General features: G+C 37.4%; 34 protein-coding genes, 1 tRNA gene and 2 pseudogenes. 23 read left to right on the top strand and 14 right to left on the bottom strand.

The genetic code is table 11. From position 1 onward, the window contains the following. The coding region (locus U5B17_RS08405) for a hypothetical protein (protein WP_430804900.1) at positions 1–283 on the top strand (283 nt) is incomplete at its 5' end. A gap of 246 nt (positions 284–529) precedes the next feature. On the opposite strand, the gene U5B17_RS08400 is transcribed toward U5B17_RS08405, so the two are convergent. Then, on the bottom strand, positions 530–733 hold the full coding sequence (locus tag U5B17_RS08400; RefSeq protein WP_430804899.1) for a hypothetical protein: 204 nt from the start codon (positions 731–733) through the stop codon (positions 530–532). Continuing rightward, positions 717–998: a type II toxin-antitoxin system RelE/ParE family toxin gene (locus U5B17_RS08395; RefSeq protein WP_430804898.1), complete on the bottom strand. Its 282-nt coding sequence runs from the start codon at positions 996–998 to the stop codon at positions 717–719. The genes U5B17_RS08400 and U5B17_RS08395 overlap by 17 nt, the downstream gene beginning before the upstream one ends. Positions 999–1,795: 797 nt before the next feature. Here U5B17_RS08395 and U5B17_RS08390 point away from each other — a divergent pair. Both U5B17_RS08390 and U5B17_RS08385 read left to right on the top strand, forming a co-directional pair. After that, positions 1,796–10,138 carry a retention module-containing protein gene (locus U5B17_RS08390; RefSeq protein ID WP_430804897.1) on the top strand — a complete coding sequence of 2,781 codons (8,343 nt, stop codon included), beginning with the start codon at positions 1,796–1,798 and terminating at the stop codon, positions 10,136–10,138. A gap of 200 nt (positions 10,139–10,338) precedes the next feature. Next, on the top strand, positions 10,339–11,232 hold the full coding sequence (locus U5B17_RS08385) for a LysR family transcriptional regulator (protein ID WP_430804896.1): 894 nt from the start codon (positions 10,339–10,341) through the stop codon (positions 11,230–11,232). A 21-nt stretch (positions 11,233–11,253) separates the two neighbouring features. On the opposite strand, the gene sdhE is transcribed toward U5B17_RS08385, so the two are convergent. Genes sdhE through sdhA form a run of 3 tightly spaced genes read right to left on the bottom strand, consistent with a single transcriptional unit; the run spans position 11,254 to position 14,951 of the window. Continuing rightward, positions 11,254–12,117: an 8-methylmenaquinol:fumarate reductase membrane anchor subunit gene (gene sdhE / locus U5B17_RS08380; RefSeq protein WP_430804895.1), complete on the bottom strand. Its 864-nt coding sequence runs from the start codon at positions 12,115–12,117 to the stop codon at positions 11,254–11,256. Further along, positions 12,114–13,088: an 8-methylmenaquinol:fumarate reductase iron-sulfur subunit gene (sdhB, locus tag U5B17_RS08375; RefSeq protein WP_430804894.1), complete on the bottom strand. Its 975-nt coding sequence runs from the start codon at positions 13,086–13,088 to the stop codon at positions 12,114–12,116. Before sdhB ends, sdhE begins: the two co-directional genes overlap by 4 nt. A gap of 9 nt (positions 13,089–13,097) precedes the next feature. Continuing rightward, positions 13,098–14,951, bottom strand: a complete 1,854-nt coding sequence (gene sdhA, locus U5B17_RS08370) for an 8-methylmenaquinol:fumarate reductase flavoprotein subunit (protein WP_430804893.1) — start codon at positions 14,949–14,951, stop codon at positions 13,098–13,100. Between the two features lie 470 nt (positions 14,952–15,421). On the opposite strand from sdhA, the gene U5B17_RS08365 reads away from it, so the two are divergent. From U5B17_RS08365 to U5B17_RS08310, 12 genes are all read left to right on the top strand, one after another. After that, positions 15,422–15,973: an outer membrane beta-barrel protein gene (locus U5B17_RS08365; protein WP_430804892.1), complete on the top strand. Its 552-nt coding sequence runs from the start codon at positions 15,422–15,424 to the stop codon at positions 15,971–15,973. 431 nt (positions 15,974–16,404) lie between these two features. Then, a complete protein-coding gene (locus U5B17_RS08360) occupies positions 16,405–20,073 on the top strand; it encodes a retention module-containing protein (protein ID WP_430804891.1) in 3,669 nt (1,222 codons plus the stop codon). Positions 20,074–20,285: 212 nt separating this feature from the next. Beyond that, the gene (locus U5B17_RS08355; RefSeq protein ID WP_430804890.1) at positions 20,286–20,858 is read left to right on the top strand and encodes a hypothetical protein; all 573 of its coding nucleotides are present in this window, start codon (positions 20,286–20,288) and stop codon (positions 20,856–20,858) included. Positions 20,859–20,879: 21 nt separating this feature from the next. Then, complete coding sequence (locus tag U5B17_RS08350; protein WP_430804889.1) at positions 20,880–23,318, top strand: molybdopterin-dependent oxidoreductase; 2,439 nt, start codon at positions 20,880–20,882, stop codon at positions 23,316–23,318. Positions 23,319–23,522: 204 nt separating this feature from the next. After that, positions 23,523–23,876, top strand: coding sequence for an ArsR/SmtB family transcription factor (locus U5B17_RS08345; protein ID WP_430804888.1), 354 nt, complete (start codon positions 23,523–23,525; stop codon positions 23,874–23,876). A 3-nt stretch (positions 23,877–23,879) separates the two neighbouring features. Next, a complete protein-coding gene (locus U5B17_RS08340) occupies positions 23,880–24,098 on the top strand; it encodes a cation transporter (RefSeq protein ID WP_430804887.1) in 219 nt (72 codons plus the stop codon). Positions 24,099–24,107: 9 nt separating this feature from the next. After that, positions 24,108–25,907 (top strand): heavy metal translocating P-type ATPase, encoded by a 1,800-nt coding sequence (locus tag U5B17_RS08335; protein ID WP_430804886.1) that lies wholly within the window; start codon positions 24,108–24,110, stop codon positions 25,905–25,907. A gap of 105 nt (positions 25,908–26,012) precedes the next feature. Then, complete coding sequence (locus tag U5B17_RS08330; RefSeq protein ID WP_430804885.1) at positions 26,013–26,246, top strand: FeoA family protein; 234 nt, start codon at positions 26,013–26,015, stop codon at positions 26,244–26,246. Beyond that, positions 26,231–28,762 carry a ferrous iron transport protein B gene (feoB, locus tag U5B17_RS08325; protein ID WP_430804884.1) on the top strand — a complete coding sequence of 844 codons (2,532 nt, stop codon included), beginning with the start codon at positions 26,231–26,233 and terminating at the stop codon, positions 28,760–28,762. Before U5B17_RS08330 ends, feoB begins: the two co-directional genes overlap by 16 nt. Before the next feature lie 14 nt (positions 28,763–28,776). Continuing rightward, entirely contained in the window at positions 28,777–29,085 is a 309-nt protein-coding gene (locus U5B17_RS08320; protein WP_230057486.1) for a hypothetical protein, read from the top strand. A gap of 9 nt (positions 29,086–29,094) precedes the next feature. Continuing rightward, entirely contained in the window at positions 29,095–29,913 is an 819-nt protein-coding gene (locus U5B17_RS08315; protein ID WP_430804883.1) for a DUF4198 domain-containing protein, read from the top strand. A 52-nt stretch (positions 29,914–29,965) separates the two neighbouring features. Further along, a complete protein-coding gene (locus U5B17_RS08310) occupies positions 29,966–30,106 on the top strand; it encodes a hypothetical protein (protein WP_430804882.1) in 141 nt (46 codons plus the stop codon). Between the two features lie 71 nt (positions 30,107–30,177). Here U5B17_RS08310 and U5B17_RS08305 read toward each other — a convergent pair whose 3' ends face one another. The 3 genes and pseudogenes from U5B17_RS08305 to U5B17_RS08295 all read right to left on the bottom strand — a co-directional run bounded on the left by U5B17_RS08305 (position 30,178) and on the right by U5B17_RS08295 (position 31,653). Further along, positions 30,178–30,765, bottom strand: coding sequence for a DUF2179 domain-containing protein (locus tag U5B17_RS08305; protein ID WP_430804881.1), 588 nt, complete (start codon positions 30,763–30,765; stop codon positions 30,178–30,180). A 291-nt stretch (positions 30,766–31,056) separates the two neighbouring features. Then, a pseudogene (locus U5B17_RS08300) lies at positions 31,057–31,183 on the bottom strand (methyl-accepting chemotaxis protein); the annotation flags it as partial. Positions 31,184–31,565: 382 nt separating this feature from the next. Further along, positions 31,566–31,653 (bottom strand) — tRNA-Ser (locus tag U5B17_RS08295). Between the two features lie 119 nt (positions 31,654–31,772). On the opposite strand from U5B17_RS08295, the gene U5B17_RS08290 reads away from it, so the two are divergent. Further along, entirely contained in the window at positions 31,773–33,068 is a 1,296-nt protein-coding gene (locus U5B17_RS08290; RefSeq protein WP_430804880.1) for an NnrS family protein, read from the top strand. On the opposite strand, the gene U5B17_RS08285 is transcribed toward U5B17_RS08290, so the two are convergent. Together U5B17_RS08285 and thiM are read right to left on the bottom strand one after the other, a co-directional pair. Next, positions 33,065–33,190, bottom strand: coding sequence for a hypothetical protein (locus U5B17_RS08285; RefSeq protein WP_430804879.1), 126 nt, complete (start codon positions 33,188–33,190; stop codon positions 33,065–33,067). The genes U5B17_RS08290 and U5B17_RS08285 overlap by 4 nt on opposite strands. A gap of 55 nt (positions 33,191–33,245) precedes the next feature. Beyond that, positions 33,246–33,875 carry a hydroxyethylthiazole kinase gene (thiM, locus tag U5B17_RS08280; RefSeq protein WP_430804878.1) on the bottom strand — a complete coding sequence of 210 codons (630 nt, stop codon included), beginning with the start codon at positions 33,873–33,875 and terminating at the stop codon, positions 33,246–33,248. 99 nt (positions 33,876–33,974) lie between these two features. On the opposite strand from thiM, the gene U5B17_RS08275 reads away from it, so the two are divergent. From U5B17_RS08275 to U5B17_RS08265, 3 genes are all read left to right on the top strand, one after another. Then, on the top strand, positions 33,975–35,306 hold the full coding sequence (locus U5B17_RS08275) for a hemolysin family protein (protein WP_430804877.1): 1,332 nt from the start codon (positions 33,975–33,977) through the stop codon (positions 35,304–35,306). A 108-nt stretch (positions 35,307–35,414) separates the two neighbouring features. Then, positions 35,415–35,819, top strand: a complete 405-nt coding sequence (locus U5B17_RS08270; RefSeq protein WP_430804876.1) for a YegJ family protein — start codon at positions 35,415–35,417, stop codon at positions 35,817–35,819. Then, entirely contained in the window at positions 35,812–36,204 is a 393-nt protein-coding gene (locus U5B17_RS08265) for a DUF2314 domain-containing protein (protein ID WP_430804875.1), read from the top strand. The genes U5B17_RS08270 and U5B17_RS08265 overlap by 8 nt, the downstream gene beginning before the upstream one ends. Positions 36,205–36,563: 359 nt before the next feature. Here the strand turns inward: U5B17_RS08265 and U5B17_RS08260 are convergent. Beyond that, positions 36,564–36,898, bottom strand: a pseudogene (locus U5B17_RS08260) (DIP1984 family protein). 232 nt (positions 36,899–37,130) lie between these two features. Next, positions 37,131–39,389 carry an autotransporter outer membrane beta-barrel domain-containing protein gene (locus U5B17_RS08255; RefSeq protein WP_430804874.1) on the bottom strand — a complete coding sequence of 753 codons (2,259 nt, stop codon included), beginning with the start codon at positions 39,387–39,389 and terminating at the stop codon, positions 37,131–37,133. Between the two features lie 175 nt (positions 39,390–39,564). Here U5B17_RS08255 and U5B17_RS08250 point away from each other — a divergent pair, with 175 nt between their 5' ends. Both U5B17_RS08250 and U5B17_RS08245 read left to right on the top strand, forming a co-directional pair. Further along, positions 39,565–40,410, top strand: coding sequence for a fumarate hydratase (locus U5B17_RS08250; protein ID WP_430804873.1), 846 nt, complete (start codon positions 39,565–39,567; stop codon positions 40,408–40,410). 44 nt (positions 40,411–40,454) lie between these two features. After that, positions 40,455–41,036 carry a Fe-S-containing hydro-lyase gene (locus U5B17_RS08245; protein WP_430804901.1) on the top strand — a complete coding sequence of 194 codons (582 nt, stop codon included), beginning with the start codon at positions 40,455–40,457 and terminating at the stop codon, positions 41,034–41,036. A gap of 148 nt (positions 41,037–41,184) precedes the next feature. Here the strand turns inward: U5B17_RS08245 and cheQ are convergent, their stop codons facing one another. Beyond that, positions 41,185–41,658 (bottom strand): cheVAW transcriptional regulator CheQ, encoded by a 474-nt coding sequence (gene cheQ / locus U5B17_RS08240; protein ID WP_430804872.1) that lies wholly within the window; start codon positions 41,656–41,658, stop codon positions 41,185–41,187. Continuing rightward, complete coding sequence (locus U5B17_RS08235) at positions 41,655–41,885, bottom strand: DUF2798 domain-containing protein (RefSeq protein WP_430804871.1); 231 nt, start codon at positions 41,883–41,885, stop codon at positions 41,655–41,657. Before U5B17_RS08235 ends, cheQ begins: the two co-directional genes overlap by 4 nt. An 88-nt stretch (positions 41,886–41,973) precedes the next feature. Here U5B17_RS08235 and U5B17_RS08230 point away from each other — a divergent pair, with 88 nt between their 5' ends. Both U5B17_RS08230 and U5B17_RS08225 read left to right on the top strand, forming a co-directional pair. Further along, entirely contained in the window at positions 41,974–45,630 is a 3,657-nt protein-coding gene (locus tag U5B17_RS08230) for a DUF748 domain-containing protein (protein WP_430804870.1), read from the top strand. A 30-nt stretch (positions 45,631–45,660) separates the two neighbouring features. After that, positions 45,661–46,035, top strand: a complete 375-nt coding sequence (locus U5B17_RS08225) for a RidA family protein (protein WP_430804869.1) — start codon at positions 45,661–45,663, stop codon at positions 46,033–46,035. The last annotated feature ends 12 nt before the right edge of the window (positions 46,036–46,047 follow it).

Here is a 46,047-nt window from a genome sequence, read left to right as displayed (position 1 = left end):
TTTGGGTCCTAAAAATTATGAAATTTTTGCAAAATTAAATGATGGAGTTGTTGAAAGAAAAACATCTATGCAATACTTTACACTTTTTTATACAAAAGAAGAATATAATAATGAAGAATATATTTACATTAGAAACAATCATAAAAGAGACAATGAACCAAAAGAGTGCGTGTATGGATTTGTTACAAAGAAAAATGACCCTAATCAAATAGTAATAAGGTGGGAAATTCTTTCGGACAAAGAATTTTGTGTATCACAACAACAATGGATTTTCTCATTTTAGGACTTTACTTGAAAAATTTTCTAATACCAGCCACACCATTTGTGATAGGAACTTTTATGCAACAGAAATTCAAATTTATAAGAATTTAAATAGAATATTAAAAATTAATTTTAGATGAGTATATTCAAAACAAATTCTTAAATATTATTATCGTCATATTTTTACTTTTATCAAATTTATATTCAAACACCATAACCAAGCAAACAATACTATCAAGCATAACAGCAAATAACCTAAACATCAACACTAAAAACAACACTCATCTAAAAGGCTCACTAATAGCTGCAGGAGAGTATAAAGATATAGCAGATGTTCTTGTGTATAACCATTACTTTTTTCCTGGCTTCTATTTAGTGCAAACTCAGGCTCTAAAGCTTTACATTCGGCTCTAATTTCATCGTTTTGTATCATCTCATCAAATACTTCATCAAACTCAATCCCTACTCCCATATCTTAACTCCTTTAATCTGCGTCTTGCTACTTCTAGCTCTTTAGCTGATATCTTGTTACTCTTTTTAACAAATACCTTAAGTATATAAATAACAGTATCTACCTCATAGCAATAAATTCTCCTTGCTATGCCCTCAGAGCCTTTTGCTCTTATCTCAAACAAGCCACTGCCAATGCTTTTGGTTTGCGGTTCTCCTATTTGGTTGCCATATTCTTTGAAAAGAGCAATGATATGCGACATATTAGCCGATATCTTTGGTGGCAACTCTTTGAACTCTTAATAATGCTATTATTATAAAATTTAACCTTACAATAAAAATCCTTTGTATTTTATATCTTTTATGATATAAAATACAAATTTTCACTCATACCTAAGCGCCTCCGCCACATCTTTTAATATCTTAGGATTTATCTGCTCCCCATAAGTTTTAGCTGTTATGTTATAAGATTGTTCGTGTCTAGCTAAGGCTGCGATATGTTCGATGCGTTGATTGGCTTGTAAGAGTTTATTTATAAAGCTATGTCCAAAAGAGTAATAGAAAATTTACAACAGTACTTATGGAATTTAGAGAGCATTTTAGAACAACTATAACTAAGTTTAAAAAAGATATTTCAAGAAATATAAAAGATAGCTGGGATATGCAGATGTGAAAGAAAAGATGAAAGATAAAAAAGAAAAAACGAAAAAGAAAAAGGATAAAAAATAGTTAAATAAGGAAAAGGTGTATTTGGATGTTTTTAGATAAAGGGCGAGAGAAATAGAAAACCATTTTCAATATTTCACAGCCTTGCCCTATAAAAACATAAACAAATCTATAAATTTTTAAAAAGCTACTCTAATTTCTCTACAAAATAACATCAAATTTATACAAATTTCATAATTGTTTTACAAATTTTTAATGATTTTTTTACATCATTAACTACTACTAAATATCCTATATTTTAAGCTTTAAAGCATTTGTGTAATATGAGTTTTATTTTATATTGTACTTTGGTACAATAGACAAAACCCCCCCCCATTTAGATATAATCCATAAAAATTTAAATTTCTAAGGAAAAACTATGGCAACTCAAGTTGGTACAGTTAGACAAATCACAGGTAGCGTTATAGCAGTTGATGCTAATGGCAATCAAAGAATACTTCAAGCAGGAGATGCAATATTTCTAGGAGAAGTTATTAAGACTGCAGGAAATTCTAAAGCTGTTTTATCTATGGATAATGGCAAAGATGTAAGTATCTTAGATAACGATACTATGACAATTGATCAAAGTGCTTCAAGTAATGAAAGCTTTGGTAATGATACAGTAGCAGATATAACTGATTTACAAAAAGCAATCTTAGCAGGTGAAGATCTAACACAGTTAGAAGAGACTGCAGCTGGTGGTAACGCTGGTGCTGGCGGTGAAGGTACTGCTATGTTAAATGAGAGCTACTTTGCACAAGGTGGTCATGAGTCAAATGTATATGGTGATGGTAGAGATCTTGGAAATAATAACTTTGGGTTTGCAACACCTGTACGGTTTGTAGGAACTGCGGCTAGCATACAAGATGAGATAGAGGTAGATAATAGAATCCCAGGTATTCCTGATTTTACATTCCCAGAAGATAAAAATAAAGATGGCACTATAAATAAAGATGAAAATGATGATGGTGATGGCAAGCAAGATAAGACAACGGTAAGAGTTGAAATTCCTGATAATGTAAAGCCAGGTGATACAATAGTAGTAGAGACACCAGAGGGCGATACTATTAAGGTACCAGTTCTAGAAGATAAAGACAATCCAGGCACTCCTCCTAAAACTGTTGATGTTCCTAATGTTCCAATCAACCCAGATGGTGAAACACTAGTAATAGTGAGAATAGATACACCTAATAATCCAGGCACTCCAAATACGAAGCCTATTAATACAGATATGACACCGCCTCCAACTCCTGGTATAAAATTCCCAGAAGATACAAGCGGCGATAAAATAATTAATAAAGAAGAAAACGATAAAGGCGATAAAGATCCAAATACAACTGATGTAGTTATTACTGTACCAGATGGAATTGAGCCAGGCGATAAGATAAATGTAAAAATTACCGATCCAGATGGCAAAGTAACTGAAAAAACTTATATAGTTGATCCTGGCGGCAGTAGCGTAACTGATCCAGATGGCAACACAATTCCAATTAATGTAGATGAAGATGGTGATAAGGGCTTTACTATACCTGATGTTCCAGTTGATCCTGTAAATCCTGATAATAAAACAACTGTCGAAGTCAATGCAGAAGATCCAGCTGGTAATAAGAGTGGTACGAATACGAATAGTATAAGTTCAGACTCTACACCACCGCAACCAGATGTTATAGCAAACAAAGATGGTTCGGTAGATGTTATTCCTGAAACAGATAATGATGATGGTGTAAAAACAACTATAACTACACCAAATGGAGATGAAGTAGTATATAACAAAGATCCAAATGGTGTATGGATAAAAGATCCTTCAACAGATCCTGAAGGTAAATTCCCTAATGAATCAGTAGTGGGTGATAATGGTAAGCAAACTATTAAAATCCCAGATAGCGTTATCCCGCATGGCACAGAGGTGACTGATACGACTGTTGATGGCAGTGGTAATAGTGGAAACGATAAAGATGTAGTTAATGATCAAACTCCGCCAAAACCAGATGTGGAAGGTAATAATGATGGCTCTGTTAATGTTATTCCTGAGACAAGCAAAGACAAAGATGGCATAAAAACAGAGATTGCCTATACTGGCAAAGATGGAAAAACAACTACAGTTGTATATGATAAACAACCTGATGGCACTTGGATAAAAGATCCATTAACGGATCCTGAAAACAAACTTCCTAATACATCAACAAAAGATGGCGACAACGAAGTTATTCAAATCCCATCAGGCGTTGTAAAAAGCGGCACTGATGTTATTGATATTACGACTGATGACGCAGGCAACAAAGGCGACGACAAAGATCAGATAACTGATACTGTAAAACCAAACACGCCAGTCATTACTAATGTAATAGATGATCAAGCAGGCGGCATAGAAGGCGAAGTAGATAATGGCAAAAAAACAAATGATAATAAGCCAACCATCAAAGGTGATGCAGAGCCACATTCTACTGTGACTATATATGACAATGGCGCACCAATTGGCACAACTACGGCCGACAAAGATGGTAAATTTGAATTTACACCAACAACTCCTTTGAATGACGGCAAACATGACTTTACTGCAACTGCAACCGATGATGGCAGAAACACATCAGATCACTCAAATGCAAGAGATGTGATAGTGGATACAGTAGCAAAAATTGATATAAAAGCTGGCAATGTAGAGATTGATAAGGATGGAAATTTCACAACCAAGATTACTGGCACAACAGATGTTGAAAATGGTCAGGTTGTAACCATAAAAGACCCTACAAATGGTAAAGAAACTACAGTAATAGTTAAAGATGGTAAATTTGAAGCAGTAATAGAATACGGCAAAGATAAGCCAGTGCCGACAACTATCGAGGCAAGCGTAGAAGACGTGGCTGGCAACCTTGCAGTAAATGATGTTACTCCACCTAAAGCAGGAGATCTACCAACTATCGAAATTACTCAGATGAGCGATGACGAAAAAGGTGAGAACAATGCTACTGGAGTTATTGGCAGAGATACAACAGGTGATGATACTGATCCACAAAGCCTAGAAGATGGTCTAACAAACGATAAGACCCCTGGTATCACTGGTAAGATTACTCCACCAGCAGGTGCAAAAGTCGCAGATTATGAAGGCTTTACTGTTGAAATTTATGATGGTGAAACTAAGGTAGGCACAACCACATTAAAAGCAGATGGAACATACAGCATAGATGCTCTTAAAAACCTAAAAACAGATGGCGATCATGCACTAACTGCTAAATTAGTAGCTGGAAAAGAATCAAGTGAATCTGCGCCATATAATATCCATGTAGATACAACAGCTACAATAGGCATCACCCACATCGCAACTGATGTACAAGTTGGTGCAGATACGGGCGATGATATCAGCAAGTATAAGACTATTAAAGGGGATACTAACGATCACGCCACCATCAACAACAACGAGATTAAAAATTTCACCATCAGCGGAACGACCACAGATGTTGAAGAGGGTCAAATCGTAACTATAACACTCACGGATAGAGATGGCAAGCAAGAGACCACCACAGCACAGGTTCAAGCTGACGGCACATGGAGAGCCACTGGTGTAAATGCTAGCACACTAACTGGTAAAATAAGCGTCAAAGCTGAAGTCGCTGACAAAGCTGGCAACAAAGCTCAAGACATCGATGTCGCAGCGATTGATGCAGGTGTCAAATTTAATGACACCGACATAGACGGCAAACTAAATGTCAATGTCTCAGAAGAGGGCTTAGCGGGTGGTATTAAAGACAGCAGCGGCACAAGCGACACCACAAACGATGCAAAAGTTACTAAGACCATAACTGCTACGAGCGATAGTGCTGTTACATATACCATCGTAACAGAAAACAACACCGCAGCGAAATTTACCGCCGCAGACGGAAGCCAAAAGGTACTCACATCAGGTGGTAAAGCTATCACTTGGTACAAAGAAGGTGATAGCTTAGTAGGTAAAACTAGCGATCACACAGAAGTCCTTAAAGTCAGCCTAACAGCAAACGGTGAAGCTACCGTTGAGCTAAAAGGTACGATCGACCACCCAGGCAAAAACATCGAAGATGCCATCGCTACTACTTTAAGAGTCAAGGCTACAAACGCAGTAGGCTCGACAGCAGAAGTTGATGTGAAGGTAAATATCGAAGACGACTCACCGCAAATTTACAGCAGCCAAACAAGCAACCTAAAAGCTGAATTTGATGGTAATATGAACATCACATTGGTAGTTGATTTCTCTCCTAGTATGAACGATAAGCTACAAACAGGCGATACTATCTTCGATAACAAAAACAATGTAGAATACAAGATGAGAGCCGATGGCTACTTCTACAATAGTGCAAATCAGAAGTTGGATGTAACTGGTGATGGTTATGCTGATAAAGACATTACAAGACTAGACGCTACGAAGTATGAGCTAAAACAGATGTTTGACTCATATACTGATATGGGCGGTAATGTCAAGGTAAATATCATAGCGTTTGCAAATACAGCGGTCAGCATCACAAACGATAAATTTGTAGATGTTAAAACTGCTAATGAAGCGATAAATATAAACTTTACAAAAACTATTGTAGACAGTAGTTCTTCTGGTGTAAAAATTGTTACAGGGCTTGACAGTAGCGGTAATGCAATTACAAAAACAAGCCCAGTCAATATCTTAGCACAAGACTACAATGGTCTAGGCGGCACAAACTACGAAGCTGGTATGGCAGAGGCTATAAAGTCGTTTAACGCTGCTGGTAATAACAAATTTACAACTGATGCTACAAACAAGCTATTCTTTATCACAGATGGTAGTCCTACTGCAAGTGATGGCGATGAGAGTGTATTGTCAAATGCCGCAAAAGGAACAAAAGTAGAAGGCAACTATCATGACTTTTACTTGAAAGCCACTTACTATAATAATGGCACAGCCACATATAGTATAGACAGTGGAGATCAGGTCTATAAATACACAGATACTAATGGCAAAGTTCATCTAGTATCACAAGGTTTTACAGAGATCTATCCTCGTTATACATATACTAAGGCCACAGTAGCCGACTTAAATAATGATGCCGATGGAAATATTGAGACTAGATACGGTGTATATACTAGAACTAATGCCGATGAGCTGTATAATTCAACATATACTTATAAGGATGCCAACAAAACAGACATCCACAACCTATCTACCGGAGAGCTCAAACAATGGCGTGATTTTATAGAAAAAAACCATATCGAAGCTAAAACATACTATATAGGAAATGAGCCTATAACATATACCGATAATAGTATAACAGCTGATGACAAACAACAACCTATCTATAAAATAGGCTGGGACGGAACAGAAGGAGTAGGCAAGGGCAAACCTATACAGCCACAAGACTTTAAAGACTTCGGTAAGCTTGAAGGTAAAACCATCGAAGGCAAAAACCTAATCAGGAGTGATGAAGATACTAGCGATGCGAAATTTAATTTCGGTGCAGATGAGATCGGCAAGGTCGAAATCGTAATCGATGGCAATAAATTTAAATACGATGCAGCGACAAATAAGATAAGTGTAGTAAGAGTAGTAGATAACAATGAAGTAGAAGACATAACGGAAAAATACACTGCAAATATCAAACTAGATGGCAAATTAGAAGACATCTCTGTCGGCTCACAAGGTAGCAAGCTATCTATCGATATGAAAACAGGCGACTACTCCTACACGCCAGGTGCTAAGATAGCTGCTCCAAATGGCGAGGAGAAAATCCCAGTCAAATTTACTATAATAGACAAAGATGGCGACAGCAGCACAGCGACAACAACGCTAAGTGCCCATTCTACTCAACCATCTCTTGATATTAGGTTGTTAAGCTTTGTTGATGATGTGAAGTCTGTGGTAACTAGTAACAATGTAACTATAGTCGAGAGATACTCTGCTAGTGATTCTATCGCTCATGAAAACATAGATATAACAGGTGGCACGAAAAACAGCAATGTTAGAAACTACGATGTCGGTCTTACAAATGACGCTCAACCAGAGCTAAAATTTGCGGTCAACATCCCTGAGGGCGGTGCAACTGTTAAAGTAACTATTGGTGGCAAGACATTTAACTATAACTTTGCAGAAAAAGGCAATAGCGTCCTTACTGTTAAAGTTGGCGATCTTGCTGGTGATGTATCTTTAAGTGAAGCAAATGCAAATTTCAGTGCAACTATCACAGCCAAGAGCTCAGCTGTGGCTGCAAAACTATCACCTGTAACTCTAAATGCCAAGGTAGATCTTGACATCACACCTGATACGCTTGATGCCAAAGTAGATGTCAATGCAAATGGCGATGTAACACTTGCATCTGCAAGTGTAAGTGATACGCAAACTGGCAACAGCAAAAACACTGCGGATAAACTAACCGTAACGCTAAATGATGGCTCTGTAAGAGATGTGCCTTTGATAAATGGCAATGTCGCCGCTACGCTTTTGGAAAATGGTGTAACAGCAGACAGCGTCTATACTCTGACACATACAGATAAGGCTGGTAATAAAACTATACTAGATAAATCAATCACGGTATTAACACCTACGCCTATCAGCCTTGAACTATCAGAAAACGATATGTCAAAAGCTGACGAGCATACAATCACAGCTCAAGATGGCTATACATATACGCTAAAAATTGCCAATGAGAATACAGGGCTTAAATACATCGATGAGCAAGGCGTAAAACACGATGTTAAATGGAAAAATATCAGCGGTAAGATAGTGGGTGTAGCAGATGGTGTAAATGTCAATGTTATCGAAGTAGCTAAGGATGCAAACAACAAAGTCAGTGCTAAACTTCTAAAACCAGTCGAGCACGACGCAAGTGCTGGTAGTGACACAAGTAAGCTTGTAGATGGTTTAGTACTAACTACTAGCAAAACAGGCACTACTCAGTCGGTAAATGCGAAAGTGATGCTGACTATTGCAGATGATGCACCAGCGGTTGGTGGTGAAGTTCAAACTACTAAAAATATTGAAATTTCAACTACTACGATAAACCCAGAGGTAAATGTTACTCTTGTACTTGATTGCTCGGGTTCTATGTATAATGATAAAAATAAAATAGGCACAACATTAAGAGTTGATTATGCGAGAAAAGAGGTTTTGGAGCTTCTTGATTCTTATGAGAGCTCAAATCCAAACACTAAAGTTGGTATCGTTATGTTTGGTACTGCTGCCGTTGATGCTGGTTTGGCAAAATCTGGTAAAACTTGGCTAACCATTGAAGAAGCTAGGGATTTTGTAAAAACTCACTATACAGCAACTGCTATCAAGAGCAAAGAGATGCAAATCGGCACTACAAATACTAACTACGACATTGCACTAGGTGAGACTATGAATATGATTAATAAGACTAGTCCAACAGCAGCTAATAGGGTTTATTTTATTGCTGATAGTAATAGTAATTCAAAAGTACCAGAATATCCTTTAGGTGATGGCACTCCAGGTAAAATCACAAATTCATTTACTTATAATGGTAAGGAGTATTCTAGAAGCTACAGTGATAATTGTTTCTACGTAAAAGGAGAGGATGCTTCAAGTGCAACAATTAGATTGAAATTTTCTCAAACTGACGATCAACTGTATGCATATAGAAAGAACGGTTCAGTATGGACTGCAATAATCAATATGGATAGCATTTTAGGACATGGTGACGACGGTAAGAAAGATTTAGGTATAGATGCGGATGAGGCAAATCAGTGGAAGAAATTTATTGAAGGCAAGGATGTCAAGTTGAATGTATATACGCTTGGTGGGGTGGACAACCAAGGTCTAACACAAATAGACTCAGACGGTGTCATCAAAGGCTTAGAAGCTAATAAGTTAGAAGTGCAGCCAATCACAACAACATCGGTTAAACCAGTTACTGGTAACTTTGTCGATAAGACAGCCACTGGCGGCGTGAGTATCGCATACGGTGCAGATGGCGGTAAATCTGTAAGCGTAAAAGTAAGCGTAAATGGAAGTGAATTTGAAGCTACTTATAATGTTGGCGGTTCTGATTCAGTTAAGACATTTACTTTACCTAGCGGTAGCGTGATAGAGATAAATCTAGCTAATGGTAGCTATACCTATAAAGGCACAGAAAGTATAGCTAAATCTTCTGATGGTGAAGTGGTGAAAATCGACTATACTGTTACTGATAAAGATGGTGACGAAGCTAAGGGTTCTACGGAGATTAAGTTTGTAAATTCTCAGTATGAAACGACAAAAACTGCTGAAACTATCACAGGCGCAGAAAGAGACGAAACTATCAACGGTGAAGATAAAGCCGAATACATCGACGGTAAAGGCGGTGCAGATACTATCAAAGCTGGTGGCGGCGATGATACGATAGTCTTTGACGAAAAAGATGTCAAGATAGATGGCGGCGAAGGTAAAGATACTCTTGTGATAAAAGAGAGCATAGATTTTAGCCAAATACAAAATCTAAACTCTAAGATAGATAGTATCGAACGCATAGACCTAGGTAAAGGCGGCACATCTGATGCAGTCACGCTAACCATCAAAGCCCAAGATGTCCTTGATATAACGGATAATAAAAACACTATCCTAAAAATAGACGGCGATAGCAAAGATACTATCAAAGGCAACTGGACTAAAGCTAGCGGCACTGAGCAAAGCAAGGCTGATGCTGGATATAGTGTTTATGAGGGCGTGACTGATCAAGGTCAAACTATCTATATCCAAATAGATCAAGACATAAAGACTGATTTTAACTAATCTTTCTTTTTTACAAAGGGCGAGACTACTTGCCCTTTTATATATTAAACTAATTATACCCCACATCTCAATCTCTTATCAGTGCTATGCTTATTGTATATGTATTATTTGATATATGCTTTCTTTGGATTGGTAAATATATTAAAATTAAAACCACTTTATGCTAAATTTAAATAAGCAAAAACTTATCAAGGTATAAGATGAATTTTAGACATATGCAACTTGTTTTAAAAGTGGCTCAAATGCAAAGTTTCACAAAGGCAGCAAATGCACTAAAAGTGCCCCAACCGTCGCTTTCTCAAAGCATATTTGCACTAGAAAAAGAACTTGGCGTAGCCCTTTTTAATCGCAGTACAAACCCCATTTCATTAACTCATGCAGGTGAAATTTACCTATCAAAAGCGACACTTATTAGCGACTTGTGCGATGATCTAACAATGCAGATAAAAGAGCTAAGCACGATGCAAACAGGTAAAATTCGCATAGGTTTTTCACAAAATGGCTACAATATGCTTCCAGATATTTTGCCAAAATTTTGCAAGCGTTTTAGCAGTGCAGACATTAAAATTTCACAACTTTTCTCAACACTAAAGATCAAACAAATGCTTCTTGATGATGAGATTGACATTGGTATGCTGATGCTTCCTGTTGATAGCGCGTTGTTAAATTATGAGATAGTAAAAAAGAGTATGGCGTATCTAGCTTTGCCTATCTCTCACCCACTTTCTATAAAATTTAAAAGTAAAAATTTGCCAAAAATTTCTATTAAAGAGCTAAAAAATGAGAAATTTATCTTACCAAAAAGCTCTCAAGAAAGTCGCATTATTTTTAATAAAATTTTTAGTAATGCCAGCTTTGAGCCCGAAATTTTATGCGAAACCGAGACATTTGATATAGCAAATGCTATCGTGGCAAGTGGTGTTGGAGCGTGTTTTAGCATTAGCGAGCTTATAAAAGATGATAAAAAAGATAAAATAAAGCTTTTTGATATAAGCGATCCAAGCCTAGAAAAAACACTAGCTATTGCCTATAAAAAGGATAAAAAGTTATCTGAGCTTGCGAGCGAGTTTATAAAAATTGCAAAAGAGTGCTAAAAACACTCTTAAGCTTAAATTTTACGAAACTAACTTTGTCGCATCTTGTATGTTGAGGTCAAGACCAAGCTCTTTGTTTGATAAACCAAGTGCAAGACCTACAAGCTGAGAAAGATGAATTATAGGCTTTCTTATATCTGAGCCTTGGGCATCTTGGTACCTTTCTTGATAGATATCAAGTTGCATTTGGCAAAGCGGACAAGGTGTTACCACTACATCAGCTCCGTTGCTATCGGCGTTGCCTACTATCTGGCTTGACATCTTTTGTACAGACTTTACAGCTGGATAGCTTGCATGAAAGCCGCAACAATCAAGCCTTTTTTCAAATGGCACTATCGTTGCGCCCAGCGCTTCTACGACAGCTTCAAAGCTTTTTGGATTAGTTGAGCTTTCTTTGACTAGCTCTTTTTCAGGGCGAAGCGAGTGACAGCCGTAAAAAAGAGCTACTTTTAGATCCGATAGTGGCTTAGTTACCTTTGATTTTAGAGTGTCTAAATTTTGATAAAGCACCCAAAGCAGACTTGTTATCTCAGTTGAGCCTTGGTATTGCATATTGCCTTCGGCTAAAAATTTATTAATATGCTCTTTTGCACCCTTATCAAGGGTATTTTTAGCTTTTGTTAGTGTTAGCATACAGGTTGAGCAAGTGGTAAGTAGCGGCATATTCATACCTTCTGCTAAGGCTATATTTCTAGCATTTGCAACTAAACTCGCCATAGGATCTACGCATTGTGCCTGAGTAGCACCACAGCAGCTCCAACCCTTTATCTCATGCAAAGTTATATCAAGTATCGGAGCTATGGCTTCTAGACTCATCTTTGACTCTTTTGCAGCCTGGCTTAAAACACAGCCAGGGAAAAATGCAAATTCTTTTGTGTTACTCATTTCATTGCTCCTTGTTTTTCAGCTTTTCTTGCAGCCTCTATCATTTTAACTAGCTCATCATGCCCCTCTATCTTTTCGCCACCAAATATATGAAGTGGATTCATCTTGCCAGCCATCATTAAATTTGCTGCTATATCCATCTTACCCATGTTTTTGATAACACCTTCGCTTCTAAGCGCTAGTTTTATCTCATTTAGCCTTCCGTTGCCCTCTACTATATCAAGTAAAAATGCCTCAGCATGTCCCGGACCTTCGCCTTCATTTAAGCCATTTCTCATAGCCATAACACGCAAATTTGATATATCACTAAACGAGCTTATGCCTTTTGGACAGCGATCAGCACACTCTTGACAATGCACGCAGTTCCATAGACCATTTGCCACAGCTGGTTTTACATGTATCATGCCGTCTTTGCTACGCGAATCAGCCGCTGCTCGATATGCGTGGGTAAAGACAAATGGCTGCATATAATCGCTACTATCGGCTTCTAGTTTAGAGCATTCAGACGCACAGCAACCGCATAAAATGCAGTCCCACTGTTTGCTTATGCGATCAAACTCGGCTTGATTTTGCTTACAGCCATCTTTTGCATTAAACTCATCTTTGGCTGTTATACTAGGCTTAATCTTGCGTAAATTTTCAATACTTGGCTCCCAATCAACAACCAAATCAGAAATTACACGGAAATTTCCAAGTGGTGCAATTCTTAGAATTTCGGGATTTTCATACTCTTTTAAAAGTTCTTCCATCTTTGTATCGCACGCTAAATAAGAGTGACCATTAACGCGTACCGCACAAGCTCCACATATCGCCGAGCGACAAGATGCGGTGAAATTTAGGCTTACATCACGAGTTTGTTTTATTAGCAAGAGCACGCTTAAAAGCGTCTTGCCTTTAAGTTCGTCTGTGCTTAACTCAAATTCTTGATCCCATTTTTTTGTTCCATTAAATCTTTCAATAACTATTTTCATCTTTTTTCCTTACAAATCAGCTGGCTTCTTGCCGTCAAGCGTAAAAATTCCAGTTACGACATCTTTATAGCTAAGCTCTAACGCGCCGTCTTTTAGCTTTACGATGCTGTGTTTTAAGAAGTTTGCATCATCTCGTTTTGGATAGTCCTCTCTGGTGTGGGCTCCACGACTTTCGAGGCGTTTTTGCGCTGCCAAACAAGCACATCGTGAAAGCAGGATAAGGTTGCCAAGCTCAACATAGTCAGTAAATGCAGTATTCATGACAGAATTTGTATCAGGCACACGGATCTTTTCGTACTTAGCTTGAATTTCATCTAAATTTTTAGCTAGTTCATCAAGCTTTTCTTGGGTTCTAAAAATTCCCATCAGATCCCAGTTATTGCGACCTAACTCTTCACGAAGCGCATACATATCGTTGGCACCGCCTTCGCCGTTAGCAACTTGCTTAAATGTATCTTGCCATTTTTTGGCTAGCTCAGCAGTTTTCGTTCCGTCTAAAAAGCTGTTTGTTGTTTTAGCATAAGCTCCCGCACCTTTTCCAGCCAAGTCGCCAGTTACTACCGCATCAGTAAGTGAGTTTCCACCAAGGCGGTTTGCTCCATGAAGCGACACACACGAAGCCTCACCACCGACATAAATTCCAGCGATTTTTGTGCTCATATCATCAAATTTTGCAACCTCTATGCCACCCATTGAGTAGTGAGCAGTTGGACGGATCGGTACTGGCTCATTGATTAGGTCTATATTTTGAAAGAGCATCGCAGTGTGGCGGATCTTTGGTAGCTTTTTCATAATGGTCTCTTTTCCAAGATGGCGCACATCGCAAAGTACATACGAGCCAAGTCCTTCGCCGTATCCACGACCTTCGCGAATTTCAGTCTCAATCGCACGAGCGACAACATCTCTTGGAGCAAGCTCTTTTTTCTCGTGATATTTTTCCATAAAGCGCTCACCCTTATTATTTATAAGATATCCGCCTTCGCCGCGCGCTGCTTCGGTGATTAAAGTTCCGCCGTTTTGAACGCCAGTTGGGTGAAACTGAAGCATCTCAGGATCTTCAAATCCAAGCCCAGCGCGAAGTGCAGCTGCGATGCCATCGCCTGTGGCTATAAACGGTGTAGAAGTTCGGTTGTAAAAAATTCTCGTATATCCGCCAGTGGCGATGACAAGTGACTTGCAAAGTACAGGGTAAATTTCACCAGTTTGGATATTACGAAGTACGACACCCTCGCATTTGCCTTCATTTACGCCAATTTCAAGTAGCTCATGATCCATTAAAAATTTTACGCCGTTTGTTATCGCATCATTTAAACAGGCATGCATTAAGATATGACCAGTTTTATCAGCTGAGAAATTGCAGCGTTTTTTGCTTGCTCCGCCCATAAATCTGTAGTTTATATCACCATTATCTCTACGAGAAAAGAGCATTCCGTTAAAGTCAAGTTCATGCACGACTTTATTTGCTAGCTCGCAGAATTTCACAACCGTGTCTTGATCGCAAAGATAAGCCCCACCCTTAACGGTGTCGTAGGCGTGAAGCTTAAAACTATCACCTTGCGAGAAGTCCGTAACTGCATTTATGCCACCCTCAGCCATACAGGTGGCATTGCGTGATGGCATCATTTTTGTAGCAACCACAACGCTTAAATTTGGATTTTCTTTCCTAACTGCCGTTGCCGCTCTTAGACCAGCTCCACCAGAGCCGATGACTAGCACATCAACACTTGGTAGACCAGATTTGTTGCCATTGTCTTTCTTTTCATCTGCTAAAACGCCAGTAACGCCGCCACTAAGGCTAAGCGCACTAACGCCAATACAGGCGGTTTTTAGCAAATCCCGTCTGGTGAAATTTTTTTCGCCCATTTTCTTTCCTTTCAAAAAAGATAATTTTTGTCTTAATTCTTTTATATTTCTTAATTTAAAAGATTAATAGTGAAATCTTATTACAATTTTTAGTATAAGTCAAATATTATTTTATATATTAATTGATAAGAAAAATATTATGATATCTGTTTTTTGGGATTATTTTGATTTGTGTTTAATAAAAGACAATAGCAAAATGATAGCAGATGAAATATTATTTTTTCAAATGCTGTTTGGAAATTTATAGAAAATGACTAATATACAAGCCCAGTTCTAAGAAACTGAATTTAAATGCTTGACTTAGATATTGGTATTTTGCTTTTTATAATGTTTCAATTTTTTCTTAAAAATTTTTACATAATTCTGGTTTAAAAATACTAAAAATTACAAATTGTAAATCATATATTAATTAAAATTTAAAAATTTTTTAGTTAAAATACTTCCACATTATGATAATAGAAAGGAAAAATATGAAAAATAGTTTTTTAAAACTAACACTTAGCTTAGCTACAGCTAGTTCTGTTGCCTTAGCACAAGGCGCATTTATTGGTTACGAAGGAGCTTTATCGCATTCAATTCTTAAAATATCAGAGAAAGCAAAAGATGTTCGCCCAATTTATGGACTAAGGGCTGGATATGATTTTGATATATATAGAATTTATGGTAGCTATCACTATAATGGTTCTGCAAAAGATAGTGTCGCTGGTAAAAATATTAAATGGACAAATCATAATTTTTTACTTAATGCTGATTTTACTCCAACTATTACAGATAATGTAAGATTAATTCTTGGTCTTTATGCTGGTGTAAATAGAATAAATGTAAAATTTAACAACACCAAGGAAACAGGCAGTCATTTTATGGCTGGATCAAGAATAGGCGCGGAATTAAATGTCAATGAAAATGTAGCGTTTGAGCTTGGTTTAAAGAGTTATTATACTAAATATGATGTCAAGCTAAATTCTAAAAAAATAGAAGAGATAAATAGAGCTATATATTTAGGTTATACATATAAATTTTGACATATTAAGCTTATATAGTATTTCTCATCTTGGTTCTAACCGAGGTGAGATTTGCTACTTTTTTAAAAATCATTAAATTTTTATATTAAATACAACAACATATATTCAGACACCCTACCCAAAAACTCATATAAACCATTTTCAATATTTCACAGCCTTGCCCTATAAAAACATAAACAAATCTATAAATTTTTAAAAAGCTACTCTAATTTCTCTACAAAATAACATCAAATTTATACAAATTTCATAATTGTTTTACAAATTTTTAATGATTTTTTTACATCATTAACTACTACTAAATATCCTATATTTTAAGCTTTAAAGCATTTGTGTAATATGAGTTTTATTTTATATTGTACTTTGGTACAATAGACAAAACCCCCCCCCATTTAGATATAATCCATAAAAATTTAAATTTCTAAGGAAAAACTATGGCAACTCAAGTTGGTACAGTTAGACAAATCACAGGTAGCGTTATAGCAGTTGATGCTAATGGCAATCAAAGAATACTTCAAGCAGGAGATGCAATATTTCTAGGAGAAGTTATTAAGACTGCAGGAAATTCTAAAGCTGTTTTATCTATGGATAATGGCAAAGATGTAAGTATCTTAGATAACGATACTATGACAATTGATCAAAGTGCTTCAAGTAATGAAAGCTTTGGTAATGATACAGTAGCAGATATAACTGATTTACAAAAAGCAATCTTAGCAGGTGAAGATCTAACACAGTTAGAAGAGACTGCAGCTGGTGGTAACGCTGGTGCTGGCGGTGAAGGTACTGCTATGTTAAATGAGAGCTACTTTGCACAAGGTGGTCATGAGTCAAATGTATATGGTGATGGTAGAGATCTTGGAAATAATAACTTTGGGTTTGCAACACCTGTACGGTTTGTAGGGGGTGGTAGTGACACTGAAAGTGGCACTGGTGAAATAGATGTTTTACCAACTCCAAAGCCAGAACCAACTCCAGAACCATTAAATCCATTAAAGATTGAAATTCCAAGTTCTGCCTATACTATTCAGGCTATTGGCAGAGAAAGTGGTAGTTATTTTAAAGCATTAAATGCTGCTATGAATGGTGGTAGCAATGTTGCCGTAAGCGGCACATTTAATCCTTCAAATACCGCAAATTTTACAAAGTCATTTACGCCGTCTTTGCCGATTGACTACACGATAAGCAGCGAAACAAAAACCATCAACGGACAGGAATTTCAAAAAGCTTATTTGACTTATACAAAAGAGAATTTTCAAATCCAAGATGGTTGGTATATAAACAAAGATAGTGGTATCATTATCGGTACTGATAAAACCACAAAGTTGGTTATCACAAATGAGACTAATGCGGCAAAATATGCTGGCGATTCAAGTGTTTCAGTAGTTGTGCTTGATGATGTGCAGGCTGCAAAGATGAATATCTTTGGCGGAGATGGTAAAGATAGCATTGTTATAGATGGTATAAAGGTTGCAAATATCTTTACAGGAACAGGTGCAGATGAAATTTCACTTATTAATAAGGCTGGTGCGAATAATATCTATACTGGCGATGGCAACGATGATGTAAAAATTTTAGATGGTTCAAGAGTAACTGGCGAAAATAGTGATATAGTAAATGCTACTAGGGCTGATTTAGCAGAGACTGATTTGCTTGATTTGGGTTTAAGAAATTCACTAAGCAAAGATTTACATTACAAAGGTGATCCAAATTTAACAGATCAAGATATAAAAAGTATCACAGAAGATTGGTCTGGTATAATGACTGGAAATGGCACAGATACTGTAAATATAGAGGGCAGAGGTAGTAGATCAAATAATGTCATAACTGGTGACGGAGATGACTTTGTGAGCTTAAAAGATGGTGGCGGTGTTTTTACTACATCTATAAAAGATGGCAAAACAGTTGTAAGTGGCGGCTGGATACTTACCGATACTATGTCTCATGATGTAAGCTGGAAAGATACCCAAAGTGGAAATGATACAGTTGAGATAAGCGGTAAAGGCTCAAGAGCTTATGCTATCGGTACTGGAAAAGGTGATGATAAAGTTACATTGTCTAATGAAGCTATTGCAACTATAGTTCAAGCCGATGAAGGTAATGATACTATAACCGTAAAAGAGAAAGCCAAAGTAAATTTAATTAACGGAAGAGAAGGTGATGATGAGTTTTATGTCGAAAGTGGCGCAAATGTAATTGATATACGAGGCTTGTGGGGCGATGATACGATCAAGGTAAGCGGCAAAGAAACTGTTGTGGGAAGAATAGAAGGTAGGGAAGGAAGCGATAAAATTTATGTAGATGACGCTACTATAAATCAGTACATAAATGGTGGTAAAGGAGCAACTTCTGCTATGCATAGTGGTCAGATCAGCAAAAATGATAATGATACTATAGTGATCAATAATGCTACCGTAAAAGGTGATGTCGAAGGCGGTAGTTTAGGTGGTTTAGAGAGCAAAGATACTATTGTAATCAGTAATAGTACCATTTTGGGTAAAGTAGATGGACAAGATCATGATGATGCTATTACAATTGAAAAAAGCACTATTAAGGGCAGTGTTGTAGGTGGAAGCGGTGCAGATAATATAGTAATCAGTGGTTCAAATGTTGAAGGTTGGGTAAGTGGTCAAAGTGGAGACAATGATGTTGTTATTGTAAAAGATGGTTCTATTTTAAATACCATGTCTATAGACAATGGCAATAATGATAAAATAATCATAACAGGGAAAAATACAAGTGTAGGAAATATAGCTCATGGAAATGGCAATAATAGCTCGATACAAATTTTAGATGGCGCAACAGCGAGAGGAACTGTTCATCTAGGAGATGGAAAAGATAATTTTATAGAAGTAAAAGATGCTACCGCACATCAAATAGCTGGTGGCATAGGCTCCACTGAAATTAAAGTTATAAATTCAGCTTTAACTGATGGCGTAATAGAATGGGGCTCATATGCTGACAGTGTTCGAAATATAACAATTAGCAATTCAACTGTGCAAAATAATGTAATAGCTGGTAATGGAAATGATACAATTAATATAAATGATTCCACAGTTAAAAATGCAGTAAATGCTAGCAATGGCAATGATACAATCAACATAGTCAATTCAACTGTAGGCAATTATATTGCTGGTGGAAGTGGTGCAGATAATATCACATTAACAGGCTCGAATGTGGGAAATTCTCTTTATGGTGGTCAAGTAGGGCAGAAAACTGATGGCGACAATAAAATAGTTGTTAATAATAGTATTATAGGAAGCAATATAATACAAAAAAGTGGTATTGCATCACAGGATTTAACGGCTGAAAATTTTGATGAGGCAGCAAAGAAGATAACATCAGAAAGCATTAAGTTAGGCAATGGTGATTTGGGGCTAATATATACACTTAGTGGAAACGATGAAGTTGTTGTAGCTGGTTCTGATAGTAGATTTACTAGGATTAACACAGAGGGCGGCGATGATACTATTGTTTTAAAAGATGGAGCAAAAAGTGTTTATCAGTCTGATCTTGGTTCAGGAGATAATACAAATAACTATCTATTTGTAAATGGCGGTAGTGGTAGCGATACTATAATAATCTCAGGAAAAGATACTATAGCGCCAGATGTTTATGGTGGAAATGATAAAGATACCATTATACTTGAAGATGGCGCAAAAGCACATAAAATTTTAACTGTAAAAGATGGCTCTGATGATACTATCATCTATAAAGATACAGATAAAGCAACTCACACAACCAGCGAAGAGGCAGATCCGGGTGACAATAAGATACAAATTTCAGTATCTGACGATAAAACTCTTATCATTAATAGTGTATCAAATTCAAATAGTATAGACTTATCGTCTATCAGTTCTATAAGTGCAGAATTTAACAAAATCGATCTAAAAAATAATAGTGCTAAGTTAAATATAACTGCAAAAGATGTTTTTGATGCAAATAGTGATGGAATTTTAAAAATTGATGGTGAAAATAGCAGCCATATAAGTCTTAATGGCTTTAATAAGGGTATAGATAAAAATGGTTACACACAATATGAAAGTGACTATAACGGTAATACTGTAATGCTTGAAATTAAAAATGATATTTTCATTGACCAATAACTCATTAAAACCTTATCATAAATTTATCTGCCAGCAAAAAACTGGCAGATTTATCTTTTATCTTACTCTTTTTTAATAAGATTATTTTACATTCTAGTTTTTAAACTTCTGTTTTGACTATATAAAAAGCTGTTTTTGCTATCAATACACAAATATAATTTTAAGCAACAATTTTATATTATTTTATTAATAATTCTACTTAAGGAGTTTTTATGAAAATATTTAAGTTTTTTCCCATTTTGCTTTGTTTTGTGATATGCGTGAATGCTGATTTTATCTCTGAGGATACGCCTATTATGCAAAATGGCAAAGAGATTGGCAAAATTTTAGTCCTAACACCGGTTGAAGTTTTAAAAACTAACGCAGATAAAACACTCATAAAAGTAAAAGGTGCAGTTTTGCAAAACTACCTAGGCGCTATGCAAAAGTCAATGAGCAATGCCGAAATTTATATAAATTACAATACTGAAGATACTAAAAATTTCAAAGTGTTAAAGGATATTGAAGATGATTACGGTGAGATTTGGCATGAGAGCGAGGGTGAGTATGAAGTAAGTACGAGTGCTATCACAAAAGATACAAAAGAGCTAAATAAAAAGGCTAGTGAGCTTTATGAGGCAAACTGCTCTGCATGCCACCGCTTGCATGAGCCAAATGCCTTCACAGCGGCGCAGTGGCCAGCAAATTTACAAAGCATGATAGATATCGGATATATAGCGATCGAGCCTGATGAACTAAGTTTGATAACCAAATTTTTACAACAAAATGCAAAGACGAACGAATAAACTTTTTTAAAGGGAGAAAAGATGAAAAGACGAGATTTTATCAAGTTTTCAGCACTTGGTGCAACGGCGTTAAACGCTAGTAGGATAGAGGGCGTAACCCAAACGATATTTGACAACAAAAAGCTCTTTGGCGCAAATCGTTTTGGTTCTTTTTACGCCAACATCAACTCAGGTCAAATAGTCTCAGTCAGCGACTTTGAGGGCGATAAATTTCCAAACACAATGAACTATTCGCTCCCAGATGCGATACAAAATGAAAACCGCGTTTTGTATCCGATGGTGCGCAAAAGCTATCTAAAAGCTGGCAAACCTAGCAAAAATGAGTTACGCGGTAAAGATGAGTTCGTGCGCGTTAGCTGGGATGTGGCGCTTGATCTTGCTGCACATGCGCTAAAAGAAAATTTTGACAAATATGGCGCAGAGGCGATATATGGCGAGTGCTACTGGTGGGGCGGTAGCGGTAAGGTAAGCTGGGGCAGAACAGTCGCTCATAGAATGCTAAAAGTGCTTGGCGGATATGTCGAAGAAAGCGGAGACTACTCAACAGGCGCTGGGCTTGTCATCATGCCACATGTGCTTGGAAGTAGCTCGGTTTATGATATGGCAACAAAATGGGAAGCAGTCATAAAAAATGCTAAAAATGTGGTATTTTGGGCGACAGATCCTATCGTGACAAACCAAATTTCATCTGTTCCGCCAACGCATGATGGCTACATTGGTATGCAAGAGCTTAAAAAATCAGGCATAAAAACATACAGCGTAAATGTTATGGTAAATGACACAGCAAGATACTTTGGCTCACAAAATCTCATCATTAATCCAAATACCGATACCGCGCTAATCATCGCAATGTGTCATTATCTATTTACAAACGACCTTTATGACGCTGAGTTTATCAAAAAATACACAGTCGGCTTTAATAAATTTAAGGATTATTTCCTTGGAACTACCGATAAAGTGGTAAAAGATATAAACTGGGCGAGCAAAATTTGCGGTATCAGTGCAGATGAGATAGCAAAATTTGCCACAACCATCGCAAAAGAGCCAACCACCGTGCTAATCGGTAGAGCGCTTCAAAGAGCAGACCACGGCGAGCAGCCATTCTGGGCGCTTGTGGTGCTAAATGCCATGCTAGGTCACATCGGCAAAGAAGGTCTTGGCTTTGAGTTTAGCCTAGGATACGGCGCAGATGGTGCACTAGATAAGATAGCACCAGTGCTAAAAGGCATAAGCACTAGAATAGATAGCAAATACGAAGATGTCGATGGCGCACCGTGGAAAACGACTAAAAACATCACCATCCCATCATCTCGCTCCATCGAGGCGCTTGAGCACCCTGGCAAAGAGATAGATTATGACGGTATTAAGATAAAGCTTCCACATATGAGAGTGGCGTATCTTGCTTCAGGATCGATTTTTACGCGCCACCAAGATGTAAATAACATCGTAAAACAGTGGCGTAAATTTGACACTGTAATCACCGCCGAGCCATACTGGACAAGTACCGCAAAACTAAGCGACATCGTCCTTCCAGTGGCTATCGAAGTTGAGCGTGATGATATAAACCAAACAGGTCCAACAGGCGAGTACATCATAGCCCACAAGGCACTCATCGAGCCTATGGGTGAGAGTAAGAGTGACTTTTGGATATGCGAGCAAATTTGCAAGCGCTGGGGCAGAGGCGAGGTCTTTAGCGAGGGCAAAAGCGAGCTAGAGTGGTCAAAAGAGTTCTACGCTGACGCAGCCGAACAAGCTAAAAATTTAGGCTATAAAATGCCAAGCTTTGAGGAATTTAGAGAGAGGGGTTTTGTGAGATTTGATAAAGATAACAACGAAACGAGATTTTACACTCGCCTTGCAGCCTTTAGAGAAAATCCAAACAAAAACCGCCTAGGCACACCATCTGGCAAGATAGAAATTTACTCTCCAACCATCGCTAAAATGGGCTATGATGACTGCCCAGCGCACCCTACATGGATAGAGCCAAAAGAGTGGCTAGGCAATGCTAAAAAGTATCCGATACACATCGTAAGCCCGCACTCACGCTATCGCTTGCACTCTCAGCTAAACAACTCTATCATTAGAAATTTTGCTGAAGTTAGTGGTAGAGAGCCAGTGCTAATGCATCCAAATGACGCAAAAGCTCGCGGTCTAAAGAGTGGCGATATCGTGCGCGTGTTTAACGATAGGGGTGAAATTCTAGCTGGCGTTTTAGTGACTGACTTGGTTAAAGAAAGTGTAGCCATCATCTGCGAAGGCGCGTGGTATGAACCTGAAGTTTGGGGCGAGAAGAGCCTATGCCAGCACGGTTGCGTGAATGTCCTTACATTTGATAAAGGCACATCAAAGCTAGCTCAAAGCAACTCAGCCCACACTGTGCTAGCACAAATAGAAAAATTTAAAGGCGAGATAAAGCCTATCACTGCTTTTTCAAAGCCAAAAATTCTTCAATCACTTTAATGCAAATAGCCCCGCTTTGGGGCTATTTATAGTTTTTATCCTATGGCTTTAAAATGTATGATAGATAGTTGCAAAGAGTTAAATTTTGGCTTTTTATTGATTTTTGTAAAATTAAAATGTGATTAAGTAAAATTTTATCCATTTTGATTTATACTTTCATTTGAATATATGCTCATATATAGTTTTTTGAAAGGAAGCTTATAAATGCAAAATGATGAAATTTGCGAGATAGATTGCATTCACACTGAAATTTTAGCAGCCGTAAAGGCTAAAATGCCTGATGATGCTAGCCTTGCGGAGCTTGCGGACTTTTTTAAAATTTTTAGCGACCAAACACGAGTCAAAATCATTTGGGCGCTAAGCATTTCTGAGATGTGCGTGTGCGATATAGCCGCACTTCTTAGCATGTCGCACTCATCTATCTCACACCAACTACGCTTGCTAAAATCAAGCAAAATAGTAAAAAATCGCCGTGATGGCAAGATGGTTTATTACTCGCTTGCAGATGAGCACATATCGCAAATTTTTAAACAAGCTTTAAGCCATATAAAAGAGTAAAAGATGACAAAAAAGTATGAAATTTTAGGTGCATGCTGTGCTGCGTGTGCTGCAAAGATAGAGAGCAAGATCGCCAAGATAGATGGCGTACATGAGGTCGCTTTAAGCCATGCGACGGGTAAAATTTTACTTGATTTTGATGAGAGCAGGGCAAATGAAATTTTAGCTCAGGCTCAAGCACAAATGAGCAAGGTCGAGCCTGGAATGAAAATTTTATTTTAAGGGCTTTTGGTGAGCGATTTTAAAAAAGAGTGGCTACTTATCGCCATTAGCGTGATTTTGGTTGCTTTTGGCTTTATGCAAGAAGAAAGCATCAAAGTCATTTTACTAGCTGGCGCGCTTTTAGTGGCCGGATATAAGGCGATGATAAAGGCGGTAAAAAGCCTAAAAAATGGGCTTAGCCTTGATGAGAATTTTCTCATGAGTATCGCATCTTTGGCGGCATTTAGCATTGGCGAGATGATTGAGGCGGTGGCTATAATGTTGTTTTACAGGGTGGCTGAAAGCTTTGAGGACTACTCTGTGGCGCGCTCTAGAAAGTCTATAGCTGAGCTAATGGATCTTACGCCAAATCACGCAAATGTATTGCGCGAAGGGCAAATTTTACAAGTTGCTCCAAATGAGATAAAAGTCGGCGAGACTATCGTCGTAAGAGCTGGTGAAAAGGTCGCCATAGATGGTGTTATCGTATCTGGTCAGACGCTTTTTGATACAGCAAGCATAAACGGCGAGCCACTACCACTTGAGGCTTTTGTGGGCGATAAGATAATGAGCGGGTATGTGAATTTATCAGCCTTAGTGCATATCAAAACGCTAAAAGACTATGAAAACTCAACGGCAAAGCTCATCTTAGAGATGGTAGAAAATGCTGCCTTTAAAAAGTCAAAAAGTGAGAAATTTATCACTAAATTTGCTAGGATTTATACGCCTATTGTGGTTGGATTTGCCTTTATTTTGGCGTTTGTTGCGCCGTTTATATTTGGGGGCGAGTTTAGTGAGTGGATAAAAAGGGCGGTGATATTTTTGGTAGTTTCTTGTCCGTGCGCCTTGGTGGCTTCTGTGCCGCTTAGCTTTTTTGGTGGCATCGGTGGGGCTAGTAAAAACGGCATTTTGATAAAGGGTAGTAGCTTTATAGAGACGCTTTCAAAGCTTGGCGCTGTCGCATTTGATAAGACAGGCACGCTTAGTAAGGGCGAGTTTGTGATTAGCAAAATAGTAAGCGTTAGCAAGTTTAGCGAGGATGAAATTTTACGCTTTGCAGCCCTAGCTGAGCGCCATAGTACTCATCCTATCGCGCTTTCGCTTAGCAGAGCTTACATCGGAGCTGGCGAGATAACAGATGTCATAGAGAGCGCAGGACTTGGTGTAAAAGCACTTGTGGATGGAGCTTTGATAGAGGTAGGAAGTGTAAAATTTTTAAGCCATTATAAGCTAGAACAAACAAGCCAAACAGCCGTTCATATCGCAGTAGGTGGCACTTATGCGGGATATATTGAGCTAAAAGATGAGGTACGAAAAGAAAGCGCAAAAAGTATCCAATGGCTAAGGCAAAATGGCATAAAAACAGCTCTCATCACAGGCGATAAAGAGGCGGTGGCAGTTGAGGTGGGGCAAAGTCTTGGGATAGATGAGATACATTTTGAGCTTTTACCAAATGAAAAGGTCGCCGTCTTAGAGCAAATCATCTCTAAAAATAGTGGCACGATCGCCTATGTAGGCGATGGGATAAATGATGCTCCAGTTATCGCTAGAGCCGATGTGGGCGTGGCTATGCTGGGCTCAGACGCTGCGGTGCAAACGGCTGATGTCGTGCTTGTAAATAACAATATCTCAAAGCTGGTAGTAGCCATAAAAATTGCTAGAAAAACCATCGGCATAGCTAAATTTAACATAGTTTTTAGTATAGGATTTAAGCTTGGAGTGCTTGTTTTAGCAGTTTTTGGATATGCAAATATACCACTTGCCATTTTTGCTGATGTTGGAGTGACTATCCTTGCGATATTAAATGCTTTAAGAGCTTTTAAAATTTAATCTGAAATCAAAAAATAAATCCAAATTTTAAAAATTTTATTTGTTATTAAAAAATAAGTGTATATAATTTAATATTTAGTAATAATTATCAAAATAAGGCAAAAAATGAATTTGGATGAGGTTTTATCAGGTCAAACTTGTAAAATTTTATCGGTAAATGCCGATGCTAAATTACTTCAAAAGCTCCTAGATATGGGCTTTGTACCAGGTGCGCGAATAGAAGTTGTAAGAGAAGCACCCTTTAAAGATCCGATGGAGCTAAAAATTCATAACTATCTAATCTCTCTGCGAAAAAGCGAAGCAATGCTGATAAAGGTTGAGCCATGCCAAAACAGATAAAAGTCGCGCTTGCAGGTCAGCCAAACTGCGGTAAATCAACTATTTTTAACATGATCAGTGGTATCTGCCAGCACATCGCAAACTACCCAGGCGTAACAGTCGATAAAAAGTCAGGCTACTTTGGTATAGGCGATATGGATGTTGAGATGGTCGATCTGCCAGGGACCTACTCGTTTAGCTCTTATTCGCTTGAAGAGCGCGTGGCGAAGGAATTTATCCTTAATGAAAAGCCAGATATTATCTTAAATGTAGTAGATGCATCAAATTTAAAGCGAAATTTATACCTAACATTTCAGTTACTTGAGATAGGCGTGCCAGTCGTGGTAGTGCTAAACATGTGTGATGTTGCCAAGGGGCGCGGTATCATCATCGATAGCACAAAGATGAGTGAGTTTTTGGGATGTCCTGTTATAGAGGCGGTTGGCGCAAAGGGACAAGGCAAGGAAGCGATAATTGAAGTTTTAAGAAATATTAAAGATTTAAAGCAAAACTATGCTGAATTTAGAGCTGATTATGATGCTTTAGAAAGTTTTATAAATGAGCTAGAACCACAGATAAGCACAGATAGTTTTGAAAATTTAAGCAAACGCTGGCTTTGTATAAAGGCACTTGAGGGCGATATCAGCGTTATAGAGAGCTTAAGGGATAAAAATGAAAATTTAAGCTTGCTACTAGAGAGCGCAAAACAGAGATTTAAACAAGAATTTGACAAAGACATCGGCTCTTTTTTAGCTGCATTTCGTTACGAAAATGCTGACATCATCTTTCATAAGTGCGTTAGCGAAACTAAAAAAGGTGTACCAACTACGACAGATAGGGTAGATGCTCTTGTGCTAAATAAATGGCTAAGCTTTCCTGTCTTGCTGCTTATCGTTTTTATGATATATGAGCTTAGTATAGTTTTTGGCTATCATCTTACAAACTACACTTGGCCGCTTCTTGCGATGATTAAAAATTTTGTCATTGATATAAGTCCAGCCGCTAACATAGCCCAAGTGCCGATGATAACTGATATGGCGATATGGATAACAAACTCAACCATCGCTTTACTAAACTACCTGCCGATATTTTTCATACTTTTTGCTTTGATAGCTATACTTGAAGATGTGGGATACATGCCTAGAATGGCGTTTATATTAGATAAGCTATTTCGTAAATTTGGACTTCACGGACAAAGCACTCTGCCACTTGTGCTAGGTGGAGCGTTTGTCGGAGGGTGCGCGGTGCCTGGGGTTATGAGTACAAAAGGCATAGCCGATGATAGAGCTAGGATGGCTACTATCCTTACAGTCCCTCTTATGAACTGCCTTGCTAAAGTGCCATTTTACACGCTTTTACTTGGTGCATTTTTCCCAACGCAAATGAGCATAATGCTTTTTTACATCTCGACCGTTACAGTGCTAGCAGCACTTTTGATAGCTAAATTTCTAACTGCAACTATCTTAAAAACACGTGAAACTGCGCCGTTTGTGATGGAGTTGCCGCCTTATCACATGCCTACATTTAAGGGTGTGATCTTAAGAGCTTGTGAGCGTGTTTGGACATATATAAAAAAGGTTTGCACTATCGTTATAGCTGTGGCTGTGATACTTTTTGTATTGCTTCAGTTTCCTGGTCTTTCGCAAGAAAAGATAGAGTATTATGCTAAGCAAGAGCAAGTTTTGCTTGATAAATTTAATAAAGCTGCTTCAAAATCAGCTTATTTTTCAGTCGTAGATAGCCGTGAAAAAGTAGCTGAGCTGTTAAATTTTTATGATGGATATAGAGCCAAGAAAATGAGTGGCGCAAGCAGCGTTGATGAGGCGTATCAGGCAAAAAATCCCGAGTATTTTAGATTTGTAATGCCAAAAGCTGATAAAGAGGCAAAGATAATAAACAGCGAACTTCGCAAACTCTCAACTGGACGAAATAAAATTTTACGCGAACAAAAAAATGACAAGATAGAAAGTTCGCTACTTGGCATGGCAGGCAGAGCGCTAGAGCCTATCTCGCAATATGCAGGCTTTGACTGGAAGATAAATGTCGCGTTTTTAAGCTCATTTGCGGCTCGTGAGAGCGCCGTGGCAACGCTTGGAAGCATCTATGAGTCAAACAAAGATGTAAGCTCTATAAAAGCTGCTGATGATAACGCAACCGCTCAAAGCGATGCTACGACTTTAGCCGATGAAAGTAGCGTGCGCCCTGAAGAGCTAATGGCTAAAAATAGCGGATATACGCCACTACATGCTGCTTCTATCATCATCTTTATGTTGCTTACCCCACCTTGTATAGCCACGATGATAGTTGTAAAAATGCAGGCAAACAGCTGGGCGTGGATGGCGTTTGGTATATTTTTTCCGTTTGCTTTGGCGCTCTTTGTTTCAACAGTATTTTTTACAAGCTCGCAAATTTTAGGGATTGATGGGCTTACGGCGATGAGTGTGTATTATTTTATGCTTCTTTTTGCTGTTTTATTCTTATGGTTTTTGCCTGAAAAAAAACGCAACTGGAGCGGCGGAATCGTAAATAAATCTTAATAAAAGGAGAGAGAATGAAAAAAATTTTATTTTCATCAGCATTAGTTGCTCTTATGAGCCAAGCAGCATTTGCGCATACAGCGCTTATGAGTTGCTTTGACAATGGAGATAAGACCATCACTTGCGAGGCTGGATTTAGCGATGGCTCAAGCGCAAGTGGCGTTGAGTTTAAAGTGCTTCAAGGCGATAAAGTTATCGTAGAGGGCAAATTTGATAAAGACAGCACATTTACATTTGACCAGCCAGAGGGCGAATATAAGGCAAGAATGTTTGCTGGCGAGGGGCATGAAGTAATAATCCAATCAAAAGATATAGCAAAGTAAGGAGCTAAAATGAAAAAAATTCTAATCTCATCAATAGTTGCAGCAGCTTTTGCAAGCTCTGCTATGGCGCACTTTCAAATGCTTTATACACCAGAATCAGCACTAGAAAAAGGTGGCGAAATCCCACTTAAGCTAGTTTTTACTCATCCATTTGCTGATGAACATACGATGGATATGGGCTTGCAAGAGGATAAGAGTAGAGCTGGCGTGGTCGATTTTTACGCTATTCACAAAGAGAAAAAAACTGATCTAAAAGCAACATTAAAAGATGCGAAATTTACAGGTAGCCACAACGCTGGTATGGGATATGAAACTGCTTACAAGGCTCGCAGCATGGGCGATCATGTCTTTGTTTTGACACCTGCGCCTTACTATGAAGCAAATGAAGGTGCGTATATCCAACAGATTACAAAAACTATTGTAAATGTCGCTGGAGCGCCTACGGATTGGGATGCTGAGCTAGGTCTAAAGGCTGAAATCGTACCACTAGCTAAGCCTTACTCTATCTGGGCTGGAAGCACATTTACAGGTATCGTAAAATCAGCTGGCAAACCAGTACCGTTTGCTGAGATCGAGGTTGAATACCTAAATCACGACCTAAATGTTAAAACAAATACGACTAACAAAAAAGGCAAGGTCGATGCTCCACAAGATAGCTTTGTAACGCTAACGATTAAGGCAAATGAGCATGGCGAATTTACATTTGGCATACCAAAAGCTGGTTGGTGGGGATTTGCTGCACTTGGCGTAGGTCCTGACACTGAGTATAAAGGCAAAGAGCTAAGCCAAGATGCTGTCATCTGGGTTCAAGCAAAAGATATGAAATAATATTTTTGGGCGAGTTTTCGCCCAAAATCCTTGTAAGTTTAAAGGAAAAGATATGAGTTTATATGAAACTTTAGGTTTGGTTGCTATCGGTCTTGCGGCGGCTTATTTTGTCTATGTGAAAGAATTTAAGCAAAAAGACTGCGGTTGCGGAAGCGGTAAAAACTGCCATAGCAAAACAAAGCAATATAAATAATTTTGGCTGTAACTAGCCAAAATTTCTATAAATTTTTAACCCTTAAAGAGACTCAAGAAATTTAACTTTAGCTACTTTATATCATCTTCTTTTATTTTTAGAATATTCTTTCGTTTGATATCATATGTAACAGGCATATTTGCTGCGCTTGTATTAACATAGCGCATATCACTTACAGAATAAACAGCCCAAGGATTGTGCTTTTTTATGATGGGAATGATCTTTGAAACATCGCTTCTTTTGATGATAGTTACTAGGATACTAACATTGCCATCATTTCCCACCGCGTCAGTTTGTGTGACCCAGTATCCGCAATCTCTTAGTATCTTTGCAAGGATATTTGCATCTGTTTTTGTTACGATATTTACCATGACATTGCCAAGAGCTAGTTTGTTTTCTAGCCAAATTCCTAGGAAATTTCCTAATGCAAAACCGAGCGCATAGGCGATATAGTTTTGCCAGTGATCAAGGTGTTGCATGACTTGAGTTATGGCTACAAGCCAGACCATTATTTCAAAAAAGCCTAGGATCGGAGCCAAATATTTTTGTCCTTTTGAAACAAAAATAATACGGATCGTGCCAAGCGTAACATCTGTAATACGCGCTAAACAAATAAGAGCTGGGATGCCTATAAGTGTAAAAATTTCATTGCTTTGCATATTTTTTCCTTACGGCTTATGATAGCTAAAAAATACTAGTTTTTCAATTTATTTTTACGATTAGTTTGGATTTTGGAATTAAACCGACAGCAGAGCCGACTGTCGCCGTGATGCTTTATGAATATTTAGTAGGTGTTTTTAGAATTTATTCTTACTATACTTCTACAATGCTTTTAGCCATAGCATCAACCTCGCTTACACCCTGATTTATCATATTAATTGCTTCACTTTGCTCTCTTATGCTCTCACTCATCTCATTGATTGATTGAGCTAAGACATTAGTATTTGCTTCTATCTCACCAAGAGACTTTTGAGTTCTTTCAGCTAGTTTTCTAACCTCATCAGCAACAACAGCAAATCCTCTACCATGTTCACCTGCTCTAGCAGCTTCTATAGCAGCATTTAGTGCTAGTAGGTCTATGATATAAACAAGGATGAGAATTTTGCTTACGAAAGAGAGCTTTTAAAGCACGAGCAATAGCGTGACATAGCTATGTAAAAGCTTGAAGAAAATAGTAAGAAAGTTATAGATAATATGGTTTAGCGGCTAGAAAATTTAACCCAGCTTTATAAGATTAACATTTTTATCAAATTATAAGTGCGCTTATTCTTTTTCTTTGCCTATGATTGCCGTTTTCAATCTTTAAATTGTATCACTTGATGAAATTTTGATAGCGATACAAAAAATGATACAAATATTTTTTTAATCTCCATTAAAACAGTAATATAGAGTAAAGGCTGTATCTTAGGAGTTATTAGGAAGTTTTTAAGAAAAGAAAGTAAATTAAGAAAGGGGTAAATGGCGGATAGAGAGAGATTCGAACTCTCGGTGAGTTGCCCCACACACGCGTTCCAGGCGTGCTCCTTAAACCACTCGGACATCTACCCAAACTATAAATTATACAAATTTTCATCTTAAAAACTATGTAAATTTCTTGTGCTTCATCAATGTAAAAGTAAATTTTTCACGCTAAAATAAGGCAAAATAAATAAATTTCGGAGCAAATATGTTTAAACCATCAGGGCGAAATACCATATTTTCTAGCCAAAAACCACCACAAAGCCAAGTGCTAAAATTTTCACCAGCACCAGCACCCATGCCATCCAAAGGTCGATTTGCCACTTGGTATGAGCGGTTTTGCGCACAACCACACCAGCCACTTTTTGTAAGCGGTATGCTTGGACTCATTGCCTTTACATTTTTGCTTCTTGGCGTTTATACAGGTACCTTAAGTGTCGGTCATAGCGTGATAGACTTTCATGCATACGCCTTTGTTTTTATTGTTTTTATACAGTTTTTTCTTGGCTTTTTATTTGTGGTTTTTCCAAAATTTTTAGTCCAAGCCCAGATACCATCGCGTATTTATATGCGTCATTTTTTTGCTTATGCTGTTAGTACTGTTGGTGTTTTGATGGCTTTCTTGTTTGGTTTTAATGCACAAATTTTTATGATTTTAAACTTAGTAGCACAAATTTTTAGCTTTTTCTTACTTTTTAATATCCACAAAAAGTCACTTTTAAAAGATAAACATGATACTTTTTGGGTGTTGGTCGGGCTTGCTAGTGGGCTAATATTTCATGCTTTGTTTTTGCTGGCTAAGTTTGGCGTAGGATCTGAGCTTTTTGCGATATATGGGGGATTTTATCTATTTTTGTTTGTTGTGGTTTATGCGGTTTCACAGCGTATGATACCATTTTTTACATCGATTAAAGTGCAAGGCTATGCCATAAAGCGCACAAAAAAATTTATGTCTATTTTATATGTGTTGCTGTTTTTGCATGTTTTGGGGCTTAGTTTTTTTGGGGCAAAAATTTTACTTTTAACTAGCTTTTTGCTCTTTGTACTTTTTGCTAGGGAGTTTTGTATTTGGAAGCTTCCACTTTTTAGCTCACCAGCGATACTTTGGGTACTTTATGTCTCTTTGTATTGGATACCGATAGGCTTTTTTATCTCATTTTTAGACAGCTTAAGCGAAATTTTAAATCTTGGCTTAATGTTTGAAAAAAGTGCATTGCATGCCTTTGCTATTGGATACTTTTTAACGATACTAATAGGCTTTGGTACTCGTGTTACCCTTGGGCATTCAGGGCAAACTCCGCATGCTTCGGGCTTTGCTACGACCATATTTGTTTTTGTTGGGGTTGTGTCTTTTGCACGCTTGTTTGCAGGAGTTAGTCTAAATTTTGAGCTTGATTATATATTTTTTATCAATTTAAGTGCATTTTTGCTAGCACTTGGGCTTATCATCTGGTCTTGTAAATATCTAGTGATACTGGCAAAAGGATTTAAGCCACCGCACTAATGGCTTAAAATTTTTGCCCGTTTATTTAGGATATCATCATCTATAAAGCTTAGCGCGTCGATAAAATTTATTCTAAAGGTAGCGTTTGCTGCGTTATTAGCGATGGTTTTTTCGGCTGCCATTTCACCACTTATGCCAAAGATGCATACTGCCTTTAGTGCAGATTCAAATTTATCATCACTTGCGCCTAAAAAAAGCCGCCATCACTGCACCTAACATACATCCACTACCAGTTATATTTGCCATCATGGTACTGCCGTTATTGCAAAGTTTTGTCTGCTTTTCATCTATTATGATGTCAGTCTTTCCAGAAACAGCGACTACGCAGTTATATTTTTTTGCTAAAATTTTAGCCGCATTTATATGCTCGAGTATATCTTTTTCAAGCTCATTTTTGCTAGCATCAACACCCCTTGCCCCGCCAGTTTTGTTAGCTAAGAAGCTTATCTCAGAAGCATTTGCACGAATAAGAGTAAAATTTACTTGCTCTAAAAGCCTAAATGCTGTCTCATTGCGAAGTGTGCTAGCGCCGACTCCAACTGGATCAAAAACTATGGGTATCTTAAGCTCATTTGCTTTTTTTGCTGATTTTATCATAGATGATATAGTGCGGGAATTTAGAGTTCCTATGTTTATAAGCAAGGCATTTGAGATAGCTGTTATTTCATCAACTTCGCTCTCATCATCTGCCATCACTGGCGAAGCACCAACAGAAAGTAGTGCATTTGCGACATCGTTTACAGTTACATAGTTTGTTATACAATGCACAAGGGGGCGTTTTTGGCGTAAATGTTGTAAAATTTTCATATTTTTACCTTATTTTTTCGTCAATTTTAACAAAAATTTTAAAAAAATTAGCTTTTATGATATAATGAGCGTTTAAATTTTAAACTTTAAGGATTTTAATTGCACCCCAGTAGCGACAACTCGCTTTTTATGATCGCACTTGCGATATTTTTTGTTTTATTAAACGCCTTCTTTGTTCTTTCTGAATTTGCTATCGTAAAGGTTCGTAAGTCGCGCCTTGAAGAGCTTATAAAAGAGAAAGTACCAAATTCACAGCTTGCATATGATATCTCAAACCGCCTTGACACATATCTTAGTGCTACTCAGCTTGGCATAACACTAAGCTCTCTGGCTCTTGGCTGGATAGGTGAGCCAGCGGTAGCAAGACTCATTCAAGAGCCATTGGCTAAATATTTTGAAGCAAATGCTATTGTGGTTCATAGTGTTTCATTTGCCATTGCATTTACCATTATAACGCTACTTCATGTTGTTATAGGTGAGCTGATACCAAAATCTGTTGCGATAGCAAAAGCTGAAAAATCAGTCCTTAAAATCGCACGCCCATTACATATTTTCTGGGTACTTCTTTCACCAGTTATTCGTATGTTTGATTTTTTAGCTTCGATAGGGCTAAAAATGCTTGGTATAGCGCCTGCTAAAGAGAGCGATCTTGCACACTCTGAAGAGGAGATAAAGATAATTGTTGGTGAGAGCTTGAAGGGCGGAGTGCTTGATGACTTTGAGACAGAGATTATTAAAAATGCGGTCGATTTTAGTGATACGGTCGCAAAAGAGATAATGACACCACGCCGCGATATGGTTTGTATAAATAAACAAAAGAGTTTTGAAGAAAATTTAAAGCTGATTTTTGAGTCAAAATACACGCGCTATCCTTATGTGGATGGAAGCAAAGATGTTGTTTTGGGTATGATACATATACGAGATATATTGCAAATTCACTTTGGCGAAAATAAAAATAAAAGTTTTGACGGTATTGTGCGTGAATTTTTAATCGTCCCTGAAAGCCTTTCTATATCAAAGATTATTACCCTGATGAACAAAGAGCAAAAGTCAGCCGCTCTTGTTGTTGATGAGTATGGCGGAACGGCTGGAATTTTAACTATGGAAGATGTCATAGAAGAGGTTTTGGGCGATTTAAATGATGAGCATGATGATGCTAGTGAGCAGTATAAAAAGATAAATGATAATATATTTGAGTTTAATGGTCGCTATGATCTTGAGAGTGTTGAAGAGCTGCTTGGCATAAGCTTTGATGATGAGACGGATCAAGTTACGATAGGCGGCTATGTCTTTAATTTAATAGGTCGCTTGCCTGTTGCTGGGGACAGGGTCGAAGATGAACTATGCTACTACGAAGTTAGAAAGATGGATGGAGCTAGCATTTTGCGTGTAAAAGTTAGAAAAAAGCTTGAAGAGAGCGAACAAGAGTAGCTAAACTTAGGTCGGAAGCTTCTCCGACTTTTTATATTTCTGCTTTTAATTTTATAAAATTTTAAAAAACAATATAATGTTTTTTAAATTTCATAAAAAGGGATTAAAATGGCATTTTTTGAAAAAATTATTGGCAAACAAAAAGATATCGTAGATAGCAAAGAGGTCGATATGCCAGTGTTTTATGTCGCCGAGAGCAAAGACAAGATGGAGCAGTCCTTTGAGATGGCAAGAGCGACATTTGGCTACTTTTGGCGTGAGATGTTTTGGGGTATCCCAGTACTTGATATAGCATGCGTGAAGGTGCTTTTTACTCAGGAGATCAACGGCAAAGAGTATGGGGAGCATATGTGGATAAATGATATAGATTTTGACGGCGAGTTTATCACTGGCACGCTAGTAAATGGGCCAAACGATCTTATAAATATCAAAAACGGCGATAGCGTTAAGGTGCGTATCGGCGAGATTAGTGACTGGATGTTTGCTTGTGAGGGCAAGGCGTATGGTGCGTAGTGTGCATGCCATAAGAAGCGAGATGAGTGAGCAAGAAAGAGCCGAGCATGATGAGATGTGGGGCTTTGACTTTGGCGATTTTAACGATATTTTGGTCGTAAGAGAGCAAAAACAGCGCCCAGAATACCTTAAAGATCATCCGATGTGTGTAAATTCTATCAATGACTATCGTAAGTTTCTTGCTGAAAATTTAGACCAGCTAAATACGCTAAGTAGTGTTGGACTAACGATGCTTCAAGAGCTTGCGGTATCTGGGAATTTATCACTTGTTAAAGTCTGCCTTGAAATGGGAGCGGATAAAAATGTCGTTAGCAAAAGTGGCAAACTAGCGATAGACTACGCTAGTGAGCTTGGATGGGAAGAAGTAGTTAAAATTTTAAGATAACTTGGAAATTTTAGCTTTAAATTTGTAGTATCAGTGACAAAGTGGTATTAGCGATAAATTTCACCACCACTACGCCTAAATTGAGTTGGATAATCAGCACAACCCCAAACCCACCCTCGCAAATTTCTAGTGTATGGTAGTAAGTTTAAAATTAACATTGCACCTGTAAATTTAAGGGCTAAATATAACGATGCACTGCCCAAAGCGCTATGTATTTTGTGTCAAACCTGACACTGGGTTACACTCACTAAATTTGCTACCTTCGTGCTTTAAATTTTATACAAAAATTCTAAAAATTTCAGCAAAACCTTGCAAATCTCACGCTTAATTTACACTAGCTCAACGCTCCAATTGCTCTCTTACACTAGCATATCAAGCTCTCTAAGCTCACGACTAAGTTCATTTGATTTTGCTCTTAGGGCGGCGACATCAACTGAGCTTAGAAATTTGATCTCAGTTTTTGTGCTACGATTTGTCAGAGACGATGCCTCGCTGATAAACTCGTTAAGTATCGCGATCTGCTTTGAAAGACGCTCTTTTTGGCTAACATCTGCGTGATGCTAACGCCATTTATCTTGCTTTGAGCGTTGGTTATATTGATTTTAGCGATTAAATTTTCAAGCTCATTTAGGCAAGATTCAAGCTCGGCAAGTAGTGCGTTTGGATCTTCGGCTGGTTTTTCGCCCTCTTGCATTATTGCGTTTTGGCTTAGTCTGTTTGAAGCTCGGCAATCTTTGTTTGTAGATCGCCCATGATTATCAGTGCTTGCGCTAGTTTCACATCTGCTTCTCTTAAAATTTTATAATATGGCAGTTATAACATACTTTGATCGTAAAAATGTATAAGATAAAGCCTACGGAAAATTTATGCATCGTAAAGAGGCAATAAAATTTACATAAAAGTCTCCACAAGGGAGACTTTAGTATTTAGAATTTAAACTCAGCGTTTATGCCACCACTTACACCTTCTCGTTTGCCGACCATTGCTTGCAGGTTAATTTCTATATTTAATGGTTTGATAGGTGTTTGTATTTTTGTTCCAAGCTCTCCTATTGCGGTATTTCCTTTAAGTGTTGGAGATTTGATTCGCTCATTTTGAGTTAGGTTTGTAGCCTTTGCATCAGAGTTAAATTCTCGTTCAAATGCTGCACCAGCATAGCCCCAAATGCTATCATTAAAACCATTGGAATATCTTGTTCCAATTCTGGCACGCATAGAATTTGATGTGTGAAATTTTATCTTTTCGCCTATAACCTCTATTGTATCAGCACCCAATCTTGTGATAAAGAACTTGCTATATATATCTAAATTTTGATTATCATTTATCTCAAATATCTTACCAAGTCCAATATGTGCACCCATATACATCCTTGAGCTTTTAAATTCAGCCATTTGTGCCGGATTTATATCAGTGCTTTTATAATCAGAGCGTATTTTACCAGCTCTTATGCTTGCTTCCGTGTAGTAGTTATTTGTTAGATCAAATTTGGCTAGTAGACCTGCACCTATATATTTGCTTGTGCCTTTGCCATGAGCCGTTCCAGCATTACCAAAGTTATTATAGCTATCATAATTACCCACGCCATACTCTATAAATGCTCCGTAAGTTATCATATCTAGCACCTGCTTACTGATGCCTGCTACAAAATTAAAGCCTTTAACATCAACATGAGAGCCTGAATTTAGACGCACATTTGATCCGCCTATGCTACCAAAATTTGCAAGCTCTCCACCACTTATTGTGCTTGCAGTATTTGCATTCTTTATAGCTATACCACTTATCGCTTCGCTTCCTTCATTTACTATGCCGCCCATCATGGCACTTGTTTCGGCAATATTTTTTTGCTTAGGGTTATCTTGTGTTTCAGATACGACAGCTATTATTTTTTGAACAGATGGTTTTAGATTAGGTCCTTGAGGAGGTACTGCCGGAACGGCATTGTTGGTTTCTGTTTTGAGTTCAAAAGTATAAATTTTAGATACACCACTTGTCACTCTCGTTGTTTTTGCGCTTTCATTCATTGTGTTTGCCAGATTTTCTGGCGTTTCTATATTTCCTCCTTTTGGTTTTTCTATAAGGATAAATTTATCTCCAATGTTTAGCTTGGTGTTTATACCCCCACTCATCATAACACCTATTTTTGTCTTGCTTAGATCTGTTAGACCAGCATCTGTTATTTTTAATATAGATGCTTCTTTTTCTAGTTGATTTGATAGTATAAAATTTATGTACTCAAAATTTTGTATATTTTTTATCTCCAAGTCACTTACATGGTGTAAATTTAAAGTATTTCCCGAAAAGATATCTGATTTATTGCAATTGCTAGAATTGCTACAATACCCGCCATAAATAATAGTTTGATCTTTTTTTAGCATTATTTTATTCTTACTATTTTCAGGTTTTGATATGTCACCTATTGTAACCGTGTTGCCAGTTGCCCTTAAGTTTCCATCTTCTATTCTGCTACCAAATATTGAACCATCTATTTTGGCTGTATTTTTGATGGTTACTTTGTTATTGTAAGCGGATCTATTTTTATCGTTATGGGCACCAGCTATGAAACCTTTTATTGTTCCGTTAGATATTATAACTTCATTTTGATATAAATCACCTCCATGTTCAGTTGTAGGGTTTGTGCTAGCGCCAATAGCGTTGGTAATTTCCCCTCCTGTTATTTCTACTGTATTCTTATAAGCTGTATTTGTATCAACTCCTGAAATTTGGGCCCCATACACGACATCCACAGTGCCGCCTTTTATTTCTACCTTATTTTCATAAGCATTGTTGTAGTTTGAGAAACCTCCCGTTAATGTTTTTATTGTACCATTTTCTATAATTGCTGTATTTCTATAAGCCTTGCCAGATGATGATATGGCAGCATATGTAAAACCATTAGCTTGACCATTTATCATAATAAACTTATTATCGTAAACATCTTGATCGTTTTCTTCTGTTCCAAAAACATCTTGAGGATTTACTATGCTTGATCCTGCAAATGGACTATAGTCAAAAGTTAATTTATTATTGTTTGTTCCAGAAAATTGAAAATCCTTTAAATTGGTACCCAATGATGTTGAGGTTTTTAGGTATCTTGATGCCTCCCCTGTATCCTCCCCTTTGTATGTAAATTCTTTTGCGTTTAACGCACAACAGAGGGCTATACTAAGTATAATTGTTTGCTTCATGTGCAGTTATGTCTCCTTTATCATATGTAACTTTAATGTAAGTATAATCAATATTAGATTATACTTACATTAAACAGTAACATTAAAGACGAGTAAATTACTTAGATATGTTTGTCTGTTTAACTTAAAATTTATTTTTTAGGTATATAATAAAAATAAATTTTAAGGAGGCAAAATGAGAATAGTTCAAGCTTCACAAATCACAGATGTCGTAAGCGAGCTTTGCAAGGAGGCCTGTTATGTCGTTACGCCAGATATGCGCGCGGCATTTATTAAGGCACAAAATTCTGAGCGTTCGCCACTTGGCAAGGACATCATAGGTAAAATTTTACAAAACGCAGACCTAGCCCAACAGCGCGTAGCACCGATATGTCAAGATACTGGTATGGCGGTTGTTTTTGTAGATCTTGGGCAGGATGTACATATTGAGGGCGGATTTATCGAAGATGCGATAAATGAGGGCGTTGCTAAGGGCTATGTCGATGGCTACTTGAGAAAATCGGTCGTAAATGATCCCGTTTTTGATCGCAAAAATACTCAAAACAACACCCCCGCGGTTATAAATTTACGCATCGTAAAAGGCGATAAAATCCACATAAAAGTCGCTCCAAAAGGCTTTGGTAGCGAAAATAAATCGATTTTAAAAATGCTAGTGCCAGCCGATGGGCTCGAAGGCGTTAAAAAAGTGTTTTTAGAAGCGGTAAAACTTGCTGGACCAAACGCTTGTCCGCCACTTGTTATCGGTGTTGGTATTGGTGGAACGATGGATAAAGCAGCTCTTATGGCAAAATATGCAGCTGCTAGAAATGCTGACAGCCGCAATCCTGACCCACGCTATGCACAGCTTGAAGATGAGCTTTTGCAAATGGCATGCCAGACTGGCGTAGGACCGCAGGGACTGGGTGGAGATAGCACGGCTGTAAAGGTAAATATCGAGTGGTATCCGACGCATATCGCAGGACTTCCTGTGGCGATAAATATAAACTGCCACGCAGCACGCCACTCTGAGGCTGAAATTTAGGGATTATAAAGCATTTTATGCCAAGGCGAGATCATCGCCGTTATATGAAATTTAAAAGGAAAAATATGTCAGAGATCAAAAAAATCACCGCACCATTTGATAAAAATGTCGTAAAAAGCCTAAAAGCAGGGGACAATGTCTTAATCTCAGGCACCATCATCGCTGCTCGCGACGCCGCCCATAAAGCACTTACTGAAACACTAGCAAGGGGCGAGAGTCTGCCTGTAAATTTAGCTGGCGAAACCATCTACTATCTTGGACCAAGCCCAGCCAAACCAGGCGATGTCATCGGTGCAGCAGGACCAACGACAAGTGGTAGGATGGACAAATATACCCCAACGATGATAAACGAAGTTGGCATCAACGGCATGATTGGCAAGGGTTATCGTAGCGAAGCAGTCGTAGAAGCTATGAAAAAATCAGGTTGTGCCTATATGGTTGCTATCGGTGGAGCTGGGGCACTTATCAGTCAAAGTATTAAAAAATACGAAGTTTTGGCATATCCTGAGCTTGGTCCAGAAGCAGTCGCAAGGCTTACGATCGAGGACTTTCCAGCGATCGTGGCTATTGATAGCGAGGGAAATAACTTTTACGAAGTAGGACAGGCGCCGTATAAACAGATATAACGGCTTGCCTTTTAAGTGTCTTAAATAAGCTAAAATTTTGCCCTAGATGAGCCTTGTGTTCTATCTTGGGCGGATGTTGAACGAGCAAATAGCTTTTATCTTTGCGTTTTTGGGCATGAAAATGAGATAAATCGCTACATCTTAGAGCTTAGTAGTAGCCAAGGCACAGCGTATCGGTAAGCTTAATGCGCTTTTCAAATGGCGTTGGTGAGAAAAATTTGCATTTTTCGATGTATATGCGAAGCGAATAGTCTAGTCCGAAGTCATCATAAAATTTCTTTAAATTTATAAATTTCACACCGCAAATCTCACTAAGCTCAAACAGCTCGTAAAGTTTTGATCCGTTTGATCTGATAAGATGCGAGCTGGCAAGTCCTGTAAAGCTACAAAATGCCGATGTTAGCACAAGTCCGTTTAGATTTGTGCAGTCTTTTGCAGTGGCTGTGTAACGCTGTGGAATAGTCTTTTTATGCAAAAAAACTATGCGAGAGTTTTCAAATTTAGCTGAGATCGCGCCCCTCCAAAACAGATATGCATTGCCTGAAATTTGGGCATTTTTAGCAAACTCACAACCCAAAACATAATCATCTAAAAACTCATTTGGTGCTAAAACCAGCTTCATTTTTGCTCTTTGCAAATCATCTTTGCAAGTTTTGTAGCCAAGGGTGCGATGACTAAAATACAAGGATACGCCACGACAAATGCCTTGCCCCAGCCAGTCATCCAGATCGAGATAAAGTTAGAAATAAGCCCTAAATTTAAGAAAGTAAGAACCCCAGAGATGATAAATGACATAAAAAGTGCCATGATAAAAGCAAAAACAAACCTAAAATACCGCACAGGAAACATAAAAAAGCCTTTTTTGTGCGATTATAACATAAAATTTTATTTATTTGCCTTGCTTTGTTATAATGGCAAAAAATTATAAGGTATTATCTTGATAAATTTATATAAACAGTACAAAAAATTTTGCATTTTTTTTCTAACAGTTGTTTTTTTAATAGCATTTTATACGATTTTTGGTTTTTTTGGGGTGCCATGGATTATAAAAAGCGTTATTCCAAGTTTTTTAGCTGATAAAAATGCAACATTAATCGTAAAAGAAGTAAAATTTAATCCTTATAAATTTGAACTAAATGCTACTGATGTGAGTCTAAAAACTTATGCTGATATTTTTAGCGTAAAACAACTTGATTTTGAGCTAAATTTTTCTGAAATTTTTTCAAAAAATATAAACATCGAAGTTGTTAGACTTTTTGAGCCATATACAAATATCCAAAGAGAGGCAAATTTTACATTTAACTTTGATCCACTAGTTGTTAGTAGCGATAGCAAAAATATCGATGAAAACGATAATAAAGAGAGCTTTTTTAATTTTACTTTAAATAAATTTAAGATCATAAACGGCGATGTCCGCTATGCTGATGCAAGCCTAAAGCGCCCATTTGAAGTGAAACTAAATGATCTAAACTACGAGATAAAAAACATAAATCTTAAAGAGTATAGTATCGGTAAGCACATACTACAGACAAATTCAAATGTTCTTGAGGAGTTTGACTGGCGAGGCGGTGTGAGCTTAAATCCGCTTAAAATTTATGGCGACATCAAGCTTGGCGGCTTAAAAATGGATAAAATTTGGCAAAGCTATATGAGCGATCTTGACTTTAGTGTCACAAAAGGTACGATAGATACCACACTAAAATATAGCATAAATATCGGTGATGAGGGTGTTGGCTTAAGTTTTAATGACTCAAAAATCATGATAAAAAAGTTCAACATAAGTGAGCAAAACAGTACAATAAAGCTTGATAATCTTTCCTTTGAGGATATAAATTTTAAGGGAAATTTCAGTGGGAAAAACGATCTTAGGCTAAATATAGGGCAAGCTCTTTTTGATGGCTTTTCAAAAGATGAAATTTTACTTAAAAGTGGTGAGGTTGATAATATTTTATTTAGTCTCTTAAAAGATGAAAACTTAAGCCTTGGTGGTGAAATTTCAGAGTTAAAATTAAGTGGCATAGAGCATAATTCAAGTAGTTTTGCTAGTATCAATGAAGTTGTTTTAAATACCTTAAAGTATGATATGAACGATGTTTTTAGTGTTGATTTGGTAGATTTAAATAGTTCAGGTCTCTCCTTAAAAGATGAGCAAAATTTTGCCAATATAGATACTTTTTTAATAAAAAATGTATCAGCTAGTTTTGGGCTAGATGATAAGAAATTTATGCTTTCTTTGCCAAAAATCAGCCTAAGCAACGCCACCTTTAAAAATCCCCAAATGAGCCTAAAAAATGATATTTTTTATCTAAATAACCTTAATCTTAGCGCAAAAGATGATTTTGGTTATATGGATATTAGCGGTGATGATTTTGGCTTTAAAGGGACTAAATTCCAAGGCTTTGACTTTGATGTAACGAGTCAAGATATAGAGTTTTTAGACCTAAATCTGAGTCTAAAAAATGAGCCAAATATAACAAGCGTCATAACAAATTTATCTAACATCAAAACTAAACCAATTCAAGTAAATGTAAAAAATGAGAAGTTTGTTGTGGTTAATGATATAAGTGCAAATGGATTAAAATTTGACGGAAAAAATGCAGAGCTTGACTCTTTAATGCTAGGTAAAAGTGATATATTCTCTTCATCAAAGAGTTTTGCTGGATTTAAAAAATTAGCAGTAAATGGCTTAAATTTTGAGCTTTTACAAACAGTACTTGACATAAAAGATGTAAAATTTGACTCATTTTTTTATAATGATGAGCTAAGTAAAGATGGTGCAAAGGCTATAAACGAGCTTGCTATACTAAAATCTAACAAGAAAAATACGCCAAAAACAGTCAAAAAAGATAAAAACTATGAGACAAATTTTGTGGCAAATATAGAAAATATAGAGTTTTTAAATGCTAGCTCAAAGATCACGCAAAGTTTTACTGGTGAGACTATGAAGCATGAGATAGGGCTTAAAGGTGCGAAAATTTCAAACTTTTCAAGTGATTTAAGTAAGCCATTTGGTTTAAATTTAGCTCTAAAAACTAGTGATGATGTTACCTTGGATACAAAGGGTAAAGTGGCTATCGAGCCTTTAAATGCAGAGCTTCAAACAAAAGTTGTGGCTGGGGATTTGACAAAATTTAATGCCATTTTGAGTAAATATTTAAATGCTAGTATAGCACAAGGTGCGGCAAATTTTCAAAGCAGCGTAAAATTTGACAAGAGCTACAAGGTAAATGGAAAATTTGAGCTTAAAAATTTTATTTTAAATGATGCAAACGGCACAAAGGCGGCTGGTGTAAATGATCTTAAGATAAAAAAGATATTGCTTAATGAAAAGGGCGTAGATATTGCTGATGTTACGATAAATGAGCCTTTTGCAAAAGTGCATATTTTTAAAGATAAGAGTATAAATCTCTCTCAGCTCTCTAAGCAAAATGGCAGTAATAAGTCCGAGCAAAAAAATGAGCAAAAGACCAATAAAAAAAGTAAAGATGAATTTCAAACTAGTATAAAAAATATTAGCCTAAATAATGCAAATATCGACTTTAGCGATGATAGCTTGGTGCTTCCATTTGTTTTTGATATAAGAAATTTAAGTGCTCAGATAGATAAAGTAAGCAGTGGTGATGTTACAAATATATCTATGCAAGGTACGGTTGGAAGTGGTGGAAGTGCAAGTATTCAGAGCCGAATTGATGTGTTTGAGCCAAAGAAATTTAGCGATATAAAGCTAAAATTTAAGGATGTTGAATTAAGTGAGATAACGCCTTATAGTGCAACTTTTGTGGGGCGAAAGATAGATAGTGGGCTTATAAGTTTGTCGCTTGCTTACTTGATAAAAGATGGCAAAATGGATGGCAAAAATAATGTCGTAATCGACACAATAAAACTTGGAGAGAGCGTAGAGTCTGCAGATGCGATAATTTTGCCACTCCAGCTTGCGATATCTATTTTGCAAGATTCTAGAAACATTATCGACTTAAATTTGCCAGTTAGTGGCGATCTGGATAATCCTGAGTTTAGCTATGGAGGCATCGTTTGGCAGGCTATCGTCCAGCTTTTTAGTGATGTTGTGACCTCGCCGTTTAGACTGCTTGGGAATGTGCTTGGTATAGTAAATTCTCAGGAGCTTTCTACTGTTGATTTTAGTGCTGGCGAGAGCGAATTTATGGAGTCACAGGTAAAAAAAGTAGAGCAATTTAAGACAATAACTGAGACAAAAAAGGATATAATTTTCGTGATAAATCCATCTTATGATGAGGTGGTAGATAAGCTTGCTATTCAAAAACGCTTGTTAGATAGGGATATTGCAATGCAGGCAAATGCGCGAAATATAAGCGAAATACAAGTTATCAAAGAGCTTTCGATGCGTAAATTTAAGAGTGTTCCACAAAATGCCTATGATGAACTCATTAAGATGAGAGAAATTTCAGAAAGTGCGCTTGCAAAGCTTGCAAATGAGCGTGCAAATAGCCTAAAGCAAATGATGATAAAAACTGGAGTGCCAAGCGTTCAGGTAAAGGTTTCAGATAAGTTTCAAAAAGTCAAGGCTAAAATGGAGCTTTATGTCCCACTTCCAATAGGTATAGAAAATAGATAGTAAATTTCAGATAATTTATAAGGAGAAAATATGAAAAAAATCATACACACACGAAGCGCCCCTCAGGCTATAGGCCCATATTCGCAGGCGGTCATCGCCAATGGTTTTTTGTTTGCATCAGGACAGCTTGGTGTAACGCCAGCAGGTGAGTTTGCTGGAAAGGATATTGCAACGCAAGCAAAACAAAGCATGGAGAATGTTCGCGCGATACTAGCTGCAGCAGATATTGGTTTTGAAAATATTGTAAAAACAACGATATTTTTAGCCGATATTAATGATTTTGCGGTCGTAAATGAAATTTACGCGAGCTATTTTAGTGGAGAATTCCCTGCCAGAAGCACAGTTGCTGTAAAAACTTTACCAAAAAATGGACTTGTAGAGATTGAAGTCATAGCTCAAATTTAGTTTCTATACACT

Origin of the sequence: Campylobacter australis (assembly GCF_050586305.1) — a bacterium.
In the GTDB taxonomy this organism is placed as follows: Bacteria; Campylobacterota; Campylobacteria; order Campylobacterales; family Campylobacteraceae; genus Campylobacter_A.
This window is presented reverse-complemented; position numbering and strand designations above follow the sequence as displayed.

Bases quoted from the DNA above. Each gene is read 5' to 3' on its own strand.
- U5B17_RS08345 (WP_430804888.1), top strand. From the start codon at position 23,523: ATGCAAAATGATGAAATTTGCGAGATAGATTGCATTCACACTGAAATT.
- U5B17_RS08390 (WP_430804897.1), top strand. From the start codon at position 1,796: ATGGCAACTCAAGTTGGTACAGTTAGACAAATCACAGGTAGCGTTATA.
- U5B17_RS08330 (WP_430804885.1), top strand. From the start codon at position 26,013: ATGAATTTGGATGAGGTTTTATCAGGTCAAACTTGTAAAATTTTATCG.
- U5B17_RS08355 (WP_430804890.1), top strand. From the start codon at position 20,286: ATGAAAATATTTAAGTTTTTTCCCATTTTGCTTTGTTTTGTGATATGC.
- thiM (WP_430804878.1), bottom strand. From the start codon at position 33,875: ATGAAAATTTTACAACATTTACGCCAAAAACGCCCCCTTGTGCATTGT.
- U5B17_RS08320 (WP_230057486.1), top strand. From the start codon at position 28,777: ATGAAAAAAATTTTATTTTCATCAGCATTAGTTGCTCTTATGAGCCAA.
- U5B17_RS08290 (WP_430804880.1), top strand. From the start codon at position 31,773: ATGTTTAAACCATCAGGGCGAAATACCATATTTTCTAGCCAAAAACCA.
- U5B17_RS08285 (WP_430804879.1), bottom strand. From the start codon at position 33,190: ATGGCAGCCGAAAAAACCATCGCTAATAACGCAGCAAACGCTACCTTT.
- U5B17_RS08305 (WP_430804881.1), bottom strand. From the start codon at position 30,765: ATGCAAAGCAATGAAATTTTTACACTTATAGGCATCCCAGCTCTTATT.
- U5B17_RS08360 (WP_430804891.1), top strand. From the start codon at position 16,405: ATGGCAACTCAAGTTGGTACAGTTAGACAAATCACAGGTAGCGTTATA.
- U5B17_RS08250 (WP_430804873.1), top strand. From the start codon at position 39,565: ATGAGAATAGTTCAAGCTTCACAAATCACAGATGTCGTAAGCGAGCTT.
- cheQ (WP_430804872.1), bottom strand. From the start codon at position 41,658: ATGAAGCTGGTTTTAGCACCAAATGAGTTTTTAGATGATTATGTTTTG.
- U5B17_RS08235 (WP_430804871.1), bottom strand. From the start codon at position 41,885: ATGTTTCCTGTGCGGTATTTTAGGTTTGTTTTTGCTTTTATCATGGCA.
- sdhB (WP_430804894.1), bottom strand. From the start codon at position 13,088: ATGAAAATAGTTATTGAAAGATTTAATGGAACAAAAAAATGGGATCAA.
- U5B17_RS08365 (WP_430804892.1), top strand. From the start codon at position 15,422: ATGAAAAATAGTTTTTTAAAACTAACACTTAGCTTAGCTACAGCTAGT.
- U5B17_RS08245 (WP_430804901.1), top strand. From the start codon at position 40,455: ATGAAATTTAAAAGGAAAAATATGTCAGAGATCAAAAAAATCACCGCA.
- U5B17_RS08340 (WP_430804887.1), top strand. From the start codon at position 23,880: ATGACAAAAAAGTATGAAATTTTAGGTGCATGCTGTGCTGCGTGTGCT.
- U5B17_RS08315 (WP_430804883.1), top strand. From the start codon at position 29,095: ATGAAAAAAATTCTAATCTCATCAATAGTTGCAGCAGCTTTTGCAAGC.
- U5B17_RS08225 (WP_430804869.1), top strand. From the start codon at position 45,661: ATGAAAAAAATCATACACACACGAAGCGCCCCTCAGGCTATAGGCCCA.
- U5B17_RS08400 (WP_430804899.1), bottom strand. From the start codon at position 733: ATGGGAGTAGGGATTGAGTTTGATGAAGTATTTGATGAGATGATACAA.
- U5B17_RS08310 (WP_430804882.1), top strand. From the start codon at position 29,966: ATGAGTTTATATGAAACTTTAGGTTTGGTTGCTATCGGTCTTGCGGCG.
- U5B17_RS08385 (WP_430804896.1), top strand. From the start codon at position 10,339: ATGAATTTTAGACATATGCAACTTGTTTTAAAAGTGGCTCAAATGCAA.
- U5B17_RS08350 (WP_430804889.1), top strand. From the start codon at position 20,880: ATGAAAAGACGAGATTTTATCAAGTTTTCAGCACTTGGTGCAACGGCG.
- feoB (WP_430804884.1), top strand. From the start codon at position 26,231: ATGCCAAAACAGATAAAAGTCGCGCTTGCAGGTCAGCCAAACTGCGGT.
- sdhE (WP_430804895.1), bottom strand. From the start codon at position 12,117: ATGAGTAACACAAAAGAATTTGCATTTTTCCCTGGCTGTGTTTTAAGC.
- U5B17_RS08255 (WP_430804874.1), bottom strand. From the start codon at position 39,389: ATGAAGCAAACAATTATACTTAGTATAGCCCTCTGTTGTGCGTTAAAC.
- sdhA (WP_430804893.1), bottom strand. From the start codon at position 14,951: ATGGGCGAAAAAAATTTCACCAGACGGGATTTGCTAAAAACCGCCTGT.
- U5B17_RS08270 (WP_430804876.1), top strand. From the start codon at position 35,415: ATGGCATTTTTTGAAAAAATTATTGGCAAACAAAAAGATATCGTAGAT.